The organism is Aeromonas sp. S18(2024) (genome assembly GCF_041402525.1).
Taxonomy (GTDB): Bacteria; Pseudomonadota; Gammaproteobacteria; order Enterobacterales; family Aeromonadaceae; genus Aeromonas; species Aeromonas enteropelogenes.
The window spans coordinates 56,132-113,115 of sequence record NZ_JBGLQV010000010.1 but is presented as its reverse complement, the minus strand read 5'-3'; the positions used below and the strand labels follow the sequence as shown (position 1 = coordinate 113,115).

Annotated in this window: 49 protein-coding genes (2 of these 49 running past the window's edge); 33 read left to right on the top strand and 16 right to left on the bottom strand. The window is 60.0% G+C overall.

All coding sequences use genetic code 11. The features are described from left to right. From dapA to ACB034_RS16310, 6 genes are all read left to right on the top strand, one after another. Nucleotides 1-550, top strand: partial view of a 4-hydroxy-tetrahydrodipicolinate synthase gene (dapA, locus tag ACB034_RS16335; protein WP_026455876.1) — the 3' portion only. It extends 338 nt beyond the left edge of the window; only the last 550 of its 888 coding nucleotides appear in the window; the start codon falls outside the window, past its left edge; its stop codon occupies nt 548-550. Further along, complete coding sequence (bamC, locus tag ACB034_RS16330; RefSeq protein ID WP_342013910.1) at nt 543-1,667, top strand: outer membrane protein assembly factor BamC; 1,125 nt, start codon at nt 543-545, stop codon at nt 1,665-1,667. Before dapA ends, bamC begins: the two co-directional genes overlap by 8 nt. 142 nt (nt 1,668-1,809) lie before the next feature. After that, the gene (locus ACB034_RS16325; protein ID WP_342013911.1) at nt 1,810-2,913 is read left to right on the top strand and encodes a phosphoribosylaminoimidazolesuccinocarboxamide synthase; all 1,104 of its coding nucleotides are present in this window, start codon (nt 1,810-1,812) and stop codon (nt 2,911-2,913) included. Nucleotides 2,914-3,116: 203 nt separating this feature from the next. Beyond that, nucleotides 3,117-3,767: a DUF2057 domain-containing protein gene (locus ACB034_RS16320; RefSeq protein ID WP_342013912.1), complete on the top strand. Its 651-nt coding sequence runs from the start codon at nt 3,117-3,119 to the stop codon at nt 3,765-3,767. A gap of 73 nt (nt 3,768-3,840) precedes the next feature. Further along, on the top strand, nt 3,841-4,287 hold the full coding sequence (locus tag ACB034_RS16315; protein WP_082791926.1) for an HIT domain-containing protein: 447 nt from the start codon (nt 3,841-3,843) through the stop codon (nt 4,285-4,287). An 89-nt stretch (nt 4,288-4,376) separates the two neighbouring features. Next, nucleotides 4,377-5,078, top strand: a complete 702-nt coding sequence (locus tag ACB034_RS16310) for a DUF3334 family protein (RefSeq protein ID WP_342013913.1) — start codon at nt 4,377-4,379, stop codon at nt 5,076-5,078. A gap of 66 nt (nt 5,079-5,144) precedes the next feature. On the opposite strand, the gene ACB034_RS16305 is transcribed toward ACB034_RS16310, so the two are convergent. Then, complete coding sequence (locus tag ACB034_RS16305) at nt 5,145-6,131, bottom strand: DUF2860 family protein (protein WP_371173260.1); 987 nt, start codon at nt 6,129-6,131, stop codon at nt 5,145-5,147. Between the two features lie 202 nt (nt 6,132-6,333). Between ACB034_RS16305 and arcB the strand changes: the two genes are divergently transcribed. From arcB to ACB034_RS16280, 5 genes are all read left to right on the top strand, one after another. Further along, a complete protein-coding gene (gene arcB, locus ACB034_RS16300) occupies nt 6,334-8,646 on the top strand; it encodes an aerobic respiration two-component sensor histidine kinase ArcB (protein WP_224211072.1) in 2,313 nt (770 codons plus the stop codon). 32 nt (nt 8,647-8,678) lie between these two features. After that, nucleotides 8,679-10,043, top strand: coding sequence for a dGTPase (dgt, locus tag ACB034_RS16295; protein ID WP_371173259.1), 1,365 nt, complete (start codon nt 8,679-8,681; stop codon nt 10,041-10,043). Between the two features lie 321 nt (nt 10,044-10,364). Further along, nucleotides 10,365-10,577: a hypothetical protein gene (locus ACB034_RS16290; protein ID WP_026456921.1), complete on the top strand. Its 213-nt coding sequence runs from the start codon at nt 10,365-10,367 to the stop codon at nt 10,575-10,577. A gap of 224 nt (nt 10,578-10,801) precedes the next feature. After that, nucleotides 10,802-15,028: an ATP-binding protein gene (locus tag ACB034_RS16285; protein WP_371173258.1), complete on the top strand. Its 4,227-nt coding sequence runs from the start codon at nt 10,802-10,804 to the stop codon at nt 15,026-15,028. Beyond that, nucleotides 15,021-16,232 carry an EAL domain-containing response regulator gene (locus ACB034_RS16280; RefSeq protein WP_338611779.1) on the top strand — a complete coding sequence of 404 codons (1,212 nt, stop codon included), beginning with the start codon at nt 15,021-15,023 and terminating at the stop codon, nt 16,230-16,232. The genes ACB034_RS16285 and ACB034_RS16280 overlap by 8 nt, the downstream gene beginning before the upstream one ends. A gap of 125 nt (nt 16,233-16,357) precedes the next feature. Here the strand turns inward: ACB034_RS16280 and rfaH are convergent, their stop codons facing one another. The 4 genes from rfaH to metN form a co-directional block, all read right to left on the bottom strand. Continuing rightward, nucleotides 16,358-16,858 carry a transcription/translation regulatory transformer protein RfaH gene (gene rfaH / locus ACB034_RS16275; protein WP_042028240.1) on the bottom strand — a complete coding sequence of 167 codons (501 nt, stop codon included), beginning with the start codon at nt 16,856-16,858 and terminating at the stop codon, nt 16,358-16,360. A 96-nt stretch (nt 16,859-16,954) separates the two neighbouring features. Then, entirely contained in the window at nt 16,955-17,755 is an 801-nt protein-coding gene (gene metQ, locus ACB034_RS16270) for a methionine ABC transporter substrate-binding lipoprotein MetQ (protein WP_026457147.1), read from the bottom strand. A gap of 25 nt (nt 17,756-17,780) precedes the next feature. Then, nucleotides 17,781-18,434, bottom strand: coding sequence for a methionine ABC transporter permease (locus ACB034_RS16265; RefSeq protein ID WP_026457146.1), 654 nt, complete (start codon nt 18,432-18,434; stop codon nt 17,781-17,783). Then, nucleotides 18,415-19,458 carry a methionine ABC transporter ATP-binding protein MetN gene (gene metN, locus ACB034_RS16260; protein WP_371173257.1) on the bottom strand — a complete coding sequence of 348 codons (1,044 nt, stop codon included), beginning with the start codon at nt 19,456-19,458 and terminating at the stop codon, nt 18,415-18,417. Before metN ends, ACB034_RS16265 begins: the two co-directional genes overlap by 20 nt. A gap of 501 nt (nt 19,459-19,959) precedes the next feature. Here metN and ACB034_RS16255 point away from each other — a divergent pair. Beyond that, nucleotides 19,960-20,415 carry a hypothetical protein gene (locus ACB034_RS16255; protein WP_026457144.1) on the top strand — a complete coding sequence of 152 codons (456 nt, stop codon included), beginning with the start codon at nt 19,960-19,962 and terminating at the stop codon, nt 20,413-20,415. A gap of 74 nt (nt 20,416-20,489) precedes the next feature. On the opposite strand, the gene ppgK is transcribed toward ACB034_RS16255, so the two are convergent. Both ppgK and queG read right to left on the bottom strand, forming a co-directional pair. Further along, nucleotides 20,490-21,233: a polyphosphate--glucose phosphotransferase gene (gene ppgK / locus ACB034_RS16250; protein ID WP_042070132.1), complete on the bottom strand. Its 744-nt coding sequence runs from the start codon at nt 21,231-21,233 to the stop codon at nt 20,490-20,492. Between the two features lie 83 nt (nt 21,234-21,316). Next, a complete protein-coding gene (gene queG / locus ACB034_RS16245) occupies nt 21,317-22,471 on the bottom strand; it encodes a tRNA epoxyqueuosine(34) reductase QueG (protein WP_371173256.1) in 1,155 nt (384 codons plus the stop codon). 114 nt (nt 22,472-22,585) lie between these two features. On the opposite strand from queG, the gene ACB034_RS16240 reads away from it, so the two are divergent. From ACB034_RS16240 to ACB034_RS16195, 10 genes are all read left to right on the top strand, one after another. Beyond that, nucleotides 22,586-24,097 (top strand): NAD(P)H-hydrate dehydratase, encoded by a 1,512-nt coding sequence (locus ACB034_RS16240; RefSeq protein WP_371173255.1) that lies wholly within the window; start codon nt 22,586-22,588, stop codon nt 24,095-24,097. 8 nt (nt 24,098-24,105) lie between these two features. Further along, a complete protein-coding gene (gene tsaE / locus ACB034_RS16235; RefSeq protein ID WP_042028249.1) occupies nt 24,106-24,579 on the top strand; it encodes a tRNA (adenosine(37)-N6)-threonylcarbamoyltransferase complex ATPase subunit type 1 TsaE in 474 nt (157 codons plus the stop codon). 23 nt (nt 24,580-24,602) lie between these two features. Further along, nucleotides 24,603-26,069 carry an N-acetylmuramoyl-L-alanine amidase gene (locus tag ACB034_RS16230; protein WP_223380415.1) on the top strand — a complete coding sequence of 489 codons (1,467 nt, stop codon included), beginning with the start codon at nt 24,603-24,605 and terminating at the stop codon, nt 26,067-26,069. 14 nt (nt 26,070-26,083) lie between these two features. Next, a complete protein-coding gene (mutL, locus tag ACB034_RS16225) occupies nt 26,084-27,961 on the top strand; it encodes a DNA mismatch repair endonuclease MutL (protein WP_371173254.1) in 1,878 nt (625 codons plus the stop codon). After that, nucleotides 27,951-28,880 (top strand): tRNA (adenosine(37)-N6)-dimethylallyltransferase MiaA, encoded by a 930-nt coding sequence (miaA, locus tag ACB034_RS16220; protein WP_371173253.1) that lies wholly within the window; start codon nt 27,951-27,953, stop codon nt 28,878-28,880. Before mutL ends, miaA begins: the two co-directional genes overlap by 11 nt. A gap of 72 nt (nt 28,881-28,952) precedes the next feature. Continuing rightward, nucleotides 28,953-29,216, top strand: coding sequence for an RNA chaperone Hfq (gene hfq / locus ACB034_RS16215; protein WP_026456017.1), 264 nt, complete (start codon nt 28,953-28,955; stop codon nt 29,214-29,216). 63 nt (nt 29,217-29,279) lie between these two features. Further along, a complete protein-coding gene (gene hflX / locus ACB034_RS16210; protein ID WP_371173252.1) occupies nt 29,280-30,566 on the top strand; it encodes a ribosome rescue GTPase HflX in 1,287 nt (428 codons plus the stop codon). An 85-nt stretch (nt 30,567-30,651) separates the two neighbouring features. Next, nucleotides 30,652-31,800: an FtsH protease activity modulator HflK gene (gene hflK, locus ACB034_RS16205; RefSeq protein ID WP_026456016.1), complete on the top strand. Its 1,149-nt coding sequence runs from the start codon at nt 30,652-30,654 to the stop codon at nt 31,798-31,800. Nucleotides 31,801-31,803: 3 nt separating this feature from the next. Further along, complete coding sequence (gene hflC, locus ACB034_RS16200; RefSeq protein ID WP_026456015.1) at nt 31,804-32,685, top strand: protease modulator HflC; 882 nt, start codon at nt 31,804-31,806, stop codon at nt 32,683-32,685. A 107-nt stretch (nt 32,686-32,792) separates the two neighbouring features. Then, a complete protein-coding gene (locus tag ACB034_RS16195) occupies nt 32,793-32,981 on the top strand; it encodes a DUF2065 domain-containing protein (protein ID WP_371173251.1) in 189 nt (62 codons plus the stop codon). Nucleotides 32,982-33,052: 71 nt separating this feature from the next. Here ACB034_RS16195 and ispB read toward each other — a convergent pair whose 3' ends face one another. Next, nucleotides 33,053-34,024 (bottom strand): octaprenyl diphosphate synthase, encoded by a 972-nt coding sequence (gene ispB / locus ACB034_RS16190; protein WP_026456013.1) that lies wholly within the window; start codon nt 34,022-34,024, stop codon nt 33,053-33,055. A gap of 243 nt (nt 34,025-34,267) precedes the next feature. On the opposite strand from ispB, the gene rplU reads away from it, so the two are divergent. The 5 genes from rplU (at nt 34,268) to ACB034_RS16165 (ending at nt 39,854) form a co-directional block, all read left to right on the top strand. Continuing rightward, nucleotides 34,268-34,579: a 50S ribosomal protein L21 gene (gene rplU, locus ACB034_RS16185; protein WP_005304210.1), complete on the top strand. Its 312-nt coding sequence runs from the start codon at nt 34,268-34,270 to the stop codon at nt 34,577-34,579. 17 nt (nt 34,580-34,596) lie between these two features. After that, nucleotides 34,597-34,854: a 50S ribosomal protein L27 gene (rpmA, locus tag ACB034_RS16180; protein ID WP_005304202.1), complete on the top strand. Its 258-nt coding sequence runs from the start codon at nt 34,597-34,599 to the stop codon at nt 34,852-34,854. A gap of 200 nt (nt 34,855-35,054) precedes the next feature. Then, nucleotides 35,055-36,257, top strand: coding sequence for an Obg family GTPase CgtA (gene cgtA / locus ACB034_RS16175; RefSeq protein ID WP_042070120.1), 1,203 nt, complete (start codon nt 35,055-35,057; stop codon nt 36,255-36,257). A gap of 362 nt (nt 36,258-36,619) precedes the next feature. Beyond that, nucleotides 36,620-37,990: a YjiH family protein gene (locus ACB034_RS16170; protein WP_371173250.1), complete on the top strand. Its 1,371-nt coding sequence runs from the start codon at nt 36,620-36,622 to the stop codon at nt 37,988-37,990. Nucleotides 37,991-38,159: 169 nt separating this feature from the next. Continuing rightward, a complete protein-coding gene (locus tag ACB034_RS16165) occupies nt 38,160-39,854 on the top strand; it encodes an AMP-binding protein (RefSeq protein WP_371173249.1) in 1,695 nt (564 codons plus the stop codon). Between the two features lie 58 nt (nt 39,855-39,912). On the opposite strand, the gene ACB034_RS16160 is transcribed toward ACB034_RS16165, so the two are convergent. Then, nucleotides 39,913-42,795: an HD domain-containing phosphohydrolase gene (locus ACB034_RS16160; protein WP_371173248.1), complete on the bottom strand. Its 2,883-nt coding sequence runs from the start codon at nt 42,793-42,795 to the stop codon at nt 39,913-39,915. Between the two features lie 240 nt (nt 42,796-43,035). Between ACB034_RS16160 and ACB034_RS16155 the strand changes: the two genes are divergently transcribed. Further along, nucleotides 43,036-44,025 (top strand): luciferase-like monooxygenase, encoded by a 990-nt coding sequence (locus ACB034_RS16155; RefSeq protein ID WP_371173247.1) that lies wholly within the window; start codon nt 43,036-43,038, stop codon nt 44,023-44,025. Nucleotides 44,026-44,197: 172 nt separating this feature from the next. After that, on the top strand, nt 44,198-44,698 hold the full coding sequence (locus tag ACB034_RS16150; RefSeq protein WP_371173246.1) for a 2TM domain-containing protein: 501 nt from the start codon (nt 44,198-44,200) through the stop codon (nt 44,696-44,698). Between the two features lie 65 nt (nt 44,699-44,763). On the opposite strand, the gene ACB034_RS16145 is transcribed toward ACB034_RS16150, so the two are convergent. Genes ACB034_RS16145 through lptD form a run of 6 tightly spaced genes read right to left on the bottom strand, consistent with a single transcriptional unit; the run spans nt 44,764 to nt 51,525 of the window. Then, nucleotides 44,764-45,585: a symmetrical bis(5'-nucleosyl)-tetraphosphatase gene (locus ACB034_RS16145; RefSeq protein ID WP_371173245.1), complete on the bottom strand. Its 822-nt coding sequence runs from the start codon at nt 45,583-45,585 to the stop codon at nt 44,764-44,766. 6 nt (nt 45,586-45,591) lie between these two features. Then, nucleotides 45,592-45,954, bottom strand: a complete 363-nt coding sequence (gene apaG, locus ACB034_RS16140) for a Co2+/Mg2+ efflux protein ApaG (RefSeq protein ID WP_026458356.1) — start codon at nt 45,952-45,954, stop codon at nt 45,592-45,594. Nucleotides 45,955-45,958: 4 nt separating this feature from the next. Beyond that, complete coding sequence (rsmA, locus tag ACB034_RS16135; protein WP_042070113.1) at nt 45,959-46,771, bottom strand: 16S rRNA (adenine(1518)-N(6)/adenine(1519)-N(6))-dimethyltransferase RsmA; 813 nt, start codon at nt 46,769-46,771, stop codon at nt 45,959-45,961. Next, nucleotides 46,761-47,756, bottom strand: coding sequence for a 4-hydroxythreonine-4-phosphate dehydrogenase PdxA (gene pdxA / locus ACB034_RS16130; protein ID WP_371173244.1), 996 nt, complete (start codon nt 47,754-47,756; stop codon nt 46,761-46,763). The genes rsmA and pdxA overlap by 11 nt, the downstream gene beginning before the upstream one ends. After that, nucleotides 47,756-49,054: a peptidylprolyl isomerase SurA gene (gene surA, locus ACB034_RS16125; protein ID WP_342018129.1), complete on the bottom strand. Its 1,299-nt coding sequence runs from the start codon at nt 49,052-49,054 to the stop codon at nt 47,756-47,758. The genes pdxA and surA overlap by 1 nt, the downstream gene beginning before the upstream one ends. Before the next feature lie 26 nt (nt 49,055-49,080). Then, nucleotides 49,081-51,525 carry an LPS assembly protein LptD gene (gene lptD, locus ACB034_RS16120; protein ID WP_342018130.1) on the bottom strand — a complete coding sequence of 815 codons (2,445 nt, stop codon included), beginning with the start codon at nt 51,523-51,525 and terminating at the stop codon, nt 49,081-49,083. Nucleotides 51,526-51,699: 174 nt separating this feature from the next. Between lptD and ACB034_RS16115 the strand changes: the two genes are divergently transcribed. The 3 genes from ACB034_RS16115 to djlA are packed head-to-tail and all read left to right on the top strand — an operon-like array spanning nt 51,700 to nt 54,231. Further along, nucleotides 51,700-52,713: an aminoglycoside phosphotransferase family protein gene (locus ACB034_RS16115; RefSeq protein WP_371173243.1), complete on the top strand. Its 1,014-nt coding sequence runs from the start codon at nt 51,700-51,702 to the stop codon at nt 52,711-52,713. Continuing rightward, on the top strand, nt 52,710-53,378 hold the full coding sequence (gene murU, locus ACB034_RS16110) for an N-acetylmuramate alpha-1-phosphate uridylyltransferase MurU (RefSeq protein WP_371173242.1): 669 nt from the start codon (nt 52,710-52,712) through the stop codon (nt 53,376-53,378). Before ACB034_RS16115 ends, murU begins: the two co-directional genes overlap by 4 nt. Nucleotides 53,379-53,397: 19 nt before the next feature. After that, nucleotides 53,398-54,231, top strand: coding sequence for a co-chaperone DjlA (gene djlA / locus ACB034_RS16105; RefSeq protein WP_371173241.1), 834 nt, complete (start codon nt 53,398-53,400; stop codon nt 54,229-54,231). A 69-nt stretch (nt 54,232-54,300) separates the two neighbouring features. Here djlA and ACB034_RS16100 read toward each other — a convergent pair whose 3' ends face one another. Continuing rightward, nucleotides 54,301-55,752 carry an aminoacyl-histidine dipeptidase gene (locus ACB034_RS16100; RefSeq protein WP_371173240.1) on the bottom strand — a complete coding sequence of 484 codons (1,452 nt, stop codon included), beginning with the start codon at nt 55,750-55,752 and terminating at the stop codon, nt 54,301-54,303. A 973-nt stretch (nt 55,753-56,725) separates the two neighbouring features. Here ACB034_RS16100 and gpt point away from each other — a divergent pair. Further along, nucleotides 56,726-56,984: the 5' portion of a xanthine phosphoribosyltransferase gene (gpt, locus tag ACB034_RS16095; RefSeq protein ID WP_026457557.1), read on the top strand. The gene runs 209 nt beyond the window's last position; 259 of the gene's 468 nt are visible here — the first part of the coding sequence; its start codon is at nt 56,726-56,728; its stop codon lies off the right edge, out of view.

Below are 56,984 nucleotides of genomic sequence, written 5' to 3'. Positions count from 1 at the left end.
GGGTCTCTATCGCCACTATTGTGCGATCGCCGAGGCTAGTGGTCTGCCCCAAATTCTTTATAATGTGCCCGGTCGAACCTGTTGTGATCTCAAGCCGGAGACTGTGGCCCGTCTGGCCAGGGTGCCCGGCATCATAGGTTTGAAAGAGGCGACTGGCGATTTGAGCCGCACCCCGCTGTTGCGTGAACTGTGTGGCCCGGATTTTGCTCTTTACAGTGGCGACGATGCCACTGGTTGTGATTTTATGCTGCAAGGTGGCGATGGCGTCATTTCGGTCACCACCAACATTGCAGCGGCCCGGATGGCCGACATGTGTCGTGCTGCGCTGGCCGGTGATGCCGGTCTGGCTCATGACATCGACAATCTCTTGATGCCGTTGCACAAGACTCTGTTCTGCGAACCGAGTCCGACCCCGGTGAAATGGGCCTGCGCCCGACTGGGACTGATTGCAACGGCCACCTTGCGTCTGCCGCTGGTTGACCTCACTGCCGAGGGCGAACAAGCGATGGCGCAAGCACTGACCACTGCGGAGTTGATGGCGAGTGTTTAAATCAAATGGAAAGGGAAATAGAGCCCGTCTGGTGCTGAGTGTCGCGACCGTTGCTGTGCTGGCGGGGTGCAGTACCCCCCAGGATCGCAAGATGGCCAACCGTGGTTTCGAATATGAAGATGCCCGTCTCGAGGGCCGTGCTTTCTTGATCCCCGCCGGATTGAGTGCCCCCACCTTCAACAGCCAGTTCGATATCCCGCCGCTTCCCGAAAGCAGCCGTGAAGGTGCCCTCGGTGCCAAAGTTGACGTACGTCCCCCTGCCCAGCTGCTGACCGTGGTACCGGGCAGCCAGGTAGTGCCCAATGCCAGCGAACCCACTATTGCCTACTATGCCCTGAGCTCTGGCCAGAGCGTGGAGCGCGATACCTGGTCGTTCCTGATGAACTTCCTGGCCAAGTACAAGGTTTCCACCGAGAAGCTGGATCAGCAGGCCGGCGTGTTGCAGACCGGCTGGTTTGACAACACAGTCGCCCTCGATGGCTGGGCTGAAGATGACGAAGACTTCAAAATCCGTCAGCGCTACCAGTTCACGGTTCGCAACGATGAGCAGCGTCATGCCGTCAACATGTCGGTACGGGTGCTGGATCACGAACAGACCATCGACGGCGAGACCAGCAACCGGATGAGCGAGGCCGAGGCCCAGCGCTATGCGGCGCGGGTGCTCAACCAGTTCTCCCTCTACTACGACAGCCAGCTCAAGGCTCGCGAACAGCACAAGGCCAGCGATGGCATGGGGCTTGAGCTGGGTCTGGACAACAACGAACTCGCTGCCTGGGTCGCCAACGGTTCCTTTGAACAGGTATGGCGCCGTCTCAACCAGGTGCTGCCGAAGTACGGCTTCATCATCAAAGATACCCAGCAGTCGCTGGGCTGGATCGATGTCGAGTATGAAGAGCCGGGTGCCGAGTTCTGGCAGGCCAAGGGTAGCGAGCCGTTCAAGCTGGACGAGGAAAAGTACCGCTTCCAGCTGGGCGAGATGGCCGGGGGCAAGACCTCCATCACCTTGTTCGACAAGGACAAGAAGCCGGTGTCGTCCGGTGTCATCTCCCAGATGTATATCAGCCTGTCCGAGGCCTTTGCCAAGGGCTTGGCCGACCAGGCTGCAAACGCAGAATAACAACAGGGGCCTCGTGCCCCTGTTTTGTTAGGTTGATCCCCCTGTCAAAACAGGGGCTGAAGCGCTTGATATGTTAATCCCCGGAAGCAGGAGCCCGGCGCTCTTGTTTCATTACTCCCACAAACAGGAAGTGTTATTAGCCATGAGTCTTGCAGATCAAGTATTGGCGGTGAACGACGATTTGCCGATCCGCACCGATAAACCTGTCCATTCCGGCAAAGTGCGCAGCGTCTACTGGTTGACCCCGGCAGACAGTGCCCGACTCATCCAGGAAAAAGGCTATGATGTGCCCGCCGATGCGCCCCTCGCCCTCATGGTGATCAGCGATCGCATCTCGGCTTTCGACTGCATCTGGCAAGGTGTGGACGGGCTGAACGGCGTGCCGGGCAAGGGGGCGGCGCTCAACGCCATCTCCAGCCACTGGTTCAAGCTGTTCAAGGAGAAGGGACTGGCCGACAGCCACATCCTGGACATCCCCCATCCGTTCGTCTGGATCGTGCAAAAAGCCCGCCCCGTGCTGATCGAGGCGATCGCCCGTCAGTACATCACAGGCTCCATGTGGCGTGCCTACCAGGATGGCGAGCGCGAATTCTGCGGCATCACCCTGCCGGAAGGACTCGAGAAGGATCAGAAGCTGCCGGAAATTCTCATCACCCCTTCCACCAAAGGCATACTGAAAGGTCTGGATGGCGTGCCGGAAGCGGACGACGTCAACGTCTCCCGTGCCGACATCGAGCGCCACTACCAGGCTTTCGGCTTCCGCTCCCCAGCTGACATCGATCGCTACGAAGTGCTGCTCAAAGAGGGCTTCAACGTCATCAGTGACGCCCTGGCCGAGCTGGATCAAGTCTTCGTCGACACCAAGTTCGAGTTCGGCTATGTCCAGGATGCCGCTGGCAACGAGAAGCTGATCTACATGGACGAAGTAGGGACCCCCGACAGCTCCCGTATCTGGGATGGCCCCGCCCTGCGCGACGGCCAGATCGTCGAGAAGTCAAAAGAGGGTTTCCGCCAGTGGCTGCTCAACCACTTCCCGGATCCGGATATCCTGCTCAACAAGAACCGCATGCCGGAACGCTTCGCCCTGGCCCGTGACAACAAGCTGCCGACCGAGGTGATGATGGATATTTCCCACACCTACGTGGGGATTGCCGAGAAGGTCATCGGCCACCCGCTGGTGCGCGCTGCCAATCCGAAACAGGAGATCATCGATGTCCTGCGCGATCAGTACGGTCTGATCGACTAAGGTTCTTGCTCTTTTTTTGTTGCCAGCAAACAAACGTTTGCCGGTGGCGAAATGAAGCATCGATATGACAAGCCGGCGGGCCCCATTGTGGGGCCCGTTTTTATTGCCGTGATGACAAGCTACTGCCTGCCAGCCCGGTTATTTTTTTGTCATCTTCCCTTGTTACCCTTCGCCTATCGTAGGGATAAGGAAGATGAAAGAAGATGAGGGGTTATCAGAATTGGCGTAATTTGGCGCTGCTGTGTGCGGCAATGGGAACGGGGACAGTACAGGCCGCAGTGGAGGTGACGGTACCCGAGGATTTCCGGATCCTGGCGGTGAGCGAGGGCAGGCTGCATGACGAGCAGCACGCCACCCTGGCCGATGGAGAACAGCAACTGCTGGTGCGTTTCGAAGGGGTGATCCCCAGTCGAAACAGCAGCGAGAACGATCGCCAGATCCGCTCCGAGCCGCAGGTCCTGCGCTATCGGGCCGACAACCAGTCCTTGCAACTGAGTGCCAAGGTGCCGGACAAAGAGCAGGGGATGGAGGCCTATGCCAGGGAGCCCGTCATCGCGCTGCAGGCCGGTGGGCAGCCGCTGCAGATAGCGCAGGATGCGCTGGTGACCCGTGGCATGCTTATCGGCATGGACTGGAACGCCAGACTCGCAGAGTACAACCGTAGTGGTGGCAAGGCGGCACTGCGTATTGCTGCGCCCGGTGGTGGTGCTGTTGTTGCCCCCGGTGGAGCGACGACCGCGAGCGCACCAGTGCTACCGCAGAGCGAGCTTGAAGGGCACTTGCAGCAGCTGTTCCTGCAGGCCGACCCGGCTCTTCGCAAGCGCTTCATCGGTTGGGCCGTGCCTCAGCTTTAAGTTTGCCCCCCGTTGCAGTAACGTGAGGGGCTTGCGGCGTGCCTTGCGCCCCTCCTTATGCAACGAGGTCTTCATGTTTGAACTGCACTCCCGCCTTTTGGCGGATACCCGGCAGCTCGGGGATCTGCCCCTCTGCCGTGTCCTGCTGGCCAAGGACAGCCAGTATCCCTGGCTTATTCTGGTCCCCCGTGTGGCCAATCTGCGGGAGATCCACCACCTGGCGCCAGAGCAGCAACAGCAGCTGATGCAGGAGTCCTGCGCGGTGGCGAGCCTGATGGAACAGGCGCTCAATCCGGACAAGATCAACATAGGGGCACTCGGTAATCTGGTACCGCAACTCCATGTGCACCATGTCGCCCGTTTCACTACCGACAAGGCTTGGCCGGGTCCTATTTGGGGAGCTCACCCATCAGTGCCTTATGAACCACAAGTTTTGCAGCAACAGGCCGATATATGGCGTGCCCGACTCGCCAGGCTGACCGGTTTCACCCCTTTGACTGCTGATAACGGAGTCAACTGAGAGGCCCGTCGCTATTTCAGTCCCCGGCCAGCGCTATCTGTTAGAGTTATGGTATAGATAAGCCCATTTTCGATGTTCAGGAAGGTCCCATGATAGTAACAAGATCCGATGACGATGCCGTATTGACCACAGAGGATGTGCTGCTCAGCCTGTGCAACTCGGTAACGGATGTCTTGAGTGCCGCGACCATGAGCCAGGTGCGGTTTTCCGGTATGGTGCAACGGATCAGCAAGACCTGCCTCAAGCCGGATATCGGCTGTTTCGTGCTGTTTGATGGCGGTTTTTCCGGCCTGGTGGTGATCAACTTCTCCGCCGCAGCCGCCATGGAGCTGTACGAGAGCTACATGCTCAGCATGGGGCTCTCCAAGGAAGATCTCGCCATCTCCCACACCTCGGATGAGGTGAGCAACGTGATGGGCGAGCTGATGAACCAGATCGTCGGCAGCTTCACCGTCAAGGTAGGGCGCGACATGCAGACCCACATCACCCAGAACCAGCCCAAGATGCTGGCCCTGAACAAGCAGGTGATGCTGAGTGTCGATACCAACCTCGACAACCCGGAATCGCGCCGGGTAACCTTCTTCACCGCCCGCAACAACATCTTCTATCTGGAGCTGGCGATGGACAAGACCGAGTTCATCCGCATCCACAGCGACGGCATGGATGAGGAGGAGCTGGATCCGGATGCCCTGATCGCCCAGGCCAAACAGGGGGCTGCCAAACCGGCGTCTGTTCCGGCGCCAGCCGCCAGCAACGATCATGATGACCTGCTGGACTCCCTCGGGATCTGAATCGGTGCCAGCCAGAGAACAAGAAGGCCACCCTCGGGTGGCCTTCTGCATTGTCGGGCTTTGCTATCAGAAGTTGTAGAGCAGGCCGGTGTTGAACAGCACGGCATTGCTGTCATAGAAGTCGATATCGGAGTCGGATTTGGAGTAACCGGCGGTGAAGGTCGCCGAGAGTGGCTCGATACCGAACAGGCGATGCCAGAAGAAGGTACCGCTCACGGCAAACTCGTCGGAATCGGCGCTGCGGCCAAAGATCGGGTTGGCTTCGTCATACCTGGTCTGACCCAGATAGAGGTTGCTGACGAATGACCATTGGGCTGCGCGCTTGCCATAGGTCAGCTGCAGGCCGTTGCTCTCGTAACTCTGGGCGCTGCCATCGAGATCGGCCTGACGATAGATGAAGGCCGGTTCGAGGATCTGGCCCGGCGCCAGGTGCCACTGGTAGGAGAGTTCGATGGCGTGGATCTTGCCGTTGCGATCCAGCTTGGCGGCGGTATCGGCACCATACTGGCTGCCGCTGCGCTCTTCATCCACCTCGATCTCGCGGGTGGTCAGGCTGCCGTAGAAGTTGCTGCTCCAGATGTTGTCCCAGGCAAAACGTACGCCTTTGGACTTGATGTCGGTGGATTGACGATCCACCCCGATGGCAAAGGGATCGCTCCACTGCTCGATGGGCAGAACGTTGAACACCACGGAGCCGGCCACTATGCCCATGTCCCCCATCTCCTGGCGAATGCCGAGTTGCTGGGTGAAATCGAAGCGGATGGCATCCTGGATCAGGTTGCCGAGGAACACCTGGGTGCGGGTATCGGCAAAGGTGTAGCGAATATCGGCATTGAGCAAGGGATTGACGCTCTGAGTGCTGTCGGCGCTGCCCAGACCATGAATGCGACGATGGTCATCATCACTGCTGGCGAAGTTGGATTCGTAGTTGACGACATTGACCCCGCCGAGCAGGAAACCGGACCAGCCGGACTCTTTGGGGATGGTCCCGAGATCTGCATACGCACTGTTGGCTACCAGTAGACCCAGGCCGAGCAGGCTAGTGTTACGCATCAAATAGCTCCCAAATTAAACGATTTTTAATTAAGTGGCGGGGATTATAGAAACCCAGCCTTAATGGCAACTGACTGAATCGGGTCAAATATCCTAGCCTACTTCTTTATTCAGGGAATCATTAATTAATTGAGCAAGATAAGAAGAGTTCACCGGGTTGTGCTGGTATTCTGTACCGCGCATATCGGGGGATAACAATAAGATGAAACAGATCAAATCCTGGGCACAATATTACGTCGACCTGATGACCAAGCTGGGACTGGTGCGCTTCAGCATGTTCCTGGCCGCTGGCATTATCGTGCTGGCCGTCGCCATCCAGATGGGGGTCACCCTCTTCCTGCGCGGCAATATCGATGTCATCGACTTTGTCCGCTCGGTCTTCTTTGGCCTGCTGGTCACCCCCTGGGCCGTCTATTTTCTCTCCATCGTGGTGGATCAGCTGGAGGACTCCCGTCAGCGACTGAGCCGCATGGTGCGCAAGCTGCAGGATATGCGCGAGCGGGATCTTGAGCTCAACAGCCAGCTGCAGGAGAACATCAGTCGCCTCAACGCCCAGATTGCCGAGACTAACCGGGCCGAGAGTCTGCGTCTGCAAGCCATTGAAGATCTGGAAAACGAAGTGTTCCAGCGCGAAAAGGCCCAGCTTCATCTCGGGGAGCGCACCGCCCTGCTGCGCTCCTTCATCGACTGTTCCCCCGATCTGGTCTACTACCGCAACGAAGACGAACAGTTCTCCGGCTGCAACCGCGCCATGGAGGAGCTGACCGGCAAGGCGGAGGCCGAGCTCATCGGTCTGACCCCGTTCGACGTCTACAAGCAGGAGATCGCCAACAAGGTGGTGGAGACTGACAAGCTGGTCTTCGCCAGCAACGAGCCTCTCACCTACGAACAGTGGCTGGAGTATCCCGATGGCCGCAAAGCCTACTTCGAGCTGCGCAAGGTGCCCTTCTTCGACCGGTTCGGCAAGCGGCTCGGTCTGCTTGGCTTCGGTCGTGACATCACCGAGCGCAAGCAGTATCAGGACAAGCTGGAGAAGGCGAGCCGCGACAAGACCACCTTCATCTCCACCATCAGCCACGAGCTGCGCACCCCGCTCAACGGCATCGTGGGCCTGAGCCGCATGCTGATGGATACGCCGCTCGATCCCAAGCAGCATCAGCAGCTCAAGACCATCCACCTGAGCGCCGTGACCCTTGGCAACATCTTCAACGACATCATAGATCTCGACAAACTGGACCGACGTCGGCTGGAGATTGCCCCGGCCCGTCTGGACCTGCCCGCCTTCCTCGACGAGCTGGAGACACTGTCGCGTATCCAGGCGGAGCAGAAGGGACTCTATCTCCACTTCGATCGGGATGGGGACATGCCGCAATTCGTGATGGCGGACGGTACCCGGTTGCGCCAGGTGCTGTGGAACCTGGTGGGCAATGCGGTCAAGTTTACCGATGAGGGGGGGGTGACGGTGCGCTGCCTCTCCCATCCGGCGGACGAACCGGGCAAGCTGGCGCTGCATTTCGAGGTGGAAGACACCGGAGTCGGCATCCCCCGTGCCCAGCAGGAGAAGATCTTCGCCATGTACTATCAGGTGCAGGGTCAGAAACACGCTACCGGTACCGGCATCGGCCTCGCGGTATCCCGTCAGCTGGTGCAGGCCATGGGTGGCCAGCTCTATGTGGACAGCGAACCGGGGGAGGGCTCCTGCTTTACCGCCGAGCTGGAAGTGGCCTGTGCCGAACCCGTATTGCCGGAGCAGGAGGAGGAGATGCCCTCTCTCGACATCCTGCTGGTGGAGGACGTGGAACTCAATGTGACGGTGGCCTGCGCCCTGTTGACCAAGCTGGGCCATCATGTCCAGGTGGCGCGGGATGGTGGTCAGGCGCTGGCGATGGCCAATCCCGATGATTTTGATCTGATTTTGCTCGATATCCAGTTGCCGGACATGACCGGCTTCGATGTGGCGGCCCAACTGCTTGAACGTTATGGTGACAGCCTGCCGCCCATGGTGGCGCTGACTGCCAACGTGACCGGTGATCGCCAGTATTATCTGGATCGCGGCATGCGGGATGTGATCAACAAGCCGCTGGGTTCGAAGGCGGTGCGGGAGGTGATTGGCCACCTGTTTGCCGATCTGGCGGAAGACGAAGCCGACGAGCAGGCCGATGCCGGCAATCAGGATGCACTGCTGGATATCCCCTTCCTCACCGATTACGCCGATACCGTCGGCAAGCCGGTGCTGCTCTCCAGCGTCGAGCTGTTCGAGAAGATGATGCCGGACTACATGGCGGTGCTCGATTCCAACATGGTTGCCCGGGATCAGGCCGGGGTGGTGGAGGAGGCCCACAAGATCAAGGGCGCCGCGGGCTCTATCGGTTTGCGCCGTTTGCAGCAGACGGCCCAGTTGATCCAGAGCCCGGATCACCCCGCCTGGTGGGAGAATGTCGAGGACTGGATCGAGACGCTGCGCCGCGAATACCCGGGTGACATCGCCCGCTTGCGACGCTGGTTGTTGTCTTGAGCCCGATGAAAGCCGCTGGCAAGGAGTCGCCTATGTATCGCCGTTTGATTACCCCCGAGCGCATCCACCCCTGGGGAGATGAGGAGCTGCTGGAGGCGACCGAGCAGGATCGTGCCCGCATCGTGCAGGCCGCTCCGGTGCGCCGGTTGCAGCAGAAGACCCAGGTCTTTCCCCTCGACGTGAAAGCGTCGGTGCGCAGCCGTCTCACCCATTCGCTGGAGGTGCAGGAGACCGGCCGCCAGATCAGCCGCCGTATTCTGGCGGCCTTGTCGACCGGAATGGTTTGTGAAGGGGCCTTTATCAATCTGGTGGAGATGTCCTGTCTGCTGCACGACGTGGGCAACCCGCCGTTTGGTCACTTCGGTGAGCAGGTGATGAGCCAGTGGCTCGGCGAGATGCTCGATCCCCTCTATCAACAAGCTTTGGGCCTGACGCCTTCACCCCAATGGGCGGAGCTGCGCCAGGATCTGCTGCTGTTCGATGGCAATGCCCAGAGCCTGCGCCTGGTGCACAGCCTGCACGAACTCAATCTCACTTTGGGGCAGCTGGCGGCGCTGTGCAAATACCCGCAGCAGCCGCAGGCCGGGGTGAGCTATGGCCTGCATCATGGCTGGAGCAGCAAGCGGGGCATCTTCTTTAGCGAGCAGCCCCTCTATCGCGCTCTGGGCCAAAGCCTGGGGCTGGCCCAGGGTTGTCGCCATCCACTGGTCTACATCATGGAGGCGGCCGATGACATCTCCTACTGCATCGCCGATCTGGAAGATGCGGTGGATCGGCGCATCCTCACCCTCGGCGAGCTGTTGACGGCGCTGCGCAGCGCAGACGGGAGCGATTATCTGTCCGGATTGCTCGATGATGCGCTGGCTTCCGGCAGGGGCTTTTTCCCCCACTTTCGCCAGCAGTTGACCCGGGATCTGGTGGCGCTCGCGGCAAAGAGTTACGTGGATGAACACGATGCCATCCTGCGGGGCAGTTATCCCCAGGCGTTGTTGCATGGTCAGGCACCGGCGGCGCGGGTGCTCGACATGCTCAAGCAGGTGGCCCGCGAGCTGGTGTTCCGACGCCCCGAGGTGGAGGCGCTGGAGCTGGAAGGCTATGCCGCCCTGCGCGGGGTGCTCTCTACTTACGCCTGCCTGTTGGCAATGCCGGCCGGGCAGTTTGCTCGCTTGCTGGCGGGGGAAGGGGGCAATGAACTGTTCTTCGCCCGGCGCCTCTACCACAGGCTCTCGGCACGCCATCTCAAGGCCTATCGGCTGGCGGTGGCGACCCGTGATGCACGCTTTACCGACGAGGGGGAGCAGGAGTGGTATTACCGGGTGCGCCTGCTGCTCGATTACGTCAGCGGCATGACGGACACCTATGCGCTGGAGGAGTTCCGGCTGTTGTCCGGCATCTGACGGCGATCCCGGTTTTTGTGATGGCCATGGCTTGCCAATGAAAACGTGTTTAAAAAAGGTGCCATGAGAGACTTGTTTTAGGTGTGAAGATTTTTTAGACTGCTGCGACCTGTTCAACTTTTACCCGGTAAGGAGACGAAAATGCAAGATCTGATGCTCAACGTTGCATTTGCTCGCTGCACCCATGGCAGCGTGAAATCTCGTGCTCTTTTACCGCGTGGCGTAAACAGGTAACCCCTGCTTATTTTTATCACCCGCGGTTGTCCCGCAGGGTGATGTCCACTTTCTCCGGGAGAACCGCATGTTCAACTGGAGAATGTCATGTCAATCGAACTGGTTTTACTGCGCAGTGTAGAGTCCCTGGTCCAGAAGCGGATCGCCCATGTCGAGCGTCGCCTGACGCAGGTCAATCTTTCGCCGGCCTTGCTCAAGGATATCGGTCTGGAGGGGTATGAGGGGCAGGTTTCCCATGTCACTCACGTCCGTGAGCGGGAGTATCAAACCGGCTTTCGGCTCGGGAATCGAATAACCTGATCAAGGGGGGGAGTCATCCCCCCAAATCCTGTGGCGTGACAGGCCGGAGCCTGTCACTTTTTCTGCCATAAAAAGTAGGCCTTTTATTCACTTTTATTAGATATACCTCTATCCTCTTGGCCCCGTTTGTGACGGATGCGTATGTTTTCTCGCCTTGTGGTGCAATTGCCAGCAAGATGGGCGATAGCTGCATTATCGATTTCACTCATCAGGACAAGACGTTCATGCCTCTTTCTCGCCACTTTTTCTTCGCCTGGTTCGCGTGGCTGCTTCTGAGCAGTCCGTTAAGCGCTGCGGCGCAGTCTGCATATGAAGATAGCGGTACCGTCGAGCAGCAATCCGTACCCGAACTGGTGGTGGGGGTACCACGGGAAGGCTACCCACCATTTCTCTATGCCATGTCCGCCGGTCATTATGCTGGGCCCCAGCGGGAGCTGACCCTGCGTATTGCCGCCGAGATGGAAAGAGAGGTGCGTTATGTTCCCTACGCCTCTTATGTCGAGGCGCAGCAGGCGCTGATCGACGGGAAAGTGGATGCGCTGTTTGGCATCCCGCGCGATAGCCTGGATCATCGTGAAGTCAGTCAGGTCGGCTATCTGGGGAGCTATGACAGGGTGGTGCTGCTGCGAGAACCTGCCCAGATGCTCACCCTTGAGCAGGCAAAGAAACTGAGCTGGGTGTGTGTGCGCGGGTTTGGTTCCTGCCAGATCCTGGACAGGATGGGGATAGAGAACGTCACCCAGCTCAACAGTCGTGACGAGGCCAGCTACAGGGTGAAACTGGGTCTGGCCGATGCCTATGTGGGTCTGGAGCCCGCGCTGAAGAACGCCATGGAGCACATGTCCGGCCCGCTGGGGATCGTCAATCCGGAGTGGTTGCAAGGCACAGTACTGACGATTGCGATCAGGAAGGGCAATATCGCCTTGAGAGATCGACTGCTCGAGGCTTACCAGCGGGTGCCGATCACCGATTCCAGGCTGCGTCTGGGGAGGGATGAATCTCCCGTCAGCCTCGCTCATCTGCTGGATGAAGAGGAGCGGGCCTGGCTGAAAAAGCGAGAAGTGGTTCGATTTGCGGTGGCACCGGCCTTCGCCGGGATCAGTGAAATCGACAAGGAAGGTGTGCTGCACGGCTATGCGGCGGATCTGATGAAGCTGCTGAGCCTGCGTACCGGCATTCGCTTCGAGTTGACGCCAACGGACTCATGGACCCAATCCCTCGAACTGCTGCGCCGCCAGCAGGTGGATCTTATCCCCCTCATTACAGTGATGGACGAGCGGCGAGGCTACGCCTCTTTTACGTCTCCTTTCCTGATGCTCAATTCGTATGTGGTCGCCAAGCGGGGGAGCAAGAACCTGGCCTCTCTCGCTGATTTGCGTGGCCATCGGGTTGGTGGTGTGGTGGGTTCTTACGAATCTTCTGTGGTCAATGCCAATGGTGGCATCCTGGTCCAGACCAGTACGGATAACGAGCTGCTGTCGATGCTGGATGACGGGCGAGCGGATTATGTGCTGCTGACTATGACCAACATCGGTCGTCAGGCGATGCAGGGCTTCAACGACAAGTACCAGGTCGTCTATGCCAGCAGCCAGTTTGGCACGCCGATCAGCATGGCGGTGGCGCACAGCCAGCCAGAATTGACCCGCATCATGGACAAGTTGCTGCTGACCATCAGCGACGATGAGTGGGCCCTGCTGGAGCGCAAATGGCTCAATATCTCCATCAACATGGAGCAGGACAATACGCTGCTTTACCGCTGGCTGGCCTTCTCTCTGGGCGGGGTGGTGGTCATAGGCGCGCTGGCGTTTATCTGGGTCAGGAGTCTGCGGCGCCAGATAGCCCAGCGCCAACGGGCGGAGCAAAAGCTCAACGAACAACTGGTATTTGTCCAGACCCTGCTCGATTCCTTGCCCAACATGGTGGCGCTGCGGGATCGCCAGCAGACCCTGACCCTGTGCAACAAGGCCTATCGGGAGACCTTCATCGGGGCCGAACTGGGGGATGGCTGGAGCAACATGCGTCCGGACGAGCGGGAGCAGATGCTGCACGAGGAGCGCCAGATCTGGGCGACCGGTGAGGTCATCGCCGGGGCGGGGCAGAGCAGCAATCGAGATGGCACCTTGTTCCACGTCATCTATGTGAAACTGCCCTACCGCGCCGCGGATGGGAGCATCCAGGGCGTACTGACGGTGCTGACCGATGTGAGCGCCATCAAGGCGGCCGAAAGCAAGGTGCGTGAAGCCGAAACCCGGTTGAAGGACATGACCGACAGCATGCCCGGGGTCGTATACCAATATCTGTGGCAGGGAGTGGGGAAAGGGCGTTTTCTCTATGTTTCGCGTGGCGCCGAAGAGATCCTGGGCAAACCGGCGGAGAGTCTGTTGCAGGCCCAGCCTGGCGGGGCGGTATTCGATCTCGGCGAGGAGATGCAGCAGGCGTTCGTCAGCGAGGTGGCGGCCCATGCCATGGTCCTGACGCCACTGGATCTGGACGTCATGGTGCCCTCGCCTGCGGGGACGCGCTATCTGCAGGTGCGGGGCAACTTCGTCCCGCAGGATAGTGGCGATCTGATCCTCAACGGTGTGGTGCAGGATATCACCACCCTCAAGCAGCAAGAGCTCGAGCTGCGTGAGGCACGCGCGTCTGCCGAGCAGGCCATGCAGGCACGCAGCCGCTTCCTGGCGACCATGAGCCACGAGCTGCGAACTCCCATCTCCGGCATGCACGGCATGCTGGAGCTGCTGCGCATGAGTTCCCTCGACGAGGATCAGCGCTACCTGCTGCGCAATGTGGAGAGCTCCACCAACAATCTGCTCTATCTGGTCAACGACATCCTCGATTTTTCCAAGATGGAGGCGGGGCAGTTCCAGCTCGATTACCATCCCGGCCGCCTGCAGTCCGTTATCTGCGATGTGATCCGTGGCCATGCGGCCCAGGCCTACGGCAAGGGGTTGAAGGTGACGCTGCACTGGGAGGCGCAGATCCCCGACCAGGCAGTGCTCGATGCCATTCGCGTGGGGCAGGTGATCTCCAATCTGCTCAGCAATGCGGTCAAGTTCACCGAGCAGGGGAGCATCGGCATCCGGGTTGGCTATCGCGATGGCGCCCTCGTCATCACGGTGAGCGACACCGGGATCGGGATCGCCAAAGAGAAGCAAGGGTTGCTGTTTACCCCGTTCGAACAGGTGGAGTCCGACATCAATCGCCGCTTTGGCGGCACCGGGCTGGGGCTGGCCATCTGCGATCAGCTGGTGCGCAAAATGGGCGGAACACTCTCCCTCACGAGCCGGGCCGGTGAGGGGGCCAGCTTCAGCTTCACCATCCCGCTCTCCGACTGCCGGTGGGATGCCCCGGCACTGGCCGGTAGCCACTGGTGGCTGCTCAGTGATGATCCGCTGCTGCAGGCAACCATGACCCGTTTCGGTGCTACCCTGCATCCCATTGATGGCAGCCAGCTAGATGGGGAGCTGGAAGGCTTGCTGCTGGCGGATGAACAAAGCCTCGAGCGAGCGCTTGGCAGCGAATGGCAACGCTGGTTACAGCACACCAGCCTCAAGGGGATAATTATCTCCCCCCGGGAGGCGCTGCGGGGGCGGCTTGGCACCAGCCACTGGTGGCGACTCGGTCAATCCCCCCTCTACCCGGACCTGCTGCTGGAAACGTGCCGCGATCTGCTGGCCGACCATGCACAGCCAAGCCAGGACGAAGCAACGGCAACTCTGGATGGCCGTGTGCTGGTGGCCGATGATCACCCGGTGAACCGGGCCTTGCTGGTCCGCCAGCTGGCGATTCTTGGGGTCGACTGCGAGGTGGTGGATAATGGCGAGCAGGCACTGCGTGCCTGGCAAGGGCAGCGTTTTGCCCTGCTGCTGACCGATTGCCATATGCCGGTCATGGATGGCTATACCCTGGCGAGAACCCTGCGCAGCCAGGGAGAGCAGGCCCCCATCATAGGGGTGACTGCCGATGCGTCCGAGGAGGCGACCCAGAGCATGACGGCGGCCGGCATGAATGGCATGCTGATCAAACCCTATGCACTGGAATCGCTGCGCAAGTTGCTGACCAAGTGGTTGCCTGCAAGCGGCACCAATGCAGCTGAGCCTGCCGACTCGACTTCTGCCCTTGAGCAAGCCAGCCGCTGGCGGGATCTGTTTGGTGATGAGGCCCTGGCCTGCGCCATGGCGCGAGAATATCTGGCCTCCAACCAAGCTGATTGCCAAGAGATGATGGCAGCGACGGTGGCTCGTGATACCCGGGAATTGATGGAAATAGCCCATCGCATCAAGGGGGCCGCTCGCATGGTCGGTGAAGCCGCGCTGGCGGAACAGGCGGCCAGGCTGGAGTCGGCCGCCCGGTTGAAACAGCTGGATGAACTCGAGGCGTTGGCAGCCGGTGTGAATGCCGCCATGCATGAAGTAACACGCGAAATGGGACTGTGGATCCATGAATAAGAGAGAAGATGAGCTGGTTATCATGGTGGTGGAAGATCACGCCTTCCAGCGCAAGACCCTGTTGCACCAGATCCGCAGCCTCGGATATCAGCAACTGCTGGAGGCGCAGGATGGCCTCTCGGCGTTGGCGCTTTGCCAGCATCATCAGGTCGACATTCTTATCTGTGATCTGCGCATGCCCGGTATGGATGGCATGGCGTTGTTGCGCCGCCTCTCTCTGGGGGGCTTCAAGGGGGGCATCATCCTCTCCAGTGCACTGGAGGATGACGTGGTGGCGGCAGTGCTGCGAATGAGTGCCGCCTATGGCCTGCAAGTGCTGGGGCGGCTCGAAAAGCCCTCAAGTCCGCAGCAGATCCGGCAACTGATCGACACCTGGTCCCCCGGACAAGAGCCACAACATAGCGAAGAGGGGTACGGCATCGACGTCGTCGAGTTGCAACTGGCCCTCGAGCGGGATCAGATCCTGCCCTGGTACCAGCCCAAGGTGAGCTTTGTGACCGGCGAGTGGGTGGGCATGGAGGCGCTGGCCCGCTGGCAGCACCCGGAATATGGCATGATCTCTCCCGCCCGTTTTATTCCCCTGGCGGAGAACAATGGGCTCATCGATCAACTGACCGAGGTCATCATCAGCAAGTCGCTCCGTGATGGTCATCTCTGGGAAGAGACGGGTCTGTCATTGAATCTGTCGATGAACCTCTCCACGACATCCCTGATCGAGGGGGATCTCTGCCACTCCCTCATCAACCAGTGTCAACGCTGGAGCATCAATCCCGAGTTGATCACCCTGGAGGTGACCGAGAGCTCTTTCGTCCAGGATCTGGGCAAGTCCCTGGAGGTGCTGACGCGTCTGCGCATGCACGGTTTTGGCCTCTCCATCGATGATTTCGGTACTGGCTACTCCTCCATGCAGCAGCTGGCGCTGCTGCCGTTTACCGAGTTGAAGCTGGATCGATCCTTTGTGGATCGCTGCTATGCCGATCCTTCCCGTCTGGCCATTATCGAATCCAGCATCGAACTGGCCCGTAAACTGGGGCTCAAGTCAGTTGCGGAAGGAGTGGAAGACGAGCAGACCTGGCGCCAGTTGGCTGCGCTGGGCTGCGATGTCTGCCAGGGATTTTTCTCCGCCCGGCCGATGCCCCGTCACGAGCTGAAAAACTGGCATGCAGCCTGGTTGGAACGCTTGCCAGCATTGCTGTCTGGCTGATGGGGGCTGTGCCTGACCTGTGGGCTGGATATGCGGTTGGTGCCGAATGAGAAAGGTTGGCGGGAAAGAGGGTCGGCAGGGTTGAGAGCGGTGGCGGAGCAAGCCGCCACCTGGCGTTATCGCGGCTAATCGAGACGGCGGAAGGTGGCGTTCTCGAGGCTGCAGGGGGTCTCCTGGTTGAGCAGGTTGACCAGCAGGATGGCCCGCTTCTCGCCATCGGGTTCCATATAGATGGCTTCAAAACCGGCGAAGGGACCGGTCTCTATCTTCACCTTGTCCCCCTGGCTGGGCAGCCTGGCGTAACTGGCTCTCGCCTCGTCACTGTCATCCTTGCTCATCAGCTGATAGACAAGCGCACTGTTGATGGGTGTCCATTCGCTGCCGAAGTGGATGATCCGGCTGATGCCGCGGGTCGACTTCAGGGTGATGGGGGTGACTTCGTTCAGATCGACGAAGATAAAAAGGTAGTTGGGAAACATGGGTTCCCGAACGGGAACCCGCTTGCCCCGGCGCAGCTTCTCGATCTCCACCATGGGGTAATAGGATTCGATACCCTGGGCATCGAGATGGGCGCGGGCGCGGGCCTCTTCTTTTGGCTTGCAGTAGGCCAGATACCATTTTTTCATGTGATCAGTATGTTCGTGTTGCCGTGCTCGCGGATATGATAGCGGCGCTTAATAAAAAGGCCACGCAAAGCGTGGCCTTTTTTACCGAATGGATGATTACCAGCCTTTGACCAGGCCGCCCTTGAACAGCTCCTGACCTTTCTTGTAGACATCGTCAGTCTGGAAGGACTGGACGAACTGTTTGACCTTCTCGTCATCCTTGTTGTTCTCGCGAGCGACGATCAGGTTGACGTAGGGGGACTCCTTGTCTTCAACAAACAGGCCGTTTTCGCTCGGGGTCAGACCGATCTGGCCGGCGAAGGTGTTGTTGATGATGGCCAGATCCACGTCTTCCAGGGAGCGGGGCAGCTGGGCGGCTTCCAGCTCGACGATCTTGAAGTTACGCGGATTGTTGGTGATATCCAGTACGGTGGCTTCCAGGCCGGCACCCTCTTTCAGGGTCAGCAGGCCCTGCTTCTCCAGCAGGATCAGGGAGCGGCCCAGGTTGGTCGGGTCGTTCGGTACTGCGATCTGGGCACCATCCTGCAGCTCGGAGAGCGCCTTGATCTTCTTGGAGTAACCGGCGATCGGGTAGACGAAGGTGTTGCCGACCGGCACCAGCTTGAAGCCGCGATCACGGATCTGGGCATCCAGATAGGGTTTGTGCTGGAAGGCGTTGACGTCGATGCTGCCATCGTTCAGCGCCACGTTCGGGGTGACGTAGTCGGAGAAGGTCACTACTTCGACGTTCAGGCCATATTTCTCCTTGGCGATCTTGGCGGCCACTTCGACCAGCTCGGTCTCAGGGCCGGCGATGGCGCCTACCTTCAGGCTCTTGTTCTCTTCTTTCTGGCCACAGCCGGCCAGTACCAGGCCAGCCAGCAGGGCAGCCGCAACGGATTTGATGCCAAATTTCATAAAACCTCCTGTTAGAAATCGACGATTAACGATGATCGTATTTGTTGACCAGGCGTTCACCTGCGCTCTGGATGAGTTGAACCAGCACAACCAGGATAACCACGGTGACCAGCATGACGGTCGGGTCGAATCGCTGGTAGCCGTAACGGATACCCACATCACCCAGACCGCCCCCACCGATGGCACCGGCCATGGCGGAGTAGTTGACCAGGGTCACCAGGGTAATGGTGACGCTGTTGAGGATGCCGGGCAGGGCCTCGGGCAGCAGCACCTTGGTGATGATTTGCAGGGGCTTGGCGCCCATGGCCTTGGCCGCTTCCAGCAGGCCGTCCGGCACCTCCATCAGGGCCCCTTCCACCAGGCGGGCGATAAAGGGCACGGCGCCTATGGTGAGCGGCACTATGGCGGCGACGGTACCGATGCTGGTGCCGACGATCAGCCGGGTCAGCGGAATGATGGCCACCAGCAGGATGATGAAGGGCACCGAGCGGCCGATGTTGACCACCATGCCGAGGGTGCTGTTGAGCACAGGGTTGGCCAGGATCTGGCCCGCCTTGGTGACATGTAGCGCCACGCCGAGCGGCAGGCCGAGCAGGCAGCCAAACAGGGCGGAGGCAAACACCATGATGAGGGTGTCGCCCAGGGCCGTGAACAGCAGATTAATCATGGCTTCGGACATAACCCATTACCTCCAGCTGAATGTGGTTGTCGATGAAGAACTGCTGGGTCGCCTCGCACTGGGCTTCATCCCCGAACAGCTCCGCCAGCAGGAAACCGAACTTGACGCCACCGGCGTACTCGATGTCTGCACTCAGAATGCTGATGTCGATGTTGAAACGGCGGCTCGCCTCGGAGATGAGCGGGCTGTCGACCGTGCTGCCGGTAAAGCCGAGCTTCACCAGTGGATAGCTGGCGGGCACTCGCTCGGCACTCATCCGATCCTGATACTCCTGAGGCACTTCCAGGTGAATGGTGGAGTGGATGAAATCCCGTGCCAGCTGGGTCTTGGCATTGCTGAAGAACCAAGCCACTTCGCCCTGTTCGATCAGGCGGCCATCGCTGATGATGGCCACTTCGTCGCAGATCCCCTTCACCACGTCCATCTCGTGGGTGATGAGCAGTATGGTGAGCCCCAGCTTGACGTTGATCTCCTTGAGCAGAGTCAGGATCGAGCGGGTGGTCTGCGGGTCGAGGGCCGAGGTGGCCTCATCGCACAGCAGCACCTTGGGCGCCGGTGCCAGGGCACGGGCGATGGCGACACGCTGTTTCTGGCCGCCGGAGAGCTCTGACGGATAAGCGTGGGCACGGGCTTCCAGCCCGACCAGCGCCAGCAACTCGGCGACCCGATGCTGGATCTTATCCTTGCTCCAGCCCGCCAGTTCCAGCGGGAAGGCGATGTTGGCAGACACGGTGCGGGAGGAGAGCAGGTTGAAATGCTGGAAGATCATCCCGATCTGGCGGCGGGCCTGGGTCAGGTCCCGTTCGCTCAGGGTCACCAGATCATGGCCATCGACGATGACCTGGCCCTCTGTCGGACGCTCCAGCAGGTTGACGCAACGAATGAGGGTGCTCTTGCCGGCACCGGAGGCACCGATCACCCCGAAAATTTTGCCTTGCGGCACATGCAGGCTGACATCACGCAGGGCGTGCACGGCATCACTGCCTTTACCGTAGACTTTGTTGAGACCGATCAACTTAATCATGGGATTCTTCCGTGCTAACAGCCTTAAAGCACAGGGCGCTACAGGCGGGTGAATTGGGCAGAGGTTTCACTGGGTGACACTGCCATCATGGAGGATGATGCTAAGATGTCTGGATGGCCATGTCAACGACCATTTATACATCTAGACGGCTAAAAAACTGAAGAAATAGATGCCGTTCCCGAGATGATGTTTTGTGGCGAAGAGGGGCTAAATATTGAATTCATAAATGTGGCTATCAATCCGAATTTAACATGGAAATCCTGGCTTTAATGTCATTTATATTGGATTTTGCACGACCTTTTTGTTCTGCTTCGTTTGAAGCACCTATGCACGCCCCGCCCTATCTTTTTACTTTTTGTTGCACAAATCGTTCCCGTTTCCTCGTCTATGGCACTTCTTGCCCGTTCATTTGATATAGCGCAAGGGGCAGCGCGATCCTGATTGGGGCACGAAAGATGGTTTTTTATACTGGGATGGACATCAGACAAGGAGGGCAGTGCGATGAGATTCCAACAGATCAAACAGTTGCTGCACTATCTGGAGCAGGTACATCACCAGCTTGGGCTCTGCTACGGGCGCTTGGCCGCTCAGGTGGACAGTGAACGCAGCCGGATGTTGCTGGTGTATTTGCAGGGGCGGGAAGACGCCGCCTGCGCTCACCTGCACGAGTATGGCAGCCAGCTGACCGAGGCGGTGAGGGAGACCTGGCTGGAGCAGGGGTTCAGTGAAGACATGTTGCCCGGCATTCGCCAGTTCGAGTTGCCAGCCACGGCCCAGACCCAGGATATCGTCACCCGGGTGTGTAGTTGGGAAGAGCAGCTGGTGGGCGAGCTCAATCATCTGGCCCGCGAGTGCCCGACCTCGGATACGGCGGCGCTGCTCGAGAATCTGGCCCGGCTGGAGCAGACCCGCCTGACCCGGTTGGTACACGGGGTGCATCGCCTGGACGATTTGTAAGGCCATATGAAAGAAGGGCCCGGCATGGCTGTCGGGCCCCTTGATTATGGGAGGTAGTCACAATGCCGAAGTGTTCAGCCCTGATGCTGCTCGGCGGCATAGAGGGCTGCCCCTATGATGCCTGCTTGGTTGAGGCTGGCCGCCGGGATGAGCGGCGCCCGGGTCTGGATGCGGTCGACAAACTTCTCCAGTTTGGCAGCGCTGCCGCCCCCCAGGATGAAGAGGTCGGGGGAGAACAGGAACTCGAGGCGGGCCAGATACTTGTTGAAGCGCTTGCCCCAGCGGTTCCAGGAGAGATCCTCGCGCTTGCGCACTGCATCCGAGCAGTAGTGCTCGGCGACCATGCCTTCCAGAACGAGATGACCCAGCTCGGTATTGGGCAGCAGGTGGCCGTTGACAAACACCGCCGTACCAATGCCGGTGCCTACCGTGATGAGGATGATCACCCCCTGGCGCTCCTTGCCTGCGCCAAATTTCATCTCGGCAAGACCGGCGGCATCGGCATCGTTCAGCACGTAGCAGGGCTGGCCGGTGACATCGCTGAACAGGTGAACGGCGTCGGTTTCTATCCAGCTCTTGTCGATGTTGGAGGCATTCTTGGCGATCCCGTGGTGGATGGTGGCGGGAAAGCCGCACCCCACCGGCCCTTGCCAGTTGAAATGCTCCACCAGTGCCTTGAGGGTATGGGCAATGGCGGCCGGTGTGGCCGGTTGTGGCGTGGCAATGCGATGGCGCTCGCCGATCAGCTCGCCGGTTTTGGTATCGACCAGACAGCCCTTGATCCCCGAGCCGCCAATATCCACTCCCAACATATGCATCTGTGGTGTCCTTTTAATGTGCTGACCGTGACGGATCGGCAGAGCATGAAAAAACTGCGGCGTGCCGGCAAGGGGCAGATCGCTCAGGCGTGATCCGGCAAACCTTTTTCGATGCAGCGGATCAGCAAGCGAGTCTTTTTGCTCTCTTCTTCCCGACGGCCGGCCAAGGCCGCCAGCGCCCATTCGATATGCTCAGCCACCAGGGGCTCGGCTCCGGCAAGGGCCCGTTGCAGGGCGTCAATCACTTCCGCTGTGGCCGGCCCGTTGCCGAGTGCCACCGCCAGATTGCGGCGCCAGCGCTGGTAGCCGATGCGGCGAATGGGGCTCCCTTCGGTGTGCTTGAGAAACTCGCTCTCGCTCCAGCGCCACAGCTCAAGCAGGGGCGGGCGGTGCAGATTGGGTCGCGCACTGAAGTCGGGCTCCGGGCTGGCGTCCGCGTAGCGGTTCCAGGGGCAGATGAGCTGGCAGTCGTCACAGCCATAGATGCGGTTGCCCATCAGCGGCCTGAACTCTGGCGGGATGGGACCGTCATTTTCGATGGTGAGGTAGGAGATGCAGCGACGGCCATCCACCACGTAAGGGGCGACAATGGCGCCGGTAGGGCAGATATTGATGCAGGCCACGCACTTGCCGCACAGCTCCTTCTCGACCGGTTCGTCCAGCGGCAGCGGCAGGTTGAGCAAGAGCTCTCCCAGAAAGAAGAAGGAACCGGCCGACTCGTTCAGGAGCAGCGAGTGCTTGCCCACCCAGCCGAGGCCTGCCTTGGCTGCCAGTGGCCGCTCCAGTACGGGGGCCGAATCGACGAAGGGACGCCACTCGCCGATGGGGTCGGCTGTGGTTTGAAACAACTCAGTGCAGCGCCGCTCGATGCGCTCACCCAGCTGCTTGAGGCGGTTGCGCAGCACCTTGTGGTAGTCGCGCCCTAGGGCGTAGCGGCTGATGTAGCCGAGAGTCGGATCGCGCAGGGTGGCGGCGAAGCCCGCCTCGAAGGGGAGGTAGTTCATCCGCACCGACAGTACCCGCCGGGTGCCCGGCAGCAGCTCGTGGGGGCGAGCCCGCATCATGCCGTGACGCGCCATATAATCCATGCTGCCGTGGTGGCCCGCATCCAGCCAGGCCTGCAGCCTGGGCTCTTCGATGGCGAGATCCGTATCCGTGATGCCTGCCTGGTCAAATCCTAGCTCGCGGGCCCAGAGCTTGATATCTTGAGCCAACTGCTCAAAGTCGGGGGCCGTCATCCCGCTGCATGCCTTAATGAATTGATCTGCAAGGCAAACAGGAGTGGATGCTCAGGCATCATCATGGGCCGGGCTGGGCCGGTTCGGGACAATGGATAAGCGTCGGGAGCCGTCATGGTACAGGTCATCGGGGATGCTGAATGCAAGAAAGAGGCGGACAGTCTATCACAGGGGCTGTGGCGGACCGAACAGATCCGCGCCCGTGAGCAGGAGTGGGCCAGGCGTGAAGGGCAACCGCTTTATGCCCTGATGGAGCGGGCTGGTGCGGCCCTCTTTGCCCATGCCACCCGGCACTGGCCCGAGCGCCGCAGTTGGTGGATCTTCACCGGCCCCGGCAACAACGGCGGGGATGGCTATGTACTGGCCCGCCTCGCCCGCCAACATGGGTTGGTGCCCGTGGTGATTGCCGCAAGGGATCCCGCTCAGTTGAAGGGGGATGCCAGAGTGGCCGCCGAGGCCTGGTTGGCCTGCGGGGGAAAGGTCTGGCTGACCGAAGACCCGGTGCTTGCAAGTCTTCCTCCCCCCGATCTGGTCATTGACGCCCTGCTGGGCACGGGTGTCAGTACGCATCTCGCTCCGTTACTGACAAAGATCGTCGCAACAATCAATGGCTTGGGTGTGCCCGTGCTGGCTGTGGATCTGCCTTCCGGACTCAATGGCGATACGGGGCGTGCCATGGGGGCCGTGGTGCGCGCCACCCGCACCCTCACCTTTATCGGCATCAAGCAGGGCATGCTCACCGGGGATGGTGTGGATTGTGTTGGCCAGCTCGCGTGCGATGAGCTCGGCGTCCAGCCCGATGAGCAGGTAATCCCTTCGGCCTGGCGGCTCGATTATCCGGCGCTCAAATCGCGACTGGTGCCGCGCTTGCGTTCGGCTCACAAGGGGGTGAACGGCAAGGTGCTGCTGGTGGGCGGCAATCGCGCCATGCAGGGGGCCATCCTGCTGGCGGCCAGGGCCTGCCTGCGGACCGGCGCCGGGCTGGTGCGAGTGTGTCAGCATCCGGTTCATCCGCCAGTCAGTCTATCCCAGCCAGAATTGATGGGGGGCGATGAGGCGGATGACGGGGGTTGGGCATCGGTGCGGGTCATAGGTCCGGGCCTCGGGCTGGATGAGTGGGCTCGCACCCGGTTCGAGCAGGCATTGACCAGCAAAATTCCTCTGGTTTTAGACGCTGATGGATTGAATTGGCTGGCGCAAGCTCCCCGTCATCAGGATAATTGGGTACTTACTCCCCACCCTGGCGAGGCCGCTCGGCTGCTGGGGTGTTCCATCGCCGAGATTGAATCCGACCGGTTTGCCGCGGTGCGCGCCTTGCAGCAGCGTTACGGCGGCGTTGTGCTGCTCAAGGGGGCCGGTACCCTGATTGCCGATGACGAGGGGATCGCGCTCTGTTGCGAGGGCAATCCCGGCATGGCAAGTGGCGGCATGGGCGATCTGTTATCTGGTATAATCGCCGCCCTTTTGGCTCAGGGCTGGTCCGCCACCATGGCTGCCCGACTGGGGGCCGTGATCCATGGAGAGGCTGCCGATCTGGCCGCCGCTGACGGAGAGCGGGGCATGCTGGCGTCCGATCTGTTGCCCTGGATCCGCAAACTGGTTAATCCCGACACCATTACAAGTTAAAGAAGAACATGGCAAAACAGTTGATGATGACACTGCCGGACGAGGCAGCAACAGTGGCTCTGGGTGGCCGTCTGGCACAGGCCTGTCAGCAGGCGACCACGGTGTTTTTGCATGGCGCCCTGGGGGCCGGTAAAACGACCCTGACCCGGGGCTGGGTACAGGGGCTGGGCCATCAGGGCAAGGTAAAGAGTCCGACCTACACCCTGGTCGAACCCTATGAGCTGGATGGCTGGCAGGTCTACCACTTCGATCTCTACCGTCTGGCCGATCCCGAAGAGCTGGAGTTCATGGGGATCCGCGACTACTTCTCTGCCAACACCCTCTGTTTGGTGGAGTGGTCCGAGAAGGGGGAGGGCTGGCTGCCGGCCCCCGACCTCGAAATCACCCTCACCTATGTAGGCGAGCAGCGCGAGGCCCTGATTGAGGCACGCACTGCTATTGGCGAAGCCATTCTGGAACGGTTGTCATCTACGTGCGCTTGATCCTTCTTATTGCTTTCTCCTTGATGGCCTTACCCTCCTGGGCGAATCAGCTCAAGAGCGTGCGGATCTGGCCATCACCGGACAACACCCGGGTGGTGCTCGACATGAGCAGCGCCCCCAATTACAACTACTTCACCCTGACCGGTCCGGATCGCCTGGTGATCGACCTGAAAGGGGCGAACGTGGCCACCAACCTGGCTCGCGTCGAGAACAACAGTGAACTGGTGCGCAAGGTGCGCCAGAGCACGCCCCAGGAGAAGGGCGACCTGCGGCTGGTGCTGGACCTGAGTTCAGCCATCAAGCCGGTGGTGTTCCCGCTGGCCCCGGCCGGCCCCTATGGGCATCGGCTGGTGATCGACTTGCCCTATGAAGAGAAGCGCTCGGCCGCCGCCGTGCGATCGGCGCCGGTGGGCGGCAAGGGCAAGGGGGTGGTGATTGCCATCGACCCGGGTCATGGCGGGGAAGACCCTGGCTCCATCGGCCCGCGTCGCACCTACGAGAAGCGGGTGACCCTGGCGGTTTCCCAGAAGCTGGCGGTTCTCATCGACCGTGAGCCCGGGATGCGTGCCATCCTGACCCGCCGTGGTGACTACTTCGTCGATCTGAACAAGCGCTCCGAAATCGCCCGCAAGGCGAAGGCTGATCTGCTGGTGTCCGTTCATGCCGACAGCTTCCATAACTCCACGCCACGTGGTGCTTCCGTCTGGGTATTGTCGACCAACCGCGCCAACCGCGAGATGGGCAGCTGGCTGGAGAAGCAGGAGAAGCAGGGCGAACTGCTTGGCGGGGTCGGCAAGGTATTGGCCGAATCCGATCCCAACCCCTATCTGGCACAGACCTTCCTCGACCTCTCGATGGACAAGTCCCGTGCCGAGGGCTATGACGTCAGCCGCCAGATCCTGCGCTCGATGGGTAAGGTCGCGAGGCTGCACAAGAAGGCGCCGGAACACGCCAGCCTGGCGGTGCTCAAGGCGCCGGACATTCCCTCCGTGCTGGTGGAGACGGGGTTCATCTCCAACCACGCCGAAGAGAAGTTGCTGGCCACCTCCAGCTATCAGGATCAGCTGGCTCGCGCCATCTTCGAGGGGATCCGCAATTATTACCGCGCCCACCCGACCAAGGGGGCCATGCTGACCGGCAAGAGCGTGGCGAGCCAGCCAGCTGCGGCGCCCAGACAGGTGGCCGCGAGCAAACCGGCTCCCCAACCCCAAGTGACCAACCGGATGCCGGCGACTGTGCGTGACAGTGGTGCACCGGTCAGCAGCGTGGGCAGCGCCTCCGGCGCCGGGGTGATCAAACCCTACTCGGCGACCACCAGTGCCGGGGTCAACGACAAGTCGAAGATGATCCGCCACGTGGTCACCCGCGGCCAGAGCCTCTCTCGCCTTGCCGAACGGTACGGGGTGAGCCAGGCCCGTCTGGTGGAGATCAACAAATTGAAATCGCGGGAAATCCAGATAGGGCAGGTGCTCTACATTCCCAAAAAATAAAGCAGGAGCCAGCGATGCCAATCCGTATATTGCCTCCGATTCTGGCTAACCAGATTGCCGCAGGGGAGGTGGTGGAGCGGCCCTCTTCCGTCGTCAAGGAACTGGTGGAAAACAGCCTGGATGCGGGCGCTGACCGGGTCGAAATCGATATCGACAAGGGGGGCGCCAAGCTGATCCGCATTCGTGACAACGGCTGCGGAGTTGCCCGGGATGAACTGGTGCTGGCGCTGTCGCGCCACGCCACCTCCAAGGTCGCGACCCTGGACGATCTGGAAGGGATCAACAGCCTGGGATTTCGCGGCGAGGCGCTCGCTTCCATCAGCTCGGTTTCCCGGTTGACCTTTACCTCCCGCATTCAGGAACAGTCTGAAGCTTGGCAGGCCCAGGCCGAGGGGCGCGAGATGAGTGTCACCGTCAAGCCGGCGGCCCATCCTGTGGGTACGACCGTAGAGGTGGTGGATCTCTTCTTCAACACCCCGGCGCGGCGCAAGTTCATGCGCAGCGAAAAGACCGAGTTTGCTCATATCGACGAGCTGGTGCGCCGCATCGCGCTCTCCCGCTTCGACGTCACCCTGATCCTGCGCCACAACGGCAAGGTGGTACGCCAGTACAAGGCTGCCAATACGGTGCCGGAGCAGGAGCGCCGCCTCGCTGCCGTCTGTGGCACTCCCTTCATGCATCATGCGCTGGCAGTGGAGAGCGAACATAGCGACGTGCGACTGTGGGGCTGGCTGGCTACTCCGCAGGGGGCCAGGCCGCAAAATGATCTGCAATACACCTACGTCAATGGCCGCATGATGCGTGACAAGCTCATCAACCACGCCATCCGCCAGGCCTATGACGAGCTGTTGCCCCCCGATCGCTTCGCTGCCTATGTGCTCTATATCGAGCTGGATCCCCGCCAGGTGGATGTGAATGTCCACCCTGCCAAACACGAAGTGCGCTTTCATCAGGCTCGCCTCATTCACGACTTCATCTTCCAGGCGCTGTTCACCGCACTGCGCCGGGAAGGGGCTGGTAGCGCCACCGATGAGCCGCTGGCCGAAACCCTGGTGGAACTGCCGGTCAGTCCGCAGATCGAATATCCCGGGCAGGCGCCTCGTCCCGAATGGTATGGCGCCGAGCACAACTACCGGGCGCCGGCTCAGGTGCGAGAAGGAGGATCGGGAAGCGCAGGTGCAGGGCGCGCCGGCAGCTACCAGCCACCCGAGCCCCCGAGCCGCGAGGCGATGCGGGGAATGGGAGCGCTGCTCACCACCTTGCCCATCGCCGAATCGGCACAAGTTGCGACAAACGCCCCTGCTGACGCCCCCAGGCCACCCGCACAACAGGGTTGCCGGGCGCTTACTCTGGTGGAGCAGGCCTATCTGTTGATGGAGCGGGATGGCCAGCTGGCACTGTTGTCGCTGGTGCGGGCCGAACGCCTGCTGCTGCGTCACTGGCTGCTGGAGACCTGGGGCCAGGGGCTGGCGGCCCAGCCACTGTTGTTGCCGGTCTCTTTCAAGTTGCCCAAAAACCTGATGACCCTGGTGGAGGCGCAGGAGCGTTTGCTCAAACGGATGGGGCTGGAGTTGAAAAGCGGTGGGCGCGACACCATGATCCTGACTCGGGTGCCCGCCTTGCTGCGTCAGACCGACCTGGTGCGGCTGTTACCCGAATTGCTGCAAATCATCGAGGGCGGATCTGACAGTGATGCCGGTCAGCAGGCTGAAGTATTATGCCAATGGCTGGTAGAGCAGGGGATAAGCCGCGAGAAAGTATACGATTTTTCAACTGCCAGTCGGTTGCTGACGGAACTTGTGGCCGATCACGCTGACCAACTGGCAGACGTTCGCATGGTGCGCCCGCTCTCGCTGGCGACCGTGCTGGAGGAGTTCAAGCATGGCGAGTGACTTGCCGACTGCAATTTTTTTGATGGGGCCGACGGCCTCCGGCAAGACGGATCTCGCCATCGAACTGTGCCAGGCGCTGCCCTGCGACATCATTAGCGTCGATTCGGCCCTGATCTATCGCGGTATGGATATCGGCACCGCCAAGCCGACCCCGGCAGAGCTGGCGCTGGCGCCTCACCGGCTGATCGACATCCTGGATCCGGCCATGAGCTACTCGGCGGCGGATTTTTGCAAGGATGCTCTGCGGGAGATGAAGGATATCGCCGATCGCGGCCGCATTCCGCTGCTGGTGGGTGGCACCATGCTCTATTTCAAAGCGTTGCTGGAGGGGCTGTCACCCCTGCCTTCCGCCGATCCGGCCATTCGCGCCGGCATTGAAGAAGAGGCGGCCCGCCTCGGCTGGCAGGTGCTGTACGACGAGCTGGTACGCATTGACCCGGTGGCCGGAGCTCGCATCCATCCCAATGACCCGCAGCGGCTCAGCCGGGCGCTCGAGGTCTACCGCATCAGCGGCAAGACGCTCACCGAATTGACCCAGGTACAGGGAGAGGGGTTGCCCTATCGGGTGCAACAGTTTGCCATCGCGCCGAACGATCGTGCCGTGCTGCATCAGCGTATCGAACAGCGTTTCGACAAGATGCTGCAAGGGGGGTTCGAACAGGAGGTGAGGGCTCTGATGGCCCGCGGCGATCTGACTCCGGATCTACCCTCCATTCGCTGCGTCGGATATCGCCAAATGTGGGACTATCTGAACGGCGAGATAGAGTATGATGAGATGCGTTATCGTGGCATCGTTGCCACCCGCCAATTGGCAAAACGACAGATGACCTGGTTGCGCGGTTGGCCCGATGTGACCTGGTTGGAATCTGGTGAGTCTGGCAATCTGGAACGCGTGCTTGCTCGCGCTGGTGCGGCTTGACACTCCCTGTATAATCAGGTTGTTATATTGAGATTCGATGTTTAAAAACAACAAACTATAAGGAAAAGAAAAATGGCTAAGGGGCAATCTCTCCAAGACCCGTTTTTGAATGCGCTGCGCCGTGAGCGTATTCCTGTTTCTATCTATTTGGTGAACGGCATCAAACTGCAAGGTCAGATCGAGTCTTTCGATCAGTTTGTCATCCTGCTGAAGAACACCGTGAGCCAGATGGTTTACAAGCACGCCATCTCCACCGTGGTGCCTGCCCGTGCCGTCAACCATCACCAGCCTGCTCCCAACGGCGGTGCTGATGAACAGGGTGACGCCGAGGCGTGATATCCCGGGACGAGTCCACTCGTCAACTCAGATTCATCATGATTCCTGTTAAGGAGCAAGCGCTTGTTTGACCGTTATGAAGCTGGCGAACAGGCCGTTCTGGTGCATGTCAACTTCAGTGATGAGGGTGAACGGGAGGATCTGGAAGAGCTCAAGATGTTGGTGAGCTCTGCCGGAGTCAATGCGCTGGCGGTGATCACCACCAGTCGCAGTGCCCCCAGTGCCAAATTTTTTGTCGGCAGTGGCAAGGCTGAAGAGATCGCATCCCAGGTCCAGATGCTGGACGCCGACGTGGTGATCTTCAACCATGCCCTGACCCCTGCCCAGGAGCGCAACCTGGAGCGTCTGTTCCAGTGCCGGGTGGTGGATAGAACCGGCCTGATCCTCGATATCTTTGCCCAGCGGGCCCGAACCCACGAAGGTAAACTGCAGGTCGAACTGGCTCAGTTACGCCATCTTTCTACTCGCCTGGTGCGAGGCTGGACCCACCTTGAGCGTCAAAAAGGGGGGATCGGTCTGCGCGGTCCGGGGGAAACCCAGCTTGAAACCGACCGACGTCTGCTGCGTGAACGCATCAAGGCGATTTTGCGTCGGCTTGAAAAGGTAGCCAAGCAGCGGGAACAGGGGCGCCGCGCCCGCAATCGCAATGAAGTACCGACAGTATCCCTGGTTGGTTATACCAACGCCGGAAAGTCTACTTTGTTCAACCAACTTACAGCTGCCAGCGTGTATGCTGCCGACCAACTGTTCGCAACCCTGGACCCCACCCTGCGTAAACTGGTGATCCGGGACGTGGGTGATGTGATTTTGGCAGACACGGTTGGATTTATTCGGCACTTGCCTCATGATCTGGTCGCCGCCTTCAAGGCGACCCTGCAGGAGACCCGCGAAGCGGATCTGTTGCTGCATGTGGTGGACTGTGCCGATGAGCAGATGCAGGAGAATATCGACTCCGTGCAGCTGGTGCTGGCCGAGATCGAAGCGGACGACCGCCCCCAGCTGATGATCTGCAACAAGATCGACAAGCTGGCGGACCGTCCGGCTGGCCTGGAGCGGGATGAAGAAGGACGCCCGTTGCGCGTCTGGCTGTCTGCCCAGACCGGTGAAGGGTGTGAATACCTGTTTCAGGCCCTGACCGAGCTGCTGGCTGGCTCCATGGTGTATCACACCCTGCAGTTGCCGCCTTCTGCCGCGAGATTGCGCAGTGCGCTCTATCAGTTGAAAGGGATTGAGCAGGAAGGTTTTAGCGAGGAGGGGGATTTTGTGCTGGAAGTCCGCTTGCAAGTGGCCGACTGGAACCGCCTCGTGAAACAGGAAGGTGAGAGTTTACAACGCTTTATCAGACATTGATTCGTCGGTGAATGCTGACAGGCTTCATCAACGATGAGGGTTCGATAGAGATGATATCCATCCGCAAGTATTAATGGAGACGCTGATGGCTTGGAATGAGCCTGGTAACAACGGCAAAGACCGTGACCCTTGGGGGAACAACGGCAAGAATCAGGGGCCCCCTGATCTGGATGAAATGCTGCGCAAGGTGAGTCGCCGTTTCGGTGGCCTGCTGGGTGGCGGCAAGTCTGGCGGCGATGTGGGCCGCTTTGGTATTTCCATCGCGCTGGTGGTCGCCGTGGTGGTGTGGGTCGTCAGCGGCTTCTACACCATTCGTGAAGCCGAGCGCGGTGCCGTGCTGCGCTTTGGCAAGTTTTCCCACATTGTCGAGCCGGGCCTGCGCTGGAAGCCGACCTTTATCGATCAGGTGATCCCGGTGGACGTCGAGTCCGTTCGCTCCCTGCCGGCTTCCGGTTTCATGCTGACCCAGGATGAGAACGTGGTGCGGGTCGAGATGGACGTGCAATACCGTGTCGTCAATCCCGAGCAGTACCTGTTCAGTGTGACCAATGCCGACGAGAGCCTGAGCCAGGCGACCGACAGCGCCCTGCGCTACGTGGTGGGCCACACCAAGATGGATGACGTACTGACCACTGGTCGGGAAAAGGTCCGTCAGGAAACCTGGGAAGTGATCGATGGCATCATCGAGCCCTACCAGATGGGTCTGCAGATCGTGGACGTCAACTTCCTGCCGGCTCGTCCGCCGGAAGAGGTGAAGGATGCGTTTGATGACGCTATCGCCGCCCAGGAAGATGAACAGCGCTTCATCCGTGAAGCGGAAGCCTATGCCCGTGAAGTGGAACCCAAGGCCCGTGGCCAGGTGAAGCGTCTGGAGCAGGAGGCCGAAGCCTACAAGTCCCAGATTGTGCTGAAGGCCCAGGGTGAGGTTGCTCGCTTCAACGAGCTGCTGCCCCAGTATCAGGCTGCGCCCGAGCTGACCCGTAACCGTATCTATCTGGAAACCATGGAAGAGCTGTACCAGCAAGCCAACAAGGTGCTGGTCGACATGCCTGCTGGCAACAACAGCATGATCTACCTGCCGCTCGACAAGCTGTCTGGCAAGCCGAACGTGGCTCAGCCACAGCGCTCGACCGTGGCTCCGACCGTAGAGCCGGCGCCGGTTTCCAACGAGGGGGCCAACTCCACTCCGATGCCGCTGCGTAGCGGTGACCGCTTCAGCTCAGGGAGAAACTGATAGATGAAAAAGCTAGCTATTGGTGCAATCGCTGTCGCGGCCATGGTCTGCTTCTCCTCTGTCTTTATCGTTGATGAAGGTCAGAAGGGGATCGTGGTGCAGTTTGGCAAGGTGAAGCGGGTTGATTCCGGCGAGCCGCGCCTCTATGAGCCGGGCCTGCACTTCAAGGTGCCGCTCATCGACCAGGTTCGCAAGATGGATGCCCGTATCCAGACCATCGACAGCCAGGCCGACCGCTTCGTCACCTCCGAGAAGAAAGACCTCATCATCGACTCCTACGTGAAGTGGAAGATCGAGGACTTCTCCAAGTACTACCTGGCGACCGGTGGTGGCAACAAACTGCAGGCCGAAGACCTGCTCAAGCGCAAGATCAACAACGGTCTGCGTTCCGAGATCGGTAACCGCACCATCAAGGACATCGTCTCCGGCGAGCGTAGTACCGTGATGGAAGATGCCCTGAAGAAGATGGCGCGCTCCTCCGAGCTCGGCATCAAGGTAGTGGATGTGCGGATCAAGCAGATCAACCTGCCGGTGGAAGTCTCCAACTCCATCTACCAGCGGATGCGCGCCGAGCGTACCGCGGTGGCCCGTGAGCATCGCTCCCAGGGTCGTGAGAAGGCGGAGATCCTGCGTGCCGACATCGACCGCAAGGTGACCGTGATGATCGCCGATGCCGAGAGTAATGCCCGTCAGCTGCGTGGTGAAGGGGATGCCGAGGCCGCCAAGATCTATGCCGACAGCTACAAGAAAGACCCCGAGTTTTTCAGCTTCGTGCGCAGTATGGAGGCCTATCGCAAGAGCTTCTCCGGTGGCAATGAGCTGATGGTGCTCAAGCCGGACAGCGAGTTCTTCCGTTACCTCAAGTCGCCGAACGGCAGCAAGTAAGCCGTTGGGAAAAATGGTTGCAAAGGGTCTGCATTGTCAGGCCCTTTTTTTTCTTGGGGGCCGGCCACAGTGGTGGTGGCATGAAGAGGGGAGCAGAAGGGAACAAGATGCTGACATCTGTACTGATGGGATTGGGCTTGTTGCTGCTGTTTGAAGGGCTGGGTCCGCTTTTGATGCCAAGAGCCTGGCAGCAGATGCTGCGTCTGCTGAGCGAGCAGTCACCCGAGCAGTTGCGCCGTATCGGTGGCTCTCTGGTGGTGGCCGGGGGCGTGATCCTCTGGATGCTTGCGCGTTAAGCCAACCGGTGCGAATCAGAAAATAAAAAAGAGGCCGTTCGGCCTCTTTTCTTGTGTGGTTGAGCCTTGACTCAGGCGCTACGCTGCACCGCCATATGTGCCAGAGTCTCCAGCGCCTGCTTGTGCTGGGAGTCCGGCAGAATGGCGAGAGCGGCGATGGCTTTGTCGGCCTCCTCGCGAGCCCGCATGCGGGAGTACTCCAGGGCGCCGGTGCGCTCGAGGATGGCCAGGATCTGATCGAGATGCTCCATGCCATTGCGATGCTCGATGGCATCGCGCACCAGCTGGCGCTCTTGCGGCGTACCCACTTCCATAGCCCGCAACAGCGGCAGGGTCGGTTTGCCTTCGGCCAGATCGTCCCCCACGTTTTTGCCCATGTCGTCGCTCTGGGAGCAGTAGTCCATCACATCGTCGATGATCTGGAAGGCGGTACCCAGATACATGCCGTAGTCGGTCATGGCTTGCTCGACTGGCTCAGGCTGATGGGTCAGCACGGCGGCGAGGCGGGTGGCGGCCTCAAACAGCTTGGCGGTCTTGCAATAGATGACCGTCATGTAGCTCTCTTCGGTAGTGTCGGGATCGTTGCAGTTCATCAGCTGCAACACTTCCCCTTCGGCGATGGTGTTGGTGGCATCCGACAGGATCTCCATCACCCTCAGGTTGGAGAGCTCGCTCATCATCTGGAAGGAGCGACTGTAGAGGTAGTCGCCCACCAGGACGCTTGCAGCATTGCCAAACAGGGCGTTGGCGGTTTCCCGGCCGCGGCGCAGATCGGATTCGTCGACCACGTCGTCGTGCAGCAGGGTAGAGGTGTGAATGAATTCGATGATGGCGGCCAGCTTCAGGTGATCTTCACCCTCGTAGCCTAGCGCACGGGCTGCCATGACGGTCAGCATGGGGCGCATCCGTTTGCCGCCGGCGCTGACAATATAGAAACCCAGCTGATTGATCAGACTAACGTCGGACTGAAGTCGAGCCAGGATCAGTTCATTGACCGCCGTCATGTCGGCGGCACAGAGCGCACGGATAGTCTGTTGGTCCATAAGTCTCGTAACGTGACGGCAGCAATAACTGCGATTTTTAGTAATGGCGGGGATTCTACACGATTTCACAATGGGTTACAGTTAAGCGTTTATCCACGGCGGCAGATATGCGCACAAAATAAACTTTTTGCTAAATTGGCCTTGCCTGAGCAGATCGATTTGCGTAGAATGCCCGCCCATTGTTATAGGTTTTTGTGCATGTCTGGCCTTGAGCAAAAGACATGCCTTTACGGAGTTAATCAAATGTACGCGGTATTCCAAAGCGGCGGAAAACAACACCGTGTGGCCGAAGGTCAAATCGTTCGTCTGGAAAAGCTGAACGTTGAGACTGGCGCTACCATCGACTTCAACGAAGTTCTGATGGTTGCTGCAGGCGACACTTTTAAAGTAGGTGCTCCTTTCGTTGAAGGTGGCAAGGTTGTAGCTGAAGTTGTGGCTCACGGCCGTGGCGAGAAAGTGACTATCGTCAAGTTCCGTCGTCGTAAGCACCACCGTAAGCAAGCGGGCCACCGTCAGTGGTTCACTGAAGTCAAAATCACTGGCATCAGCGCTTAATTAGAGGAGTCCGATAGATGGCACACAAAAAAGCTGGCGGTTCATCCCGCAACGGTCGCGATTCTGAAGCTAAACGCCTGGGCGTGAAGCGTTTCGGCGGCGAAACAGTTCTGGCTGGCAGCATCATCGTTCGTCAGCGCGGCACCAAGTTCCACGCTGGTGAGAACGTTGGTCTGGGCAAGGACCACACCCTGTTTGCTACCGCGAACGGCAAGGTGCAGTTCGAAGTCAAAGGTCCGCTGAACCGTAAGTACGTTAGCATCGTTGCTGAGTAATTACGGACCGCAAGGATCCGAAGCCCCGCCAACAGGCGGGGCTTTTGTTTTTCTGACGTCTTTTTGATGTTTTTGACGAAAAAACGGAACGCAGCCGACCCCGGTTCTGCAGGGCATGATTGGCAAGATGCGTATCGCCCGCAGGGGGCTGTACCACTATAATTGCGTATCGGTTTTTCGAATTAAGGTGACGGTTACCTATGAAGTTTGTTGATGAAGTCCAGATTCGAGTCGATGCCGGTGACGGTGGTAACGGTTGTGTAAGCTTTCGCCGTGAAAAATATATCCCGAACGGTGGCCCGGATGGTGGTGACGGTGGTGATGGTGGCGACGTTTACCTGATCGCCGACGAGAACCTCAATACCCTGATCGACTATCGCTTCGAGCGTTTCCATGCCGCCGAGCGTGGCGAGAATGGCCAGAGCGCCAACTGCACCGGCCGTCGCGGCAAGGACAAGATCCTGCGCGTACCGGTCGGTACCCGCGCTACCGATGAAGACACCGGCGAGCTGCTGGGTGATCTGACTCACCACGAACAGAAGCTGCTGGTCGCCAAGGGCGGTTTCCACGGTCTTGGCAACACCCGTTTCAAAAGCTCGGTCAACCGGGCGCCGCGCCAGAAGAGCAACGGCACCCCGGGTGAAGTGCGTACCCTGAAGCTGGAGCTGCTGCTGCTGGCCGACGTCGGCATGCTGGGTCTGCCCAATGCCGGCAAATCCACCTTTATCCGCGCCGTTTCCGCCGCTCGTCCGAAAGTGGCCGACTACCCCTTTACCACCCTGGTGCCAAACCTGGGCGTGGTGCGTGGCGAGAACTCCCGTTCCTTCGTGATTGCCGACATTCCGGGCCTCATCGAAGGGGCTGCCGAAGGTGCTGGCCTCGGTATCCGCTTCCTCAAGCACCTCGAGCGTTGCCGCGTGCTGATCCACCTGGTGGATATCTGCCCCATCGATGGTTCCGATCCGGCTGAAAATGCCGTGACCATAGTCCGCGAGCTTGAGAAATACAGCCCTGAGCTGGCGAGCAAGCCGCGTTGGCTGGTGTTCAACAAGATGGACCTGATCCTGGAAGAAGAGGCTCAGGAGGTGATGGATCGGGTCAAGGCTGCCCTGAACCATGAAGGGCCCGTCTACGCCATCACCGCCATCAGCAAGGAAGGGACCAAGAAGGTTTGCTACGACATCCTGGATCTGCTGGACACCATGCCCCGTCAGCTGGAAGCCGATGCGAAAGAAGCCATCGAGAAGGTTGAGTTCAAGTGGGATGACTACCACAAGAACCAGCTGGCCAAGGCCGAAGCCGAAGCGCTGGCCGCGTCCATGGCCTTCGACGAAGGGCTCGACGATGATGACTGGGATGAAGATGACGACGATGGCGTCGAAGTCATTTATGTCCGTGACTGAGTCCTGTCATTGGAATTGAAAACCGGAGCCTGCGAAGGCTCCGGTTTTTTTATGCCTGCCAGTCGGATTAATAGATATATTTGTGATGCTGCTTATTGCCTGTGATGGCCAACCGATTATACTGCCCACCTGAATTAACACTAATGAAACAATCTGCTGGCGATGTCGAATGAATCGATATGCGCTTCTGTAACGGGTTGTTTTGATGGATGGTTTTCCTGTGAAAATATTTATGCGCAGATTTATCCATAAAAAGGTTGTTTGTGCATTTTTTTAGAGTATTCTTGCGCCCGTTTTGCCGGGTTATGCGTGAGTATGCAGGTTGACCAGGCTAAGGAAAGTAACGTTAAGGTTGTCACATCATGTTGGAAAAGAGTCTGGAAGCACCGGCGGTCAACACCCGCCGCAACTTGTTGATGTTTTTGATCCCGTCCCTCATCGGGATCCTGCTGTTCATGACGCCGGTCGTCTATGAAGGCAATGTCACCATCCCGGTCGCCGTGCTGGCGAAGCTGGTTCAGCTGGTCTTTGCCGACTATCTGGTCGCCATGGTCAGCGCCGTGATCACCACCACCATGCTGATGACGATCATCACCTGGTTGTTCAAACCGGCCATCCTGGTTCGTCGTCCTTTCCTCAACAGTCTGTTCAATGTCTCCCCCTTCTGGGCCTGTGTGCGGGTGCTGGGCGGCATCTTCGTCTTGCTGACCTTCTTCCAGATGGGGCCTGAGGTGCTCTACTCGGGCGCCACCGGCGGGCTGGTGTTGCACGATCTGCTGCCGGTACTGTTCTCCGTATTCATCTTTGCCGGCCTGCTGCTGCCCCTGCTGCTCGATTTCGGTCTGCTGGAGTTCGTCGGTACCATGATGACCCGCATCATGCGTCCCGTGTTCCGTCTGCCGGGTCGCTCCGCCGTGGACTGCTTCGCCTCCTGGCTGGGGGATGGCAGCGTCGGCATTCTGCTGACCAGCAAGCAGTATGAAGGCAAGTTCTATACCCAGCGTGAAGCGGCCGTGATCGGTACCACCTTCTCTGCAGTTTCCATCACTTTCTGCTTGGTGGTGATCTCCCAGGTGAAGCTGGAGCACATGTTCGTACCCTTCTACCTGACCGTCTGCCTGGCCGGCGTGGTGGCCGCCATCGTGGTTCCGCGTCTGCCGCCGCTCTCCTGGAAGAAGGATGTCTACGCCGATGGCACTCCCCTGTGCCGCAAGCAGGAGGCGGTGCCGCATCGCCACAGCGTGTTGAGTTACGGTTACGAGCGTGCGTTGACCAAGGCCGAGAGCGTGAGTGACCTCGGTGCCGTAGCGCGGGAAGGGGTGAAGAATGCACTGGATATGGTGTTTGGCGTGCTGCCCGTGGTGATGGCCATCGGTACCTGTGCCCTGATGCTGGCCGAGCACACTCCCATCTTCAATTGGCTGGGGGCTCCCTTTGTTCCCTTGCTGGAGCTACTGCAACTGCCGGAGGCCGAGGCTGCCTCCAAGACCATCATGGTTGGCTTTGCCGACATGTTCATTCCGGCGGTGCTGGCTTCCACCATCGAAAGCGAAATGACCCGCTTCGTCATCGCCGCTATGTCGGTGACCCAGCTCATCTATATGTCGGAAGTGGGCGCCCTGCTGCTGGGCAGCAAGATCCCGGTCAAGTTGTGGGAGTTGTTCGTCATCTTCCTGTTGCGCACCCTGGTGACCCTGCCGGTCATCGCCGGTGTGGCGCACCTGCTGTTCTAAAACAACCATTGCGGACTAAAAACGGTCAACTTCGGTTGGCCGTTTTTTGATGGTCAACATTAGACCAAAGTGAATCTTCTCAAAAATTCATGGTTACATTAATGTAACAAATTGAACCCGTGCCAGCCGAGCAGTAGGCAATTCCAACCCATGTGGCCAGGAGTCACCCATGACCTCACTGCTCAGCTACCGGACCGGTCCCTGTGACCAACCTCTGCTATCCCAGACCATTGGCACTTATCTGCAAGAGATAGCCGAACGCTTTCCCGACCGCCCCGCCGTGGTGGTGCGCCACCAGCAGATCCGCTGGAGCTACCGCGAATATCTGGCCCGGATCGACAGACTGGCAAAGGGGTTGCTCGCACTCGGGATCAAGCCGGGTGACAGGGTCGGCATCTGGTCACCGAACAACATAGAGTGGTGCCTGGTGCAGTTTGCCACCGCTCGCATCGGCGCCATCATGGTCTGCATCAATCCCGCCTATCGCAGTTACGAGCTGGAGTTTGCCATCAACAACGTGGGTTGCCGTGCCCTCATCTGTGCCAGCGCCTTCAAGGGAAGCGATTACCTCGCCATGTTGAACGAGCTGGCCCCCGAACTGGCCGGCAGTACGCCGGGACGGCTCGCCGCCGCCCGTCTGCCAACCCTGGAGATGGTGATCCGGCTCGGGGAAGAGATGACCCCCGGCATGCTGAATTTTGATGCCGTGCAGGCCTTGGGGGAGGGAGTGGATCCCGCCGTGCTGGCCCGGGTGGGTGCCAGCCTCAAGCCGGAGGATGCCATCAATATCCAGTTCACCTCGGGCACCACGGGCAACCCCAAGGGGGCCACCTTGAGCCATCGCAACATCCTCAACAATGCGCGACTGGTGGCGAGCGGCATGGCGTTCAGCGAGCAGGACAAGCTCTGTATCCCGGTGCCGCTCTACCACTGCTTTGGCATGGTGCTTGGCAATCTGGTCTGCATCAGCGTGGGGGCCTGCGCCCTGTTTCCGTCGGAGGCCTTCGACCCGGTGGCAACCCTGCAGATGGTGAGCGAGGAGCGTTGCACCGCCCTGCACGGGGTGCCAACCATGTTCATTGCCGAGCTGGAGCTGCCACAGTTCGCCAGCTTCGATCTCTCCTCCCTGCGCACCGGCATCATGGCCGGGGCCATCTGCCCCGAACCTCTAATGCGCAAGGTTCAGAGTCTGATGCACATGACCGAGGTAACCATTGCCTACGGTCAGACCGAGTGCAGTCCGATCAATCACATGACCGCCATCGATGCGCCGCTGGACAAGCGGGTGACCACGGTGGGCCGTGCCCTCGCCCACACCGAGATCAAGCTGGTCGATGCGAGCGGCGAGACGGTCCCCATCGGTGAGAAGGGGGAGATCTGCTGTCGCGGCCATGGGGTGATGCAGGGCTATTGGCAGGATCCGGCCAAGACGGCACAGACCATAGATGATGATGGCTGGCTCCACTCCGGGGACATCGGCATCATGGATGAAGAGGGGTATGTCCAGATCGTTGGGCGCATCAAGGATCTGATCATCCGTGGTGGCGAGAACATCTATCCACGGGAGATCGAGGAGCGCCTCTACGAGCACCCGGCGGTGCAGGATGCGGCCGTGTTTGGCGTTGACAGCGAACGCTACGGCGAGGAGGTGTGTGCCTGGGTCAAGCTCAGGCCGGATCAGGTGGCGAGCGAGGAGGAGATCAAGCACTTCCTCTCGGCCCGCATCGCCTACTTCAAGATGCCGCGCTATATCCGCTTCGTGGAGGAGTACCCCATGACGGTGACCGGCAAGCTGCAGAAATTCAGGATGCGGGAGATGATGACGGCCGAGCTGACTCGCCAGTATGTCGAGGCTGGCGGCTGATACGATCTGCCAAGAGAAGCAGGGGCCCGTGGGCCCCTTTTCAATGTTGTGGTGGCAACTAGCTGGCCAGCAGTATCTCCTGATCCACTTCGTCCAGCTGTTCCGGGGTCAGGAAGCGCTTGGCATAGTCGCGCCAGATACCGCTGCTGACGAACAGGGTAAACAGGGCCGGATCGATATGCTGTTCTCGCACCATGTTCTGCATGATGGCCAGGGACTGGGAGACCGTCTTGCCCGATTTGTAGGGGCGATCGCTTGCGGTCAGCGCCTCGAAGATGTCGGCGATGGCCATGATGCGGGCCGGGATGCTCATCTGTTCCCCCAGCAACTGGCGCGGGTATCCCTTGCCATCCATCCGCTCGTGATGGCCGCCGGCAATTTCCGGTACGCTGTGCAGATGGCGCGGGAAGGGGAGGTGCTCCAGCATGCGGATGGTCTGGATGATGTGCTCGTTGATCTTGTAGCGCTCCTCTTCGGTAAGGGTGCCGCGGCCGATGGCCAGGTTGTAGCGCTCCCCGCGGTTGTAGAGATGTTTGGGCACCTTGACCTTGAACCCCCATGGATTGCCATCGTCAAACCTGTCCTGCTGGGGCCGCGGAATAAGATGGGAGGGTTTGTCGGCCAACAGCGGCTCAACACAGGGCAGGGTCGACGCCGGCTCACTTTGATGCAACTTGAGCTCCTCGCGGCTGATGCCGAGGCGATCGTCCAGGGTGCGCAGCCAGGTGCGGCTGGCGATGGCGTCGAGCCGCTCAATCTTCTCGGGGGCCATCCACTCGCCACCCAGATTGCATTCGGCCACGAACGCAAACTCTTCGTCCAGTTCCGACCAATGTGGAGCCGCCGCTTCGCGGCAGGCGCTCCGCTCTGACTCTGGCAGCCTGGCACAGAGGGCCTCAATATAGGCATCGCGCTTGAGTACCTCGAAACGGGTGCGTATCTCGTGGATCCGGTCGTAGATGGTCTCCAGCTTGGTGGCCTTGTCGACCACGAACTCCGGGGTGGTGACCTTGCCGCAATCGTGCAGCCAGCTTGCGATATGGATGGCTTCCCACTCCTCCTCGTTGAGACTGAAATCGGCAAAGGGGCCCTGTCGCTGGGCGCAGGCCGCCTCGGTCAGCATCTTGGTCAGCTCGGGCACGCGCTGGCAGTGGCCACCGGTATAGGGGCTCTTGGCGTCGATGGCGCCCGCCATCAGCTCAATGAAGGACTCGAGCAGTTGCTTCTGCTCTTCCAGCAGGCGCTGGTTCTCGATGGCGGAGGCGGAAGTCCCCGCCAGCGCTTCGATCAGGCTGATCCGCGAGACCAGTTCCCGAGGCGAGCACTCGGGCAGGATCAGAAACAGGTAACCGATCAACTCCTGGCGGTGATTGCGCAGGGGCTCGGCGACCAGTTCACTGGGGCCGGGGAAGGAGCCCCAGCTGCTCATGTATTGCTGCCAGCCCGTTTGGTCGATGCCGACGGAGAGCCGGTTGGCGGCGACCTGAGTCCCGAACAGTGCCGGTTGCCAGGGGACCTGTTCGATCGGCAAATCGCCCTGCAACCAGCGCGCATTGACCGCCACCATCTGCTGATCTTGCGCCAGATAGAGGCAGCCTCCCGTAGCCTGTACCGCTGACGTGGTCTCGTGCAGGATGCGGCTGATCAGGGAGTCGAAGCGATGCTCGGCAGCCAGTGCCCTACCCATGTTCATGAAGTTGCCCAGGGTCAGGCGCATGCCGGACATGGTACGGGCCAGATCATCGATCTCGCGGATCGCCGATTCGGGCTCCTTGCTGGCCGTAAAATCGAAATGCTGGATCCGCTCCGCCTCCCGGGTCAGGGCCTGCAGCGGGGTGGCGGTGCGGCGGGATACCCACCAGATCACCGGCAACAGCAACAGCAAACCGATCAGGGTGCGGGCCAGATTGACCAGCGCCGCGTCGCGCGCCTGCTGGTAGAGCACATCGGTCGAGACCAGCAGGGCAATATAGAAAGGCGAGCCCTCGCCGAGGGGGGCCAGGTTGGCCAGCCAGCTGTTGCCGTCAGGCAGGCTGATATCCAGCTCTACCGGAGTGTCCAGTAACCCGGGCTCACCGGTGATCTGCTGCTGTAACCGGGCCAGGGCGGGGTGAGCGAGGGCCGACAGCATGGGCAGCTGCTTCAACTGCTCGAAGCTGGGCAGATCCTTGGGGTCGGCGGCCAGCAGGGTGGCATGGTCATCAAACAGAACCACCTGGCTATGTTGTGGCAGGCGCAGCTCACCGATGAGGGCCGACAGTCCCTCGACGCTGGTATCGAGCCCAAGCACGGCGCGTTTGTCCTTGCTCTCCACCGCCAGGGTCATTCCGGGTTCCTTGGTGGTGAAGAAAAGATAGGGGTGGGTGACGGCAATGCCTGGATGGCGACGCGCTTGCTTGTACCAGTCACGACTACGGGGATCGTACTGGTATTGCGGCATGGCCCGGCGCTCGAGCAGCGTCAGATGCTGGTCAAAGTAGAGAAATTCCCCCTTGCCCTGATGCAGGCTCTGCACCATCAGGGTGCTGGCGAGGGGAACATTTTCCAGCTGCATTCTGGCCCGACTGGTCAGCTTGCGAACCAGAAAAAAATCGCCGTTTTCATAGCCTGCGTAGACGGCACCATAGCTGGCGCTGTTTGCCAGCACCTCGATCAACTGCGGCAGGTAACCGAGCCGTTCATCCAGGCTCTCCATGCCTGCCAGCCGGCCTGTGCGCAGCAGGCTGAGGGACATGCGGGCGGGACGTTCGTTCAACTGCAAGGCCAGGGCAAGCTGTTCCCGGTATTGCAAAAAATTCTGTCGCTCATGCTCGAGCCCTTGCTGGGTATCCTGCTGGAACTGAAGCGTGATAAGCGCTCCTCCCAGAAAGGTAAACAGCAAGATAAAGAGGGTGGCGATATGAACATAGAAGGGTTTACGACCAGGCCTGGCTGTTGTCATGGACACATCCTTGTCACACGTGCAGTTGCAGAAAAGATCAGTCAGCAGTGTGGCAATAAAATGACTAAAAAAACAGCGATGCTTTCAACCTATTCATCATTAGTCGCAGCATCCGCTTTAGGTGGATGTCCTGGCTCTTGTTCGACATCTGACAGAAACCGGTTTGTAAGGTGATTCATTCAGGTATCTCATGCTACATTGCCCCACTTGTTACTGGTCTGTGAATCAATGGAGTGACCCATGTCTGCCATCCCCTTTTCCGTCCTCGATCTGGTGCCGGTTCCTGAAGGCTCCCTACCGGCCGAGTCGTTCCACCGCTCACGCGATCTGGCGCAACATGCCGAGCGCTGGGGTTACCACCGCTACTGGCTGGCCGAGCACCACAACATGCCGGGCATTGCCAGTGCCGCCACTGCTGTGCTGATCGGCCATCTGGCGGGAGCGACCCGCACCCTGAGGATAGGGGCGGGTGGCATCATGCTGCCGAATCACTCGCCGCTGGTGATCGCCGAGCAGTTTGGCACGCTCGCCTCCCTCTATCCGGATCGAATCGATCTGGGCCTTGGGCGCGCACCGGGCACCGATCAGCGCACCATGCAGGCACTGCGCCGCCAGCGCAGCGGGGAAGTGGATGATTTTCCGGCAGATGTGCGCGAGCTGATGGACTATTTTGGCGACGAGGTGGGAGCGGTGCAGGCGGTACCTGGCCAGGGACTGCATCTGCCGGTCTGGTTGCTGGGCTCGAGTCTCTACAGTGCCCAGCTGGCGGCGGCCATGGGGTTGCCGTTTGGTTTTGCCTCTCACTTCGCCCCCGCTTTGCTGCTGCAGGCGCTGGAGATTTACCGCACCCAGTATCGCCCCTCGGCCCGCTGGCCCAAGCCCTATGCGGTGGTGTGCGTCAACATGATCGCCGCCGACAGCGAGCGGGAGGCCCGCTTCCAGTTCACTACGGTGCAGCAGCAGTTCCTGCGCCTCTATCGCGGTGATGCCGGCAAGTTGCCCGCCCCTGTTCAGTCACTGGGTGACACCTGGTCACCCCGCGAGCTGGTGGCCATGGAGCAAACGCTGGCCCGCTCCCTGGTAGGGGATCAGGAACAGGTGCGTCATGGTCTCAAGTCGCTGCTGGCCGAGACCCGGGCCGACGAGCTGATGTTCAACGGCCCCATCGTCGATCATCAGGCGCGGTTGCGCTCCTTCGAGATCGCCGCCGAGTTGATGAAGAGTCTGTAAACCAGGCAGTTTGCGGCTGGTGCTTGTCAGCTTCAGGCGACACCTGTTTCCATGGCCTGTAGTTAACATTATGATTTTAAAAGATTGTCAGGTTTATGTCGGCTTGCTGTCGTCTCACCTTGCTCAATGCTGACCTTATGCTGGCCCCGTCAATCACCACAAGGAGTGCAAGATGATCGTCAGGAAGTTGAGATTGCAGCGGGGCTGGTCACAGGAGCAGTTGGCGACCTTCTCCGGCTTGAGTGTCCGCACCATCCAGCGGATTGAGCAGGGGCAGCAGCCCGGACTGGAATCCCTCAAGGCCCTGGCCGCCGTCTTTGAACTCGATGTGGCTCAACTGGATGGAGTACAGCAACAGGAGCGCGAGATGAAAGGCAGCGAGACGTGGGAACGGGATTGGGGACAGGTATCGGTCGAGGAGCGGGCAGCGATGAGCTATGTGGAGGATCTCAGAGGCTTCTACTACCACATCGCCAGCTATCTGGTGGTGATCGGCGGGCTGTTTGTCATCAACTACCTGAGCAACCCGGATTATATCTGGGCCTGGTGGGCGGCGCTGGGCTGGGGGCTGGGACTGATCTCTCACGCCATCAACCTGTTCCAGCCCTTCAAGTTGTTCGGCCCGGAGTGGGAGCGGCGCCAGATAGAGAAACGGCTGGGGCGCAAGTTGTAACCCGCCTGACAATAAAAAGCCCGACTATCAGTCGGGCTTTTTCATACAGCCAGTATGGGCTGCGATCAGCTCGCATGCACCGGGCAGGGGGTAGCGATCAGGGCATCATCCTCGTAGCGCCACAGGGTGAGGCTGTTGCCCCAGACGCAGCCAGTATCGAGTGCCTTGATATCCTGCTTGTCGGTCTTGCCCATCAGGGCTGCCCAGTGGCCGAACACCAGGATGGGATCATCCACATGGTGCTCGCGCTGCTCGAACCAGGGGTGCAGGCCCGGGGTCGATTCGTTGGGACCCTTCTTGCATTTGAAGTCGAGCCGGCCGTCGAAGTAGCAAAAGCGCATCCGGGTGAAGGTGTTGATGATGTAGCGGTAGCGCTCTATCCCGACCAGATCGTCCCGCCAGCAGTCGGGCTGGTCGCCATACATGTTGTGCAGCAGCCAGCTGTACTGGTCACCGCGCAGCAGGCTCTCCACCTCGCGGGCACAGTTGCGGGCGGTGCGGGCATCCCAGGCCGGCGAGATGCCGGCATGCACCATCATGATCGGCAGATCTGGGTGTTCCGCCAGGAGCGGCCGGTGGCGCAGCCACTCCAGCAGGTCGTCCCGATCCGGCGCCTCCATCAGGCTCTGCAACCGGTCTTTTTTCTTGAGCGGTGCGACGCCGTTGGCGACCGCCAGCAGGTGCAGATCGTGGTTGCCGAGCACGGTGACGGCGCGGTTGCCCAGTCCCTTGACGAAGCGCAGGGTGTTGAGGGAGTCGGGGCCGCGGGCGACCAGGTCGCCACAGAGCCAGAGTACGTCATGCGCGGGATCGAACCCAGCCAGATCCAGCAGACGGCGCAAGTCGTCGTAGCAGCCCTGGATATCGCCGACAAAACAGTTCGCCATGAAACCTCAGTTGATAATATTGGGGATGGCCAGCGTGAAGGGGGCGATGGGCGCCTCAAATTGCTGACCAGAGCCATCTTGCAGGGTATAACGTCCTTCCATCACCCCGAGCGGGGTCGCCAGCGGGACGCCGCTCTGGTAGCGGTAGGTCTCCCCTTCGGCGATCACGGGCTGTTCCCCGACCACGCCCGGACCTTCGACTTCCAGCATCTTGCCATTGGCATCCGTAATGAGCCAACGCCGGTGCAGCAACTGCACCGGGCCGGGACCCAGATTCTCGATTTCAATGAGATAGTGAAACTGGTATGGATCTTTGGAGTCCGCCACATAACTGGGGTAGGGGCGGATCACGATGCGCGGGGTGGTCACGGGATCAGGCCTTTGGCTGATCCGCCAGCCAGTTGGCGATCATGACAAATTGCTCCAGGGTGAGGTTTTCGGGGCGCAGGTTGCCATCGATACCAAGCTCGGTCAGCTGGGCGTCGGTGATGAAGTTGGAGAAGCTGTTGCGAATGGTCTTGCGACGCTGGCCGAAGCCCTCGGTGCAGACGCGATTCAGGCAGCGGATGTCTTTCGCGACTATGGTCGGGTTTTTGTGCGGTACCAGACGCACCACGGCGGAGTCCACCTTGGGGGCCGGCTTGAAGGCGCCCGGGCCCACTTCCAGCACCGGGATCACCTGGCAGTAGTACTGGGTCATCACGCTCAGACGGCCATAGGCCTTGCTGCCGGGACCGGCGGCCAGACGCAGTACCACTTCCTTTTGCAGCATGAAGTGCATGTCTTCTACCCGATCGGCAAACTCGCACAGGTGGAAGATGAGCGGGGTGGAGATGTTGTAGGGCAGGTTGCCAAAGATGCGCAGCGGCCCCTTGCCTTCACCCATCAGGGTGCTGAAGTCAAAACGCATGGCGTCGGCTTCGATGACGGTAAGCTTGTCCTTCAGTGTCGGGTGCTCGCGCAGGCGGGCCGCCAGATCCCGGTCCAGTTCGACCACGGTCATCTTGTCCATCTGGGCGGCAACCGGCTCGGTCAGCGCGGCCAGACCCGGGCCGATCTCCACCAGGTTTTGGCCCGGCTGCGGATTGATGGCGGCCACGATCTGGTCGATCACGTAGCGATCGTGCAAGAAGTTCTGACCAAAACGCTTACGGGCCGTGTGGCCCATGTGCACCTTACTGCTCATATCTTTGTTTCTCTACCATCTTGATGGCGTGGTTAATCGCGGTGGTAAGGCTACCGGGATCGGCCAGGCCTTTGCCTGCCAGATCCAGTGCGGTGCCGTGATCCACCGAAGTGCGGATGAAAGGGAGTCCAAGGGTGATATTGACCGAACTGCCGAAGCCCTTGTATTTGAGCACGGGCAGTCCTTGGTCGTGGTACATGGCGAGTACCGCATCCGCATCCTTGAGGTATTTCTCCTGGAACAGGGTGTCGGCCGGCAATGGGCCGACCAGATCGATCCCCTCCTGGCGCAACGTGGCCAAGGCGGGTTCGATCACGTCAATTTCTTCACGACCGAGATGGCCCCCTTCCCCGGCGTGGGGATTGAGGCCGCAGACGTAAATGCGCGGTTTGGCGACGCCAAACTTGGCCTTGAGATCCGCATCTAGGATACGGATCACCTTGCCGAGGCGATCCTCGGTGATGGCCTTCGCCACATAGGCCAAGGGGATGTGAGTGGTTGCAAGCGCCACCCGCAGCCCCTCGGTTGCCAGCAGCATCACCACGTCGGCGGTGTTGGATTGCTGGGCGAAGAACTCGGTGTGGCCGCTAAACGATACGCCCGCCTGGTTGATGATCCCCTTGTGCACGGGCCCGGTCACCACGGCGGCAAACTCACCGCTCATGTTGCCGTCGCTGGCGCGCTGCAGGGTGGCCAGCACATAGGCGCCGTTGCCTTCGTCGAGCTCTCCGGGCATCACGGCGGCGCCGAGAGAGACGGGGCTGACGGTCAGGGTGCCGGCCCGCTGTGGATGCGCGGGCGCGGCGGGATCGTAGGGCTCAAGCTCGATGGGCAGACCCAGCAGGGCGGCGCGTTCACGCAGCAGCGCCGGATCGGCGATCACCACCAACTGGTGGGGCCAATCCTGCTGGGCTATCTGCAACACAAGATCCGGACCAACCCCGGCCGGTTCACCCGGGGTCACTGCAAGACGACGACAACGCATCAGCTGCTGGCGCCTTCGATCTGGATGTAAGCCTCATCACGCAGCTCGTCCAGCCACGCTTGGGACTCTTCCACGAAGCGACGGTTGTAGATCAGCTGATAGGCGCGCTGCTCCTGGGCCTTGTCGGTGGCATCCTGGCTGCGACGATCCTCCAGCTGGACAATGTGCCAGCCGTGAGAGCTGCGGAACGGGGCGCTGATCTGGCCCGGTTGCAGGCGGTTGACCATGTCGCGGAACTCGGGCACGTAGACGTTGGGATCAGACCAGCCCAGTTCGCCACCCTGCACCGCAGAGCCCGGGTCTTCGGAGTATTTCTCCGCCATGCTGGCGAAGCTCGCCTTGCCGCTCTTGATGTCGTGCAAGATGCCGTCCAGCATGCCCTTGGCTTTCTCTTCGCTCAGGATGATGGAGGGCTTGATCAGGATGTGACGCGCTTTCACCTCGGTCTGCATCACCTGCTGCTGACCCTTGGTGTCGAATACCTTGATGATGTGCAGGCCGGCGCCGGAGCGCAGCGGACCGACGATGTCGCCCTTGGTCGCGCCCTGAACCGCTTCGGCCATCAGGGTCGGCATCTCCTGCGGGCTCATCCAGCCCCAGTCACCCCCTTCCAGCGCCTTGGGTCCGTTGCTCTCTGCAATGGCCAGCTTGCGGAAATCGGCCCCCTGTTTGAGCGCGGCCAGAATGCCCTCGATCTTGCTCTTGGCGGCATCCAGCTGAGCTGCGGAAGGGTTGTCAGGCAGGGCAATCTGGATATGACCGAGGTGATACTCGTTCTGCTGCTGACCCTGTTTTTTCAGGATGTCGACTACCTGTTTCACCTCCTGCTCGGAGATGTTGATGCGACGGCGCACCTGGTTGCGGCGTACCTCGTTCATCAGGATCTCGCGACGCACCTCTTCCCGGTACTGGGCATAGCTCATGCCTTCGCGCGCGAGCTGGGCACGCAGCTGATCCAGGGTCATCTTGTTGTCGGCGGCGATCCCCTGGATGGCTTGTTCCAGCTGGGTATCGCTGATCTTCAGGCCCTGGCGTTCGGCCAACTGCAGTTGCAGGCTCTCCTGGATCAGGCGATCCAGCGCCTGTTTGCGCAAGGTGGCGTCGTCAGGCAGAGACTGGCCGCTCTCCTGGGCGGAGATCTTGACCTTGTTGACTAAAGCATCCTGTTGGCTGGCAAGTACCACGTCCTTGTTGACCACGGCCAGAACCTTGTCCATCAGCTCGGGGGCCGCCATGGCGGCCTGGCTTATGGCGCCGAACATTCCCGCGGTCAGCAGGGCTATCAGGGTCTTTTTCATATCCATCTCTCAAGGCTGGACCAGCATCATTGCTGGTCTTTCAGATTAAACGGGCGAACATAGGGCAACAGTTCGGTATCCATCGTGACACTGCGGCCACCGGTACCGACACTGCCGAGCCCCTTCATCTCGAACTGCAGACCGATCGATTTCTCCGAAGTGGGTCTCAGGGTGACGTTGTCAGGCTGGTTGTGCCACTCCAGGCTCAGGTTGATGCTCCAGCAGCAGGAGTCGTATTTGACACCGATCTTGCGGTCAATGTTCACATCCTGCTTGATATCGCGATAGTAGCCGCCGTAAACCTGCCACTGATCGGCAATCGGCGCCATCATTACCAGACCTGCCTGGCTAAGATCCTCTGCCAGGGCGGCATTGGCCGGGTAGCGGTAATCCCGGTTGCCATCCTGAATAAAGCGGTAGTTGAGCTGGGTAACCAGCTTGTCATGACGGTATTCCACGGCACCATTGCCTGAACTGAACGCTCCCTCCTCGGTATCGTACTGGGCGCCAGCGTGGGCGAACCACTGATCCGTGATCCGGGCATCCCCCTCAAAGGAGAGCAGAGAACGGGCGTTGGTGCTCTCGGGATCCGAGGAATAGAGACGAACCTTGGGAGAGGTCAGCTCGAACGCCTGGGCGACGGAGAGACGCAGCCGCTCATCCCCGAGGTTGTCATAGATCCGGCTGGTGAGACCAGCGCTGATCCGGTTGGCATCGCTGATCCTGTCGAGACCTGCGTAACGGCGATCGCTGAACAGGCTGTAGTAATCCTGTCGGGTGCTGGTGGAGTCGTAGACCCCGATATCGTCCTGGTTCTCGTAGGGGATGTAGAGATACTGGAACTCGGGTTCCAGAGTCTGGGTTCCCTTGCCGTCAAACCAGTCGACCGAGCGATCGAAGTTGAGGCCACCCTTGAGGCGGAAAGAGGGCAGCAGACGATTGATGGTGCCATCCTTGAGGGTCAGCTTGCCAGTCTCGGCATCGGTGAAGCGAGCGCGATCCGTACCGACCAGGGTGTTTGGTACCTCCTGGTTGTAGGAGGTAAACATCAGCTTGTACTGGCTAGTGAGGTAGTAACCGGGCGCATCCACTAGGGGAACCGTCAGAGTCGGGGCCATGTGCAAACGGGTTGCGGTATAGCGCTCTCCCGACTGATAGCTGCTGGCATTGCCGCTGTCATAGCCAAACTTGGTCAGCTCGCTGTTCCAGGCCAAATCGAACCAGTTGCCCTGGCGATAGTAGTTGTAGTCGATGCGCGGCAGCATCTCGTGCGGCAGCAGCGCATAGGGACTCAGGATCTGGTAGCGGCGAACCTCGGAGGTGAGGTTCCAGTTCTCCTGGTAGTAACCGGCGGTAAAGGATTGCTGCAACTGGTCATCAATCTGGGTGCCCACCTGGGGGCTGAAGTCGTTGAAGTAGTTGTAGTCCCTGTCCCGCACCTTGGTGTAGTCGAGCCCGAAGCGCAGGGAACCGTCCATCAGGCTGGAACCGTGGCGAACGTTCAGCAGATAGCGGTGGCCGTCAGACAAACCGGCCAGGCTGGGGTTGCTCGGGCTGTACTGTTTGTCATCCGCCAGGTTTTCGAAATAGAGGGTGCCGACGTGGGCGGGGTCCGGCATGTAGCGGAACTCCACCTGTTCCATCAGGCCGCGCTTGTCCATGAAGCGGGAGGTGATGGTGGCGTCATAATTGGGGGCAATGTTCCAGTAGAAGGGCTGGGTGATCTCCATGCCGTTGCCGGAGCTCTGCTTGTAACCCGGATAGAGCAGGCCCGTCTTGCGTTCATCCTTGATGGGGAAGTTGATGTACGGGAAATAGAACACCGGATAGTCATAGAGCCAGAGGCTGGCGTTCCAGGCTTCACCGAACACCTCTTTCTGATCGATGTCGATGCTGCCCGCCTTGAGGGTCCACACCTCCTGACCGGGGGGGCAGGTGGTGTACTGGGCCCCCTCCATGGTGATGTTCTGGTTGTTGTTGGTCATGGTGACCCGTTTGGCAAAGCCGCGCACCGGTGAACCATGAACCTGATACTTGCCCTCTTCCAGTTCGGAATTCTTGGTATCCAGGTTGGACTTGAGGGTCTTGTCGCTGGTGACGGTCACCTGACCGTCGTTGTAATAGATGTTGCCGATGGCGATGACATCCCGGCTCTTCTGATCGAGCTGGGCATAGTCGGAGTCAAACTTGCGAACCCCCTGACGCACCTTGACGTCCCCTTCATAGACGGCGGTGCCGCCCTGCTTGGCCTCAAGGCGATCGGCGTCGACCTCGACCGGCAGGGCATTGGCATCTTCCGCCGAAGAGGGCTTTTCGACCTTGGGGACATAGTCATAGCAGAGGCTGTCGAGAATACCGGTCGCAGGCGGCGGATTGAACGGGGCCGCCTGCACCATCATGGAGGTCAGGGCCGGTGCCAGGCTGATAGTCAGGGCGATGGGATAGCGGTATCCCAGTGTCCATTTTGTCATGTGAAAGACTCGTGCAATCCGTGATAGGTACGGTTGATCCAGGGCATGCATTTTACGACAGGTTTCATCGAGTTGACATTGCATGTCATTGCTTTATGTTAGCCGGCAATGATAAAGCATTATTGCGGCCAGGGCTAACAGCCAAGTGCTGCTTTCCACCTTGGTCCTCGACTTATGTACGATCGCGATTCCCTGCTTCTGCAGTGGGCACGCCGACTCTCCGGTGATGCCAGCCTCCATCTTACCCTTATTTCCGGTGATGCCAGTTTCCGCCGCTACTTTCGTGGCGGTGGCCTTATCTGGGTGGATGCCAATCCAAAAACCGAAAAAAATCATGAGTTTGTTCGCAATGCGGCGGCCTTGCGTGCGCGTCAACTGCTGGCGCCCGAGGTCAAGGCGGTGGACTATGAACTCGGTCTGCTGGCGGTGACCGATCTGGGGGATACCCAGCTTATTGGCTGCCTGAATGCCGACAACGTACTGGCTTGGTATGACAAGGCCATCGGGCTGTTGCCTCGCCTTGGTGCGGTTGAGCTTGACCTGGAGCCTTTTGATGCCGCCTTCATGGCGCGTGAGAACAGCATCTTTCCCGAGTGGCTGCTGGGTCAGCATCTGCAATTGACCCTGAGCGATGAAGAGCAGCTGTTGCTGGACGAGACCTTTGCCTGCCTCACCGAGAACAACCTGGCCCAGCCGCAGGGAGTGATGCACCGGGACTTTCACAGCCGTAACCTGATGGTATGTGGTGGCAATACCCCTGATACCAGCGAGCTTGCCATCATCGATTTTCAGGATATGGTCATCGGCCCCCTTAGCTATGACCTGGTCTCTTTGCTCAAGGATTGCTACGTGCGCTGGCCGGACGAGGTGATCGAACAGGGGATGTGCCATGGTTTTGCGACCCTGCAGCAGGCGGGGCTGCTCGGCGATCTCGATTACGCCAGCTTCCGCCGCCATGCGGATCTCACCGGCATGCAGCGTCACCTGAAAGCCGCCGGCATCTTCACCCGACTCTATCATCGGGATGGCAAGTCAGGTTACCTCCAGGATATTCCCCGCACCCTGGGATATGTGGTGGATGTCTGCCAGCTGCACGGGGCCAGCGAGCCCGTGCTCGCCCGTTTTGGCGACTGGTTGCGGCAGGTTGTGCTGCCGGGACTCGTCCGGGTGGCGGAGGCGCAGTCATGAAGGCGATGATCCTGGCGGCAGGACGTGGCGAGCGGATGCGCCCGCTCACCGATACCCTGCCCAAGCCGCTGCTGGTAGTGGGGGGTAAGCCCCTTATCGTGCATCATATCGAAAAGCTTAAAGCTGCAGGGGTGACCGAATTGGTCATCAATCACGCCTGGCTCGGCCACAAGCTGGTGGAGGCGTTGGGGGATGGCAGCCAGTTCGGGGTGACCATCCACTGGTCAGCAGAGGAGAGTGCGCTGGAGACCGCAGGGGGCATAGTGCAGGCACTGCCGCTGCTGGGCAGCGACCCCTTTCTGGTGATCAACGGGGATACCTGGCTCGATCTGGACTACCGTACCCTGGTGACCCAGCCTCTGGGTGAGGATCTGGCCCATCTCTGGCTGGTGCCCAACCCTCCCCAGCATCCCCAAGGGGATTTTTCCCTGCAAGAGGGGCGGGTGCTGGATATTCCCGGGTTTACCTTCAGTGGCGTCGGGCTCTATCATCCGGCAGCATTTTCCAGTCTGGCGAGCGGTGCGCGCAAGCTGGCTCCCCTGCTACGGGAGTGGATGGCACAAGGGCGAGTGGGGGGGAGCCTGCTGGCCGGCGAGTGGCGTGATATAGGCACAGTCCCGCGACTGCGCGAGCTGGATGATCAGCTTCTGGCTCGCACTCATTAACATCAAGAGGTCTTGAACCATGCGTATTTGGGGTAAGGTGCTCGGCGCCTTCTTCGGTTTTCTGCTCGGCCACCTGATTGGTGCCCTCATCGGCCTCTGGATTGGCCACCGTTTCGATCGGGGCATGGGATTGCAAAGTGCGTTTCGCCGCGGGCCGACTCAGGAGCAGCAGGCGGTCTTCTTTCATGCCACTTTCGCCGTCATGGGGCACATTGCCAAGTCCAGCGGTCAGGTGACCGAGCAGGAGATCCGGATGGCCTCCAACCTGATGGATCGGATGCGACTGGCAGGGGAGCAGCGAGCCCGCGCCCAGGAGTCGTTCCGTCAGGGCAAGGAGGCTGGTTTTCCGCTGCGCGAGACCCTGGCCGAGTTTCGTCGTGCCAGCCAGGGGCAGCGGGACATTCTGCGCTTCTTTCTGGAAGTACAGCTGCAGGCCGCGTTTGCCGATGGCCGGGTCGAGGATGGGGAACGTGCCATTCTGCACACCATCGCCGACGAGCTGGGCTTCAGCCGTATCGAGCTGGCCCGGATCCTGGCCATGGCCGAAGCGCAGATGAACTTCTTCAATCGCGCCCATGGCCAGTACCAGGGCGGCGGTGCGGGTGGCCAACAGTATCGTCAGGAGGCTCCGTCAGCCGATCGTCTCAAGGATGCTTATCAGCTGCTCGGGGTGAACGAGAGTGACAGCGATCAGGATATCAAGCGTGCCTATCGCAAGGAGATGAGCAAGCACCACCCCGACAAGTTGGCTGCCAAGGGGTTGCCACCCGAGATGATGGAGATGGCCAAGGAGAAGGCCCAGGAGATCCAGCAGGCCTGGGAGTGGATCCGCGAAGCCCGCGGCATTCGATGACCTGTTCTCGCCCATGACAAAAAAGCCCCGCATGATGCGGGGCTTTTTGTTCAGGGCAGGAACCTTGCCTTACTTGGCCGGGATCTGCTCCAGCACGCGGGTCAGCAGCTGCCAGAAGCGCTCGACCGCGACGATGTGCACCTTCTCGTCCGGGGAGTGGGCGCCGCGGATGGTCGGGCCGAAGGAGACCATGTCCCACTCTGGGTAGGCGCTCTTGAACAGACCGCACTCGAGGCCGGCGTGGATCACCATGATGTTGGGGCGGCTGCCGAACAGCTCCTCATAGGTGCCGCGCACCAGCTCCATCACCGGGGAGTTGACGTTCGGGGCCCAGCCCGGGTAGGCGCCGGTGAACTCGCAGCTGGCGCCGGCCAGGGTGAACAGGGAGCGGGTCATCTGCTCGATCTGGTCGCGGCCCGAGTCGATGAGAGAACGGATCAGGCACTGGACGTAGACTTCCCCGTCCAGGGTCTTGATGACGCCCAGGTTGGTGGAGGTCTCGACCACACCGGTCATGCTGTCACTCATGCGCATCACGCCGTTCGGGCAGGCCATCAGGGCATCCAGCAGGTGATCGCGCAGGGAGGCGCTCATCACCTTGGCGGGGGCGGCAGTCTGGGTCAGCAGCACGGTCAGGTGCGGCTCGGTGGCGGCCAGCTCGGTCTGGTAGATGCCGGTGAAGCGATCGACCAGGGCCTTGAACTCGGCGACGTTGGCACCCGGCACAACCAGGGTGGCACGGGCCTCACGGGGGATGGCGTTGCGCAAGGTGCCGCCGTGGATCCCGGCGAGCTCCACGTTCAGGGATTGTGCGGCCTTGAGCAGGCGCACCAGCAGCTTGTTGGCGTTGCCGCGACCGCGATGGATGTCGCCGCCGGAGTGGCCGCCGACCAGTCCCTTCACCTGCAGCTCGAATGCCTCGCCCGCCGGGGCGGCGGTCAGCTCGAGGGGAAAGCGGATGTTGGCGTCGACGCCACCGGCGCAGCCCATGTAGACCTCACCGTCCTCTTCGGAGTCGGTGTTGATGAGGATCTCGCCCTCCAGCCAGCCGGCCTCGAGGCCGAAGGCGCCGGTCATGCCGGTCTCTTCGTCGGAGGTGAGCAGCACCTCCAGCGGGCCGTGTTTGAGGCTCTTGTCGGCCAGCACCGCCAGACAGGCGGCCATGCCGACGCCGTTGTCGGCGCCCAGGGTGGTGCCGCGGGCGGTGACCCACTCACCGTCCACGTAGGCATCGATGGGGTCTTTGGTGAAATCGTGCGGGGTGTCGGCGTTGGCCTGGGGCACCATGTCGAGGTGCGCCTGCAGCACTACCGGCTTGCGGTTTTCCATGCCCGGGGTAGCGGGCTTCTTGATGAAGAGGTTGCCGACCTTGTCCTGCTTCACCGCCAGCCCTTCGGCGCTGGCCCACTCGGTGATCCAGCTGGCGAGCGCCTGCTCGTGCTTGGAGGGGTGGGGGATAGAGCAGATTTTCTCGAAGAAATGCCACACCAAGGTGGGAGAGAGGGAACTCAGTTGTGCCACGTCAGGACTCCTTACCAGCACGGAATAGTGAGAGGCCCCGTCAACGGGCCCGGGAAGTGGATAACGATAATACAGCCAATCGCAGAAAAATGTGAGCAGACAGCGTAAATCTCGGGTCGGTTATGCTGCCGGGGAAGGCTGTGGCAGGCAATGATCAGGTTCGAGGGGGGCTGGCAGGTGGAAAAGAAATTATGTGACACATCTCACAAAAAAGTTGAATTTATGGCGCCGACTGGTAAATTAGCTTCCGTGGTTCGCCACCCGTCAGGATGACGATGAAAGCCTCCAGGGAACCGAAGCAAAGACAAGTGCGCCTCCATGGAACCGAGTGTTCGTTCAAGGATTTGAGCCCGCATTAAAGGTACGTAACTTGTTAAGCAATCAGGAGTTTAAAGATGCCAGGCAGCAACTCAACCTATTGGTTCGCCCCGTCTCTCTATACCCAGGGTTTCAGCTACCCTAACCCCTTCGTCACCCGTCGCTAAGACGGTCTGTCCGAACAAACGGACAACCCGCCTGTGACAAACAGGCATGACGAGAAAGCAGCAGGTGTGTGAGGTAAATCCTCCTCCCTGCTATTTTTTTATCTGCTGTTTGGCGTTGTGATGGATTTTGCGTCAACCGGACGGGTAGTCGCTTGGTCATTTGGCTCTTTATATGAGTCATCTGGGGATAATCTGGACGATCTTTCCTTCATTTGGCATACGTTTGCCAGTCATTTTATCTGCAAACGGTGCTATCATACCGGCCCAACAGCCTGTCCGCGGTGTTGGCACTCCATGCAACCGATCGCCGGATATGCCCATCTTGCTTCCACTGCCATAGATCCGCTGCCGAGGCTTAGCCCTGAGGCAGCCAAAGTGCAATCTGAATTCAGTCGAGCAAGGGCCATCATTGCTTGGTTATCGGGGGAAGTACCCTGGTTGCCATTATTTTAAGTGATTGTTTTAAATAACTATTCGAGATCGATAACATGCCGAAGAAGTTTTATGTATCGTGGGACAACCTGCAACGTGAAGCGCGCCGTCTGGCCCGTCGTCAACTGCCAGTCAGCCAGTGGAAAGGGATCATCGCGGTCAGCCGTGGCGGCCTGGTGCCCGCTGCCCTGATGGCCCGTGAACTCGGCATTCGCAACGTGGAAACCCTGTGCATCTCCAGCTATGACCATGACAACCAGCGCGAGCTGGTTGTGGTCAAGGCCGCGACCACCGCAGGGGATGGTGAAGGCTGGC

What these genes read in the sequence shown, in the direction of transcription:
- tsaE (WP_042028249.1), top strand. Translation starts at nt 24,106, where the DNA reads ATGGCAAAACAGTTGATGATGACACTGCCGGACGAGGCAGCAACAGTG.
- djlA (WP_371173241.1), top strand. Translation starts at nt 53,398, where the DNA reads ATGCGTATTTGGGGTAAGGTGCTCGGCGCCTTCTTCGGTTTTCTGCTC.
- murU (WP_371173242.1), top strand. Translation starts at nt 52,710, where the DNA reads ATGAAGGCGATGATCCTGGCGGCAGGACGTGGCGAGCGGATGCGCCCG.
- rplU (WP_005304210.1), top strand. Translation starts at nt 34,268, where the DNA reads ATGTACGCGGTATTCCAAAGCGGCGGAAAACAACACCGTGTGGCCGAA.
- rpmA (WP_005304202.1), top strand. Translation starts at nt 34,597, where the DNA reads ATGGCACACAAAAAAGCTGGCGGTTCATCCCGCAACGGTCGCGATTCT.
- lptD (WP_342018130.1), bottom strand. Translation starts at nt 51,525, where the DNA reads ATGACAAAATGGACACTGGGATACCGCTATCCCATCGCCCTGACTATC.
- ACB034_RS16170 (WP_371173250.1), top strand. Translation starts at nt 36,620, where the DNA reads ATGTTGGAAAAGAGTCTGGAAGCACCGGCGGTCAACACCCGCCGCAAC.
- ACB034_RS16320 (WP_342013912.1), top strand. Translation starts at nt 3,117, where the DNA reads ATGAGGGGTTATCAGAATTGGCGTAATTTGGCGCTGCTGTGTGCGGCA.
- ACB034_RS16285 (WP_371173258.1), top strand. Translation starts at nt 10,802, where the DNA reads ATGCCTCTTTCTCGCCACTTTTTCTTCGCCTGGTTCGCGTGGCTGCTT.
- ACB034_RS16155 (WP_371173247.1), top strand. Translation starts at nt 43,036, where the DNA reads ATGTCTGCCATCCCCTTTTCCGTCCTCGATCTGGTGCCGGTTCCTGAA.
- hfq (WP_026456017.1), top strand. Translation starts at nt 28,953, where the DNA reads ATGGCTAAGGGGCAATCTCTCCAAGACCCGTTTTTGAATGCGCTGCGC.
- ACB034_RS16290 (WP_026456921.1), top strand. Translation starts at nt 10,365, where the DNA reads ATGTCAATCGAACTGGTTTTACTGCGCAGTGTAGAGTCCCTGGTCCAG.
- rsmA (WP_042070113.1), bottom strand. Translation starts at nt 46,771, where the DNA reads ATGAGCAGTAAGGTGCACATGGGCCACACGGCCCGTAAGCGTTTTGGT.
- ACB034_RS16115 (WP_371173243.1), top strand. Translation starts at nt 51,700, where the DNA reads ATGTACGATCGCGATTCCCTGCTTCTGCAGTGGGCACGCCGACTCTCC.
- dgt (WP_371173259.1), top strand. Translation starts at nt 8,679, where the DNA reads ATGTATCGCCGTTTGATTACCCCCGAGCGCATCCACCCCTGGGGAGAT.
- ACB034_RS16195 (WP_371173251.1), top strand. Translation starts at nt 32,793, where the DNA reads ATGCTGACATCTGTACTGATGGGATTGGGCTTGTTGCTGCTGTTTGAA.
- ACB034_RS16160 (WP_371173248.1), bottom strand. Translation starts at nt 42,795, where the DNA reads ATGACAACAGCCAGGCCTGGTCGTAAACCCTTCTATGTTCATATCGCC.
- ppgK (WP_042070132.1), bottom strand. Translation starts at nt 21,233, where the DNA reads ATGCATATGTTGGGAGTGGATATTGGCGGCTCGGGGATCAAGGGCTGT.
- ACB034_RS16325 (WP_342013911.1), top strand. Translation starts at nt 1,810, where the DNA reads ATGAGTCTTGCAGATCAAGTATTGGCGGTGAACGACGATTTGCCGATC.
- cgtA (WP_042070120.1), top strand. Translation starts at nt 35,055, where the DNA reads ATGAAGTTTGTTGATGAAGTCCAGATTCGAGTCGATGCCGGTGACGGT.
- ACB034_RS16145 (WP_371173245.1), bottom strand. Translation starts at nt 45,585, where the DNA reads ATGGCGAACTGTTTTGTCGGCGATATCCAGGGCTGCTACGACGACTTG.
- hflK (WP_026456016.1), top strand. Translation starts at nt 30,652, where the DNA reads ATGGCTTGGAATGAGCCTGGTAACAACGGCAAAGACCGTGACCCTTGG.
- pdxA (WP_371173244.1), bottom strand. Translation starts at nt 47,756, where the DNA reads ATGCGTTGTCGTCGTCTTGCAGTGACCCCGGGTGAACCGGCCGGGGTT.
- ACB034_RS16315 (WP_082791926.1), top strand. Translation starts at nt 3,841, where the DNA reads ATGTTTGAACTGCACTCCCGCCTTTTGGCGGATACCCGGCAGCTCGGG.
- miaA (WP_371173253.1), top strand. Translation starts at nt 27,951, where the DNA reads ATGGCGAGTGACTTGCCGACTGCAATTTTTTTGATGGGGCCGACGGCC.
- ACB034_RS16230 (WP_223380415.1), top strand. Translation starts at nt 24,603, where the DNA reads ATGGCCTTACCCTCCTGGGCGAATCAGCTCAAGAGCGTGCGGATCTGG.
- ACB034_RS16255 (WP_026457144.1), top strand. Translation starts at nt 19,960, where the DNA reads ATGAGATTCCAACAGATCAAACAGTTGCTGCACTATCTGGAGCAGGTA.
- ACB034_RS16310 (WP_342013913.1), top strand. Translation starts at nt 4,377, where the DNA reads ATGATAGTAACAAGATCCGATGACGATGCCGTATTGACCACAGAGGAT.
- arcB (WP_224211072.1), top strand. Translation starts at nt 6,334, where the DNA reads ATGAAACAGATCAAATCCTGGGCACAATATTACGTCGACCTGATGACC.
- ispB (WP_026456013.1), bottom strand. Translation starts at nt 34,024, where the DNA reads ATGGACCAACAGACTATCCGTGCGCTCTGTGCCGCCGACATGACGGCG.
- ACB034_RS16265 (WP_026457146.1), bottom strand. Translation starts at nt 18,434, where the DNA reads ATGTCCGAAGCCATGATTAATCTGCTGTTCACGGCCCTGGGCGACACC.
- ACB034_RS16280 (WP_338611779.1), top strand. Translation starts at nt 15,021, where the DNA reads ATGAATAAGAGAGAAGATGAGCTGGTTATCATGGTGGTGGAAGATCAC.
- hflC (WP_026456015.1), top strand. Translation starts at nt 31,804, where the DNA reads ATGAAAAAGCTAGCTATTGGTGCAATCGCTGTCGCGGCCATGGTCTGC.
- queG (WP_371173256.1), bottom strand. Translation starts at nt 22,471, where the DNA reads ATGACGGCCCCCGACTTTGAGCAGTTGGCTCAAGATATCAAGCTCTGG.
- metQ (WP_026457147.1), bottom strand. Translation starts at nt 17,755, where the DNA reads ATGAAATTTGGCATCAAATCCGTTGCGGCTGCCCTGCTGGCTGGCCTG.
- mutL (WP_371173254.1), top strand. Translation starts at nt 26,084, where the DNA reads ATGCCAATCCGTATATTGCCTCCGATTCTGGCTAACCAGATTGCCGCA.
- ACB034_RS16240 (WP_371173255.1), top strand. Translation starts at nt 22,586, where the DNA reads ATGGTACAGGTCATCGGGGATGCTGAATGCAAGAAAGAGGCGGACAGT.
- ACB034_RS16165 (WP_371173249.1), top strand. Translation starts at nt 38,160, where the DNA reads ATGACCTCACTGCTCAGCTACCGGACCGGTCCCTGTGACCAACCTCTG.
- metN (WP_371173257.1), bottom strand. Translation starts at nt 19,458, where the DNA reads ATGATTAAGTTGATCGGTCTCAACAAAGTCTACGGTAAAGGCAGTGAT.
- surA (WP_342018129.1), bottom strand. Translation starts at nt 49,054, where the DNA reads ATGAAAAAGACCCTGATAGCCCTGCTGACCGCGGGAATGTTCGGCGCC.
- ACB034_RS16150 (WP_371173246.1), top strand. Translation starts at nt 44,198, where the DNA reads ATGATCGTCAGGAAGTTGAGATTGCAGCGGGGCTGGTCACAGGAGCAG.
- rfaH (WP_042028240.1), bottom strand. Translation starts at nt 16,858, where the DNA reads ATGAAAAAATGGTATCTGGCCTACTGCAAGCCAAAAGAAGAGGCCCGC.
- ACB034_RS16305 (WP_371173260.1), bottom strand. Translation starts at nt 6,131, where the DNA reads ATGCGTAACACTAGCCTGCTCGGCCTGGGTCTACTGGTAGCCAACAGT.